This is a genomic window from Catellatospora vulcania (assembly GCF_009720385.1).
Classification (GTDB): domain Bacteria; phylum Actinomycetota; class Actinomycetes; order Mycobacteriales; family Micromonosporaceae; genus Catellatospora; species Catellatospora vulcania.
This window is the reverse complement of record NZ_WARX01000020.1, coordinates 113,750-171,420: the sequence shown is the minus strand read 5'-3', so window position 1 is coordinate 171,420 and position 57,671 is coordinate 113,750. Positions and strand designations below refer to the sequence as shown.

The following is a 57,671-nucleotide window of genomic DNA, read 5'->3' as shown; positions in this document are numbered from 1 at the left end:
TCTTCGGCGACGAGCAGGCCCGCCGCGACCTGGAGGCGATCATCCACCCACGGGTACGCGCTCGCACCGTGGAGCTGGCCGCGGCAGCCCCGCCGGACGCGGTGGTCGTCAACGACGTGCCGCTGCTGATCGAGGCAGGCCTGGCGGAGCAGTACGAGCTGGTGGTCGTCGTGTTCGCGGACGAGGCGACCCGGCTGGCCCGGCTGGTGCGCGACCGTGGCATGACCGAGGCCGAGGCGCGTGCCCGGATCGGCGCGCAGGCCACCGACTCCCAGCGCCGGGCCGCGGCCGACGTGGCGATCGTGAACGAGGGCTCCCTGGCGGACCTGCGCGCCGCCGTGGACGAGATCTGGCAGACCCGGTTGCGCCCCTGACCCGGGGCCGGGCCCGGTCCTCGCGGCCCGCACCGGAAGAGGCCCGCGCCGCGGGCAGCGGCACGGGCCTCGAACGAGCCGGAGACCGGCTACTTGACCTTCATCGGCAGGGTCGGCGGCTTCTCGTCCAGATCCAGGTCGAGCTGGGCGAAACCACCCGTGGCGGTACGCAGTTCGAGCCGCTTGAGCACCCCGGCGTTGTCGACCCAGTAGCGCATCCGGGCCTGCCCCGCGGGCACGTTGGCCTCGACCGCGCTGGGCAGCTCGAACACACCCACCGGCACCTTGTCCAGCAGGTCGACGCGCAGCCGCCGGCCGTGCTTGGCGATGTGGTCGGCGTCGTCCGGGACGTTGGCGGCCAGCGACAGCGCCTCGTAGATCAGGTAGTCCAGGTCCGTGATCTCGCCGGAGCTGCCCAGCGCGACCCACTCGGCCCGCTCCCACTTGCCGGTCGGCGCGGGCAGCGGCGGCTGCTCGGGGACACGCTTGCCCGGCTTGCGGATGGCGATGCCGGTGCGGTCGGCGTGCAGCAGCACGTCGTAGCTCTCGTCGTCGACGTCGCGCACGGCCAGGTACGCCAGGCGCCGCTGCCAGTCCAGCCAGCCCTTGCCGGTGCGCAGCGCGCTCGGGTTGACCGGCATGGTCACGGTGACCGCGCCGCCGCGCGCCTTCAGGTTGCGCTGGCGCAGCTGGGACAGCACCTTCGCCTCAGCCTTGGTGATCTCGGTCGGCTTGTTGTCCTGCCCGCCGAGCGCGACCGTGCGCACGAACTCCTGCTGCTGGCCACGCTGCAGATCGAGCACGGACGGCAGGCCGTCGCCGAGCACCGTCTCCATGCGTACCAGCGCGCCCTTGGCGTCCAGCCAGTAGCCGACCGCGCCGCCGTGGGCCTCCAGCGACTTCGGGTCGGGGGCGGGCGAAGGGCTGGCGCTCGCCTTGGCGGGCTCGTCGGTGCCGCCGACCGCGGGGGAGCCCGCGCCGGGGGACGGCACGGTGGTCGCCTCCGTCCGCGGGGCGGTCGCCGCGGAGGCGGACACACCGGCCGAGGCGGCCGCGGAACCGGACGGCGCCGCGGAGGTGGACGGCGCCGTGCCGGCCGACGGCGGGGCGCTGGGTGCGGCCTGCGGGAGCAGCGCCGGGCCGAGCAGTACGTCCACGGGCGCACCCTCGAACGTGTCGCGGCGGACCCACTCGTTGCGCAGTTCGCCGAGCGGCCCGGCCGGGTCGGCCTCCTGCTTGGCGAGCAGGAACAGGAACGCGACCAGGTTGTCGACCGGCCGTTCCTCGTCGGAGCTGAGCTGCAGCGGGCGCACCCGCCAGCCGTCCTGCGGCGGGGTCAGCGGCGGCTTTCCGGCCGGTGCCGCGTCCGCGGCGGGCGAAGCAGCCGGAGAGGCGGACTCGCGGGCCGACTCGGGAGCAGGGCCCGACGCCGCGGGCGCGGGCAGCGCGCCGGGGCGGATCGCCACCACCCCCGGCGTGGCCTGGATCAGCACCGTGTTGGCGCCGCCGGCTCCGGACACGGACAGGTAGACCAGCTGGCGTTTCCAGTCGACCCAGCCGTCGACCTTGGTCTGGCGTGCGGCCGGCCCGATGGTTCCGCGCAGGCCGACCCGGCCGTCGGCGAAGTTGCGCGCCCGCATGCCCGCCAGGCGTTCGAGCTCGCCCTGGTTCAGCGCCCGGCTGCCCTCCGCGGCGGGCTTGTCCGCCGAGCAGGAGGCCAGGCCACCGGTCAGGGTCGCGGTGAGGCCCAGCAGGAGCCCGCCCGCGGCCAGTAGATGGAGGATCCGGCGTCGTCCGTTGGTCGAGGTTCCCACGGGAGATGCAACGGGCTGAGGCGGGTGAGGTGACGTGCCAAACCGGTCAGGTTCGCCGTCGGGGAGCGGGCGGGTCCGGATACGTCAAGACCGCCCGCGGCGGCCGGTCGGCGCACACAGTGTGCGCGACCGCAGCGGTGCGCTCATCGATCCTGCGGTGGGGCGGATCGAGGCTGCTACCGGTGCGCCAGAGGTGATGACCGGCCGGTGTGGAGGTCCGGTCGCTCTGGGACGGCCGCCGCGAACGGCCTACCACATGACGGTATCGCGGTGATTGATGACACACAATCGCAATATTGGAGCCGGTCACTCACCTACCGTCACACCAGCCTCGCCCACCTGCACAGCGGCCCGCGGGAGTGTCACACGCCCGGCGTAGGTTGGGTCACATGAGTGAGACCGTTGTCGCCGACATCCCCCGCCTGGACGGGACGTTTCAGGTCATCAGCGATTATGTGCCGGCCGGTGACCAGCCCGCGGCCATCGAGGAGCTGGCCAAGCGGGTCCGCCGCGGCGACAAGCACTCGGTGCTGCTGGGCGCGACGGGCACGGGCAAGTCGGCGACCACGGCCTGGCTCATCGAGAAGCTGCAGCGCCCGGCGCTGGTGATGGCCCCGAACAAGACCCTGGCCGCACAGCTGGCCAAGGAGTTCCGGGAGCTGATGCCCAACAACGCGGTGGAGTACTTCGTCAGCTACTACGACTACTACCAGCCCGAGGCGTACATCCCGCAGACCGACACCTACATCGAGAAGGACTCCTCGATCAACGAGGAGGTGGAGCGGCTGCGCCACTCGGCCACGATGTCGCTGCTCACGCGCCGGGACGTGATCGTGGTCGCGACGGTGTCGGCGATCTACGGCCTGGGCACCCCGCAGGAGTACCTGGAGCGCGCGGTCAAGGTCAAGATCGGCGCGGAGATCGACCGGGACAAGCTGCTGCGCCGCCTGGTCGAGATCCAGTACGCGCGCAACGACATGGCGTTCAACCGGGGCACCTTCCGGGTCCGCGGCGACACCCTGGAGATCATCCCGGCGTACGAGGAACTGGCGCTGCGCATCGAGTTCTTCGGCGACGAGATCGAGCGGCTGTCCTACCTGCACCCGCTGACCGGCGACGTCATCAAGGACGTCGACCAGATGATGATCTTCCCGGCGACGCACTACGCGGCCGGGCCCGAGCGCATGGAGCGGGCGATCGCCGGCATCGAGGCCGAGCTGGAGGAGCGCCTGACCGAGCTCGACCAGCAGGGCAAGCTGCTGGAGGCGCAACGGCTGCGCATGCGCACCACGTACGACCTGGAGATGATGCGCCAGGTCGGTTTCTGCAACGGCATCGAGAACTACTCGCGCCACATCGACGGCCGCGAGCAGGGCAGCCCGCCGCACGCCCTGCTGGACTACTTCCCGGACGACTTCGTCACCGTCATCGACGAGTCGCACGTGACCATCCCGCAGATCGGCGGCATGTACGAGGGCGACGCCTCCCGCAAGCGGGTGCTGGTCGAGCACGGCTTCCGGCTGCCCAGCGCGCAGGACAACCGGCCGCTGCGCTTCGACGAGTTCCTGGAGCGGGTCGGGCAGATGGTGTTCCTGTCCGCGACCCCGGGGCCGTGGGAGCTCAAGCAGGCCCAGGGCGAGTTCGTCGAGCAGGTGATCCGCCCGACCGGCCTGGTCGACCCGCAGGTGGTGGTGAAGCCGACCAAGGGCCAGATCGACGACCTGATGCACGAGATCCGGGTGCGCACCGAACGCGACGAGCGGGTCCTGGTCACCACGCTGACCAAGAAGATGTCCGAGGACCTCACCGACTACCTGCTGGAGAACGGCATCCGGGTGCGCTACCTGCACTCCGAGGTGGACACGCTGCGCCGGGTGGAGCTGCTCAAGGAACTGCGCATGGGCGAGTTCGACGTGCTGGTCGGCATCAACCTGCTGCGCGAGGGCCTGGACCTGCCCGAGGTGTCGCTGGTGGCGATCCTCGACGCGGACAAGGAGGGCTTCCTGCGCAGCGGCACCTCGCTGATCCAGACCATCGGCCGCGCCGCCCGTAACGTGTCCGGCGAGGTCCACATGTACGCCGACAAGATCACCCCGTCGATGGCGTCGGCGATCGACGAGACCAACCGGCGCCGGGCCAAGCAGGTGGCGTACAACGAGGCCCACGGCGTGGACCCGCAGCCGCTGCGCAAGCGGATCCACGACATCCTGGACGACATCTACCGCGAGGCCGAGGACACCGAGAACGCGCTGGCCGGGCACGGGCCGGGCGGGCACATCATCGGCGGTTCGGGCCGGCAGATGTCGCGCGGCAAGGCCCCGACGCCCGGCACCCGCTCCCGGGCGCGCACCACGTCGGAGAAGCGCGGGGCGGTGGTCGCCGCGACCGAGGGCATGGCCCGCGTCGAGCTGGCCAAGCTGATGACGGAGCTGACCGACCAGATGCTCGCCGCCGCGGCCGAACTCCAGTTCGAGCTGGCCGCCCGCATCCGCGACGAGATCAGCGAACTCAAGAAGGAACTCCGCCAGATGGACGCCGCCGCCTGACCCGGCCCGTCACCACCCGCCGCAACTTTTAAAGACCTGCGCTCTCCGGTCAGTCCGGAAGGCGCAGGTCTTTAAAAGTTGCGGCAGAAGGTGGCGCGGGGGTCACTTGGGGTCGAGGTCGCTGGGGTAGGTGGGGCGGCCGGTGACGGCGTCGCGGAGTTTGTCGGCGACGCCGAGCATCGGGTCGACGACCTTGTTCCAGGGCGGGGTGCTCGGCGACTTGGGGTGCGGGCGGGTGCCCGCGGACTCCTCGGCGATCGCGGCCCGGTTGCCCAGGCGGATCAGCTCGTCGTCGTTGGCGAGTTCCTTGAGCCGGCCGTGGATGCGGCGGTCCGCGGTGTGCTTGTGTCGGCGCAGGTGGGCGTCGACCTCCAGGGCGAGGTTCTGGAAGCCCTCGTCCTCGGTCGGCATGACCGACAGCGTCTGCAGCACCTGGCGGATCGCGCCGTCCTCGGCGAGCTCCCGGTTGACCAGGTCGTCGCCGTCGGGGAACAGGTTCTTCACGGTCGGCAGCAGGTACTGCTCCTCGGCCGCGAGATGCCGGCTGACGACTGCGGTCACCACCTCGGCGACCTGGCGCCGCCGGGCCGGGGAGGCGGTCGCGGCCTCGGTGGCCAGCTCGGCCGACAGGCGGGTGATCTGCCGGTGCTCGTCGGCCAGCATGTCGACGATGCTCTGCCCGGCGGGGGTGTACTGGGCCTCGGCTTCGGGGGACAGGGGCGGTAGTGGTGGCAGCTCAGCGCTCATGTCGCGGCTCTACCCCCACGGCCGGGCGGGCAAACCTCTCGATTGACGGGGGTCGGTGCAACTCATAGCATCGGCGTCGATCGCCTCCGGGCTTCGGCGGTCGTCTTCTCGGCGTGGTCGGTCCGACCGCCAAGGGCAGTGGCGTGCGTCCGCGCGCATGAATCCTCCCGGAACAGGATCCCCACAGTGCCCACACTCTCCTCCAGAGCCGGGCGAGCCACGCTCGGCCTGCTCATGCTGACCCTGTCCGCGCTCGCGGTCGTGGTCGCCGCCACCTCAACCCCCGTCCGCGCCGCCGATCCCGTGACCGTCCTGACCAGCAGCTTCGAGGACGGCACCGGTCAGGGCTGGGCCCGGCGCGGCACCGTCGAGCTCGTCGAGAACAGCACCGCCGTCGCGCACGCGGGCACCCGCAGCCTGCTCACCTCGGGCCGTACCGCATCCTGGAACGGCCCCAGCCGCGACCTGCTGACCACGGTCACCCGCGGCACCCGCTACACGTACTCGGTCTGGGCGCGCGCCGCCGCGGGCGCGGGCAGCGTGCAGCTGCGGATGAGCGTCGAACGCCGCTGGCAGGGCACCGCCAGCTACGAGCAGGTCGTCAACAGCACCACGGTGACCGACGGCGGCTGGACCCAGCTGACCGGCGGCTACACCCTCGCCAACGACGCCGACTTCTTCGCGGTGTACGTCGAGACGGTCAGCGGCACCGCGTCGTTCCACATCGACGACTTCAGCCTGTCGTACCTGCCGCCGAGCCCGATCCAGACCGACATCCCGTCGCTGAAGACGGTGTTCGCGAACGACTTCCCGATCGGGGCTGCGGTCGGCCGCCCGCAACTGCTCGCCGAGCGGGGCCAGCTGCTGGCCAAGCACTTCAACTCGGTGACCGCGGGCAACGCGATGAAGTGGGACGCCACCGAGCCCACCGAGGGCGTGTTCAACTACACCGACGCGGACGCGATCGTGGCGTTCGCGCGGGCCAACGGCATGAAGGTGCGCGGGCACACGTTCGTCTGGCACAACCAGACCCCGGCCTGGGTGTTCAACGACGCCAACGGGCAGCCGATGACCGCTACGCCGGCCAACAAGACGCTGCTGCTGGCCCGGCTGGAGGCGCACATCCGCGCGGTCGGCGGTCGGTACGCCGCCGATGTGTCGGCCTGGGACGTGGTCAACGAGGTCATCGACGAGAACCAGTCCGACGGCCTGCGGCGCAGCACCTGGTACACGATCACCGGGCTGGACTACATCCGCACCGCGTTCCGGGTGGCCCGGCAGGTCGCGCCGAACGCGAAGCTGTTCATCAACGACTACAACACCAACGTGCAGGCCAAACGCGACAAGCTCTACAACCTGGTCGCGTCGCTCAAGGCCGAGGGGGTGCCGATCGACGGGGTCGGGCACCAGCAGCACGGCAACATCTCCTGGCCGACCGGGGCGGAGACCGACTCGATGATCGCGACGTTCATCCCGCTGGGCGTCGAGCAGCAGATCACCGAGATGGACACCAGCATCTACACCAGCAGCTCGGAGAGCTTCACCACGCCGCCCGCGGACCGGCTGGCCAGCCAGGCCGCGCGGTACAAGGCCTGGTTCGACGTGTACCGCAAGTACAAGGCGAACATCACCTCGGTGACGTTGTGGGGCCTGGCCGACGACGAGACCTGGCTGGACAGCTACCCGGTGAGCCGCAAGGACTTCCCGCTGCTGTTCGACGTGCAGCTGCAGGCCAAGCCGGCGTACTGGGCCGTGATCGGCGCGGCCTCGCCGACGGCCACCGGACCGGCCTCGCCGAGCCCGAGCCCTTCACGCAGCCCGTCGCCGTCGCCGAGCGTTTCGCCGAGCGCGTCGGCGTCGCCGAGTCCGAGCGCGTCGCGCAGCCCCAGCGCCTCGCCGAGTCCGAGCGTCTCGCCGTCACCCAGCGGCTCGGGCAGCCCGGTGTCGTGCCGGGTGAAGTACACCGTCACCAACCAGTGGAACTCCGGCTTCCAGGGTGACGTGGTGGTCACCAACACCGGCCCGGCGGCGGTCAACGGCTGGGCCCTGCGCTGGACCTTCGCCAACGGCCAGGTGGTCAACCAGTCCTGGAGCAGCGTGTACGCGCAGAGCGGCGCGAACGTGACCATCACCAATGCGGCCTGGAACGGCACGATCGGCGCGAACGGCGGCACCGCCTCGTTCGGCTTCCTGAGCAGCTGGAGCGGGACGAACACGGCACCGGCCGCGTTCACCCTCAACGGCAACGCCTGCGCGCTGGGCTGACAGTCCCCCCGGGTCCACATCATCTGGGATGTGGATACATCCCAGATGATGTGGACCCGTGGAGTCATGTCCTCGGCGGCGGCCGGAGTGCGGCGACCGTCGCGCCGAAGGCCGCGCCGAGCACGGCCAGCGCCATGTCCTTATGGGCGTCCCACGGGTCGCCCTGCTGGCCGTTGTAGGCCTCGGCCGCGTCCGGGGCCAGGCCCAGCGCGATGCCCCACTCGAACAACTCATACAGCGCGCCGGTGGACACGATCACCTGCACCGCCTGCAGCCAGGCCCGCCCGCGACCCGCGCCCCGCTCGCGCCACGCCCGCGCCAGCACCGGGGCCAGCAGCAGCCCGTATCCGAAGTGGACCAGCCGGTCGAAGTGGTTGCGCCCGCCCGACGGGGCGGCTCCGGTGAGCGCGTGCCACCACTGCTCGTAGGGGACGTACGAGTAGATCCAGCGGGCGGCCACCGTGTGCAGCGTCAGGAAGGCCAGCACCAGCACGAAGGAGCTCAGCGGCAACCGCAGCCGCCACTGCGCCCACAGCAGCCCGGCCACCGCCAGCACGGTCAGGCTGTGGTGCAGTGCCTGCTCGGCGGGCCAGAGGGGACGCCACCACGACACGGCGACGATCGCGCCGAAGACCAGCAGCGCAACGAGGTGGCCGCGGGGCAGCCGGCGAGCCGGGGCCGCGCGGGTCGCCGCCGGCACGGCCGTGGGGTCCGGGGACGGAACGCGCTCCAGCGAGGGGGTGCTCACGCCTGCCATGCTGCCAGCGCGGATCCAGTGTCAGGCGTGCGGAACTGTGCCGGCATGGATTTAGGGCCTGGCGTGCCGAACTGTGCCGGCGCGGATCCAGTGCCGGGCGTGCGGAGCCGGGCCAGTGCGGATCCAGTAGCGGTGCGCGGAACTCGGCCGCGGCAAATCCGGTGCCGGTGCGCCGGAACTCGTCTAGGCTCGCGTCCCGTGACCGAAGCTGACGCTCTCTTCGCCCCGCTGGCCGCCGACGCCGTGCCGGCCGTGTCCCGCCTGGCCGCCCGGTGCCTGGCCGTCGACGGCGGGCTGCCGCTGGCCGCGGGCGAGGGCTTCACCGGGCGGCGTTACGCCGCCGAGGGCGGGCTCGCCATCGGCGCGTACGACCCCGACGGCACGCTCGTCGCCGCCGCCGCGATCCGGCCCGCCGGCAGCACCGTCACCGGCACCGCGCTGGTGGACCCGGCCGCCCGCGGGCGCGGCCTGGGCGCCGCCGCGCTGGACTGGTGCCTGGCCGGTGCCGAGATCATCGAGACCGAGTCGCTGACCGAGGCCGCCGAGGCCCTGTTCGCGAGCCGCGGGCTGGCGCAGACCTTCGCCGAGGACGTGATGCGCCACGACCTCAAGGAGATCCCCGACATCGCGCCGCCCGCCGGTGTCCGCCTCGTCGGCTGGGCGCCGGACACGATCGCCCGCTTCCACAAGGCATACCGGGCGGCGTTCGCCGAGCGTCCGGGCTTTCCGGACTGGGATCTGGACCAGTGGACCGGCTGGCTGGTCGACGACGACTTCCGCCCGCCGTGGTCGCTGCTCGCGGTCGGCCCGGCCGGCGCCGACCTCGGCTTCGTGGTCTGCGGCGACGGCTGGCTGGTGCAGGTCGGCACCACGCCCGCGGCGCGCGGCCAGGGCGTCGGGGCGGCCCTCACCGTCGCCGCGCTGCGCGCGGCCGCCGCCGACGGCGCGTCCGAGATGCTGCTCGACGTCAACGTCAACAACCCGGGCGCGGCCGCTCTCTACCACCGGCTCGGCTTCACCACCCTGGGCCGCCGTGCCCGCTTCACCCGCGCTTCCTGAAACGGAGACACGGGAAAGGTTTCGGCACCGGTGGTGCGGACATAGGACAGGCATGGGGCGGGCTCGTTCCGTGACAGGCGATCGACGTGGATCGCTGCTTCCCCCGCGGGACGGGCACGACGCCCACATGCAGTGGGGCGGTTCGCGAACCGCGTACTCCGGGTTGCTTCGCTGCCGGTGTCAGCGCCCTCGGCAGACACCGAGGAGGTTTCGATGACCGAAGCCAGGAACAGGCGTGTGCAGTCGCCGGAAGAGGCGGCCGCCGCGCAGGCGTCGAAGCGGCGCATCGCCGCCGAGACGAGCTGGAACACGTCCAGCACGGCCATACAGGCCGTCCGCAACCATCTGGTCACCGTCATGGCGGCGACCAGATGACCGGTCCGCGGCGGGTGGTTTCGCCCGCACGCAGCCGTGTCGCCGGTGCGGGAGCCGATCCGTCGGCTCCCGCACCGACGTGTCAGATCCGGACGCGGGCCGCATCGATCCAGGCGAGCACGCCGTGGGCGCGGCTGCGGGCGGCCGCCTCGCGGGCCTGCGTCAGCAGCGCCGCCGCGTCCTCGTCGCGGTCCTCCTCGTAGGCCAGTTGGGCCAGCGCCAGCTGCGCCGCCGCGAGCCCGGGCAGGAAGCCCAGCTCCTGGCGGATCCGGGCGGACTCCTCCAGCTTCTGCCGGCCACCGGCCCGGTCGCCGGCCTCCAGGTCGGCGAAACCCAGATGCCGCACCGCGTACGACGTGGTCAGCTCGTCGCCGTGCTGCGTGGCAAGGTCGTACGAACGCTGCAGCAGCGGCCGGGCGGCGCCCGCGTCGTCGCGCACCACCTGGTGGAAGCAGCCGAGCCAGAACAGCGCCGCACTCTCCCCGCGCGCGTCGCCGAGCCGCGTGTACAGCTCCAGGGCGCGCTCGAACGCGGGCAGCTCGCCGGGATCCTCCTCGCGCCGGTGCAGGAAGTCGGCGTGCAGCAGCCGGCCCCGGGCCAGGGCGAGGTCGGCTTCGAGGCTGTCGAGGTCGCGGTGGGCGGTCTCGGTCGCGGTGGTGTCGCCGCCGAAGACGGCGCTCTCGTACAGGTCGTGGGCTCGTGTCAGTCGTTCGTCCCCGTTCATGCCCACCAACCTAGTTGGACGGACGGCGGGGGCACAGCCCCGTAATTCAGCTCCCGGCGTGCGCGGCGGCCCAGGCGCCGATGCGTTCCAGCAGCTCATCGGGGGCGGCGTTCTCGGCGTGGCCGAAGCCTGGCTCCAGCCACAGCTCCTTGGGCTCGGCGGCGTTGCCGTAGAGCTGCTCGGCGTGCTCGACGGGGAAGTACGCGTCGGCGTCGCCGTGCACCACCAGCAGCGGGATCGGCGCGATCAGCGCGGCGACGGCGTACGGCGGGTCGGGCACCGGGTCCCAGCCGCCGGCCGCGATCCGGGTGCGCAGCGCGACCCGGCCGACGAGCCGTCCCAGCCGCCGTTCCAGCACCCAGTGCACGCGCCGCATGGGCGGGGTGCCCCGGTAGTACCAGCGGGCCGGCCCGCTGACGGCCACCACGGCGTCCACGCCGCGCTGCAGCCCGGCATGGCGCACCACGACGGAGGCGCCCATCGAGAAGCCGACCGTGACGACGTGGCGGTAGCCCAGCTCGCGGGCCCAGGCGACGGCCGCCTCGACGTCGTGGATCTCCAGATCGCCGACGGTGGACAGGCCGCCGGAACGGCCGTGCCCGCGGAAGTCGAAGCTGATCACGCCGCCGGACCGGCCGAAGATCCCGGCGGCCCGGCGTACGGCCTCGCGCCGCCAGGAGCCGGTGAAGCCGTGCGCGACGACGATCGCCAGCCCGGGGTCACCCGGGTCGTGGTGGGCGTCGACGGGCACGCCGTCGGACGTGGTGAGGGTGCGGTCGGTCATGTCGCAGGTCGCGTGCAGGCTCAGCCCACGTCGGGCAGGTCGGCGTAGTGCTCGACGAACGGCGGCTTCGCGAAGAACGGGCTCAGGATCGTGCGCCACTGCGTGAAGCGCTCGGTGGCCCGGAAGTTCTCCTCGTGCGCCTGCACCGACTCCCACTCGACCAGCAGCACGAAGTGCGACGGCGACTCGATGCCGCGGGTCATCCGGGTGGTGAGGCAGCCGTCCGTGTCCGCGAGCCAGGGCCGGGCCTGCGCGTACGCGGCGGCGAAAGCGTCCTCCTGGCCGGGCAGGACGTCGATCTGTGCGATCTCGAGCACCATGGCGATGATCCTTGCACGGCCTTGGGGCTGTGGTGCGCGTGCCCTAGGGTGTCGCCCATGCTCGACTGGCTGCTCAGCACCGCCCTCACCGTCAACGGCACCCCGATGACCTGGGCGGAGGTGCTCGGCTTCGGCACCGGTGTGCTCAACGTGTGGCTGCTGGTGCGCCAGAACATCGCCAACTGGGCCGTCGGCATCGTCAACGTGCTCCTGCTGCTCGTGGTGTTCGTCACGTACGGCCTGTACGCCGACGCGGGCCTGCAGGTGGTCTACGTGGCGCTGGGCCTGCTCGGCTGGTGGCAGTGGCTACGCGGCGGGGAGCGCGGGGGGCGGCTGGAGGTGTCGCGGACCACGCGTGCCGAGTGGGCCGTGCTGGCGGTGGCGGGCGTGGCGGCGACCGCCGGGCTGTGGCTGCTGCTGGACCGGGTCACCGACTCCACGGTGCCGCTGGCCGACGCGCTGACCACGGTGCTGTCGCTCGCCGCGACGTACCTGCAGACCCGCAAGAAGCTGGAAAGCTGGTGGATCTGGATCGTCGCGGACCTGATCTACATCCCGCTCTACCTGTACAAGGACCTGTGGCTGACCGGCGCGCTCTACGTCGTGTTCCTGGGCCTGTGTGTGGCGGGCCTGCTGGCCTGGCAGAACGCGCTGCGGGCACGGGTGGCGGAACCGGTCGCGGCATGAGCCGGGCGTACGTCCACGGCATGGTGGTGGGCAAGTTCTACCCGCCGCACGCCGGCCACCACCTGCTGATCCGGGCGGCGGCCGCGGCCTGCGCCGAGGTCACCGTGGTGGTCGCGCCGTCGCGGCAGGAGTCGATCCCGCTGGAGACGCGGCTGGACTGGCTGCGCGAGGAGCACGCGGACACCCCGTGGGTGCGGTTCGCGGGCCGCTACGACGACCTGCGGGTCGACTACGACGATCCGGCGGTGTGGGACGCCCACTGCGCCGTGTTCCGCGAGGCGGTCGGCGACCGGGCGGTGGACGCCGTGTTCAGCTCGGAGAAGTACGGCGACGAGCTGGCCCGCCGGTTCGGGGCGGTGCACGTGGAGGTCGACACGCTCCGGCTGGCGTGCCCGGTGTCCGGCACCGCGGTGCGCGCCGACCCGGTGGCGCACTGGGGGATGCTGTCCGCGCCGGTGCGGGCCTGGTTCACCCGCCGGGTGGTGGTGCTGGGGGCGGAGTCGACGGGCACCACCACGATGGCCGCTGCGCTGTCCGCGCACTACGCGGCCCGGGGCGGCGTCTGGGCGGCCACCCGCTGGGTGCCCGAGTACGGCCGGGAGCTGACCGAACGCAAACTGGCCGCGCTGCGGGCGGCCGACCCGGCGGCCACGGTGTTCGACGTGGCATGGGACCGGGCCGACTTCACGGCGGTGGCGCGCGCCCAGTCCGCGGCCGAGGACGCCGCGGCCCGGCAGGGCTCGCCGCTGCTGGTCTGCGACACCGACGCGCTGGCGACCCAGGTTTGGGAGGAGCGTTACCTGGGCAGTTCGTCACCGGAGGTGCGCGCACTGGCCCGGCGTCCCGATCTGTACCTGTTGACCTCGCCTGTCGGGGTCGACTTCGACGACGACGGGCTGCGGGACGGGGAGCATCTGCGCGGCTGGATGACCGGCCGGTTCCGCGAGGTCCTCGCGGGCTCGGCGGTCCCGGTCGTGGAGTTGTCCGGATCACACGAGGTGCGGCTTAGGGCGGCGGTGGCGGCGTGCGAGCAGGTGCTGAACGCAGGCTGGCCGCTCGCGGCACCACTTGGCTGACCTGGCCGGACGTCCCGGATGACCCGGATGTCCCGTTGGATCGTCCGTGCGGGCGACCCCGTCTGGGTTTACAGGTTCGCGTGGTAAACAATAGAGAGACGCGGGAGGGGAGTATCCCTCACGACGGTGTCGTCAGCACGGCTCCCCCCGGCCACCATAGGCCTGGTGTGAACCCGGCATCGTCGGTCACCGGCAGTACGCCGGTGGCAGGAGAGACCTCCGGGGCAAAAAGTATGCCGACCGGAGGTCTGTTCATATGAACGTGTCCACTTGGGAATGGGCCGCAACCCTCATCGGGCTGCTGGCGCTGCTGACCTTCGACTTGATGATCATCGGCCGGCGGCCGCATGAGCCTTCGATGAAGGAGGCGACCGGTTGGGTCGTCTTCTACGTCGCACTGGCCGTCGCCTTCGGCGGCTGGATCTTCTACAACCACGGCACCCAGTACGGCCAGGAGTTCTTCGCCGGCTGGGTCACCGAGTACAGCCTGTCCGTGGACAACCTGTTCGTCTTCGTGATCATCATGAGCAGGTTCGCCGTGCCGCGGATCTATCAGCAGAAGGTGCTGCTCATCGGCATCGTGCTGGCGCTGATCATGCGTGGCGCGTTCATCGCGGCCGGCGCGGCGCTGGTGTCGCGGTTCGTGTGGGTGTTCTACATCTTCGGCGTCTTCCTGATCTACACCGCGTACACGCTCACCAAGCACGGGGAGAGCGACGAGTCGGACTTCAAGGAGAACGCGCTGATCCGGTGGAGCCGCCGGGTGCTGCCGATCAGCAAGGAGTACAACGAAGCGAAGATGACCGTGGTGCAGAACGGCAAGCGGTTCTTCACCCCGATGCTGATCGTGATGATCGCGATCGGCACCACGGACCTGATCTTCGCGCTCGACTCCATCCCCGCGATCTTCGGCCTGACCAAGGAGCCGTTCCTGGTCTTCACCGCGAACGTGTTCGCCCTGATGGGCCTGCGCCAGCTGTACTTCCTGCTCGGCGGCCTGCTGGACCGGCTGGTCTACCTGTCGCTGGGCCTGGCCGCGGTGCTCGGCTTCATCGGCGTGAAGCTGATCATGGAAGCCCTGGCCGGCAACAACGTCCCGTTCATCAACAACGGCCAGCCCATCACCGCGGTCCCGCACATCAGCATCGGCGTCTCGCTCGGCGTGATCATCGGCATCCTGGCCATAGCCACGGTCGCCAGCCTCATCAAGTCCTCCCGCGAGGAGAAGAACAACCACGAGGAGAAGTCCCCCACCCCGGTGGGCTGACCCGACCCCGCGTCTGAAGCCCCGCCCCGGTCTCCGGGTGCGGGGCTTTCTCCGGTCAGGGGGTGACGCGGGTCGCGGCGCAGAGGGTGGCGGTGCGGGTGGGGCGGAGTCCCTCTTCGACGACAAGGTAGGCGTCGCCGCAGGCGTGGAGCATGTGACGGTGGCCGTCGGGAGTCGGTGCGGTGGTCACGAAGCCCACGTGGTGGACCTTGCCGTTGGAACGGGCGAAGAAGTACAGGTCGCCGGGGCGCTCGGTGCCCAGGGGCACGTCGGCGGTGGCGGCGCGCTGGTCGTCGGCGTCGCGGGGGAGGGTCACGCCGACCTGCCGGAACGCCAGGTGCACCAGGCCCGAGCAGTCGATGCCGTAGGGGGTAAGGCCGCCCCACACGTAGGGCACCCCACGCCAGGTGCGCGCCACCTCGAGCGCGGCGAGGGCGAGGGAGCCGGTGTCCGGCTGCTCGCTGTCGGGGGACTCGCGGATGCTGAGCTGGTCCAGAGGCAGCCAGCCGGGGTATCCGCGGGGGTCGAGCTTGGCCGCGGGCTGCTCGGTGGCGACCACACGTGCCCAGCCGTCGCGGACCTCCTCGATCAGCACCTGCTCGCCGTGCAGCAGTTGGGTGAGCACACCCGCGTACATCCGCCCGGTGTCGTCGAGGCCGGCGACCCAGGACCGGGGGTCGCAGCGCGGGCCCAGCGCCGCGGCGTCGACCTCCGGGCGGGGTGCGTCCGGGCGGGACCAGAGCGTCGCCACCGGGGCGGTCACCGTGGCGATCTTCATGCCGGCACCTCGCCTCACTCGGCCGAGCCCGGTTGCGGCAGCGATACGCCCAGGCCCGGGGCGTCGGGCAGGATCACCGTGCCGCCGTCGTAGCGGATGCCGCCGGTGACCGGCGACTCCGTCAGCCACCAGGCCGCGTCGAGGTCGCTGACCACCGTGGTCGGGTGGGCCGCGACCAGGCTCGCGGCCGCGCCGATGCCGACCGGCCCCTCCATCATGGACCCCACGCAGGTGCCCAGGCCGTGCGCGGCGGCCAGTTCCAGCAGCGTACGGGCGACGGTGAGCCCGCCGCTCTTGGCGAGCTTCACGTTGACCAGGTCGGCCGCCCGGCGGCGGATCACCTCGACGAGGTCGCGTACGCCGAAGACCGACTCGTCGGCCATGATCGGCAGGTCGGCGCGGGCGCTGACCCAGGCCAGGCCGTCCAGGTCATGCCGGGCGACGGGCTGCTCGACCAGCTCGACCGGCAGTTCCAGCGCGGCGATGCGGTTGATGATGGTGAGCGCGTCCCGCGGGGTCCAGCCCTGGTTGGCGTCCAGGCGCAGCCGCAGGCCCGGTTCCAGGGCGTCGCACACGGCGCGGATGCGGGCCAGGTCGCCGGCGGCATCGGTGCCGACCTTCAGCTTCAGCACGGTGAAGCCCTCGGCGAGGCGCTGCTTGGCGGTGACGGCCAGCGCGCCCGGCTCGCCCGCGGACAGGGTCACGTCGGTGGGCACCGTCAGGTTCGTGCCGCCGAGCATGCGTACCAGCGGAATGTCCAGGCGGCGCGCGGCCAGGTCGTGCAGCGCGATCTCGACGGCCATCTTGGCCGCCTCGTTGCCGACCACGGCGCGGGCGACCTCGCGGCAGCGTGCGGCCAGGTCGTCGGGATCGCGGCCCACCAGCAGCGGCGCCATCATCTCCTCGACGGCCGCCTGCGAGCCGGCCAGGCTCGCCCCGGTCACCGCCCAGACCTGAGGCGCCTCGCCGAAGCCGGACCGCCCGTCGGCGTCGACCACCTCCACCAGCAACGTCTCCACGGCGGTGGCCCGGCGCAGCGCGGTCACGAACGGGGTGTGCAGCGGCGCGGAGATCCGGCGCGTGCGAACTGCGGTGATCGACACGCTTTCGACCTTACGTCTGAAGCGGATGCTGCAGAAGCACCGATCGGTAACGACTGACCAGCGCGATGGTCAGTTCATGCCGAGTTGTGACCAGCTCGCCGCCGCGATCCGGCCGAGCAGCCGGCAGGCGTCGGCGTCGGACATGTCGCCGGTGGTGCAGGCCGCCAGCAGGTACGGCGCGGCGTCCGGCGGGAAGATCAGCGCGCTGCTGTGCCGCTCGCGGGTGACCCAGCCGTTCTTCAACGCGACCCGGGTGCCCTCGGGCAGGCCCAGGTGCAGGTCGTCGCGGCACTCCTGGGCGGTCAACACGTCGATCATCGCGGCGCACCCGGCGGGCGACGCCAGCCGGTCGCCGGCCAGCGCGCCGAACAGGGCGGCCAGGTCGGCGGCGGTGACCTCGTTGCTGATCCCGCTCTCCCGGGCCGGGTAGTCCTCGATGCCGCGGTCGGTGTGCGCCCGGGTCGCGCCGGCGAGCTTCCACACCTCGTTGACCTGCTCGAACGCCTGCTCGTTCGGGCCCAGCGCGCCCAGCACCAGGTTGGTGGCGAGATTGGACGAGCGCACGATCATGCGGTGGATCAGCCAGCGCAGCGGCGCGCTGCCGCCGAGCCGGTCCCAGACCTGCCGGTCGCTGTCGTACTCCGGGTCGTTGGTGTAGGCCGGGCTGCCGGGCGCGGCCGAGACGTGCTGGTTGTGCACGGGGATCTCGGCGTCCAGGTCGAGCCGGCCGGCCTCGGCGGCCCGCCACGCGGCCACCATCACGCCGACCTTCATGGTGCTGGCCGCGTAATGCAGCTCGTGCTCGGCGCGGGCGAACACCGCGGACCCGTCGAGCGGGCCGCACCAGACCGAGGCGGTGCCGGGGAACGCGTCGAGTTCGGGCGTGAGGCTCTGCAGCGTGATCACGGTTTGGCAGCGTACCGACCGACGGGGCGGTGGCATGCTCCGGGCTGCACTAGAGTCCCGCGCCGTGACCGAACTGATCCCCTCGCACCTGTCCTCCCCGGTCCCGCATCCGGACCGCACCTACCGCTGCCAGAACTGCGGCTGCAGCCCCGCAGCGGAGATGACCTTCCGCGGACACCGCGGCCTGATCCTGGCGATGCAGTTCCTGAAGGAGAAGGGCACCTACTGCCGCAGCTGCGGCCTGGCGATCTTCCGCACGATGACCAGCCGCACCCTGGTGCAGGGCTGGTGGGGCTGGGCGTCGTTCCTCATCACGCCGTTCATCCTGCTCTACAACCTGTTCGCGCGCCGCAAGCTGAACAACCTCACCGAGCCGGCGCCCGCCCTGGACGGCTCGTCGGGCACGCCGTGGTCCCCGGGTAAGCCGTTGCACCAGCGGGTCACCATCGTCGGACTGCTCATCCCGCTGGCCGTGGTGGGCGCGATCGGGTACGCCATCGCCACCGGCGGCGCGGAGAACAAGGTCGGGCAGTGCGTCGTCGCGTCCGCCGACGGGACCGACGTGGACTTCGTGGACTGCAGCGAGCCGAACCAGGGTGTGGTCACCAAGGTCGTCGACAGCGAGAGCCAGTGCCCGGCCGACACGATCGGCGTCGTCGAGGAGACGTACACCTCGCGGCGCGGCCGCCTCACCAACACCGACATCTACTGCCTCGGTCCCGACCCGTCCTGACGGCCGCCGTCCCGGCCGGTTCTCGGATCGGTCGGGACCGCGCCCCGGCTCCGGTCCGACGCGGGCGACCGCGTCCGGCCGGGCCGGAACGCGCGGGTCAGGCCGTGCGGCGCTCGGCCCAGCCGGTGGCCAGCAGGAACTGCGCGGCGATGTAGGTGACCATCACCCAGACCGGCGGGCCGGGGATGGTGAAGGCGTCGGCGACGCGGACCGCGATCAGCAGGTCGGAGATCAGGAACAGGCCGCCGCCGAGCGCGGTGCGCCAGCCGAAGGCCGACGCCAGCGCTGCGGTCGACGACAGCAGCGTGCCGTAGACGGCCATCGGCACCGCCAGCCCCGCCTCGGACAGCGCGGGCCACAGCCAGGTCAGCGCGCCGACCAGGAAGATCGCGTAGCCGATCGGCACCAGCAGCATCGGCAGCCGGCGTACCCGGGCCAGCGCGCCGTTGCGGACGAAGGTCGTCACGTAGCAGACGTGCGCGGTGCCGAACAGCGCCATGCCGGCGATGAACGCGGTGGTCCCCTCGAACTGCAGCGCCACGTCACCGGCCCAGGAGAACAGCAGCGCGGCCAGGATGCCCGTGGTCGGCTGCACGCCCTTGGCCCGCTGGTTCAGGAAGTACCACAGCGCCAGCAGCGGCAGCAGCAGCGGCTTGCTCGCCCAGTCCAGCGGCCGGCTGCCGATGGCGGCGGCGAGGATGTTGACGGCTGAGGCCACACCGAAAAGGCCCAGCACAAGCCGATCTGCGCGCATAGTGGATCTCCCAGGGGGTGAGGGGTCCGCGCAGCATACCCACCAGTAGCCCCACGGCAACACCCCCGCCGCCCCTCCGGGTTGATCATGAACTTATGGCACGGTTCAGCGGCGTTTCCTGTCCACAACTTCATGATCGATCGGTCGCGCCGGTGGGCTGGGTTGTTGATCATGAAGTTGTGGCGGGGACACGCCGTCGACCCGTGCCATAAGTTCATGATCAACGAGGAAGGCCCCCGGCCGCGGGTGCGGGCGGGGGCCTTGGGGCCGGTCGGGACGCCGGTCAGGCGTGCTTGCGGCGGGCGGCGAGGCGGCCGCGCTGGGTCTGGTCGAGGATGACCTTGCGGATGCGTACCGCGGCCGGGGTGACCTCGACGCACTCGTCCTCGCGGCAGAACTCCAGCGCCTGCTCCAGCGACAGCTTGCGCGGCGGGATCAGCTTCTCGGTCTCGTCGGAGGTCGAGGCCCGCATGTTGGTGAGCTTCTTCTCCTTGGTGATGTTGACGTCCATGTCGTCGGAGCGCGAGTTCTCGCCGACGATCATGCCCTCGTACACCTCGGTGGTCGGCTCGACGAACAGCGTGCCGCGCTCCTGCAGGTTCGTCATCGCGAACGCGGTCACCACACCGGTGCGGTCGGCGACCAGCGAGCCGTTGTTGCGGGTGCGCAGCTCGCCGAACCACGGCTCGTACTTCTCGAAGACGTGGTGCAGGATGCCGGTGCCGCGGGTGTCGGTGAGGAACTCGGTCCGGAAGCCGATCAGGCCGCGGGCCGGGACCAGCCACTCCATCCGGATCCAGCCCGTGCCGTGGTTGACCATCTGCTCCATGCGGCCCTTGCGGGTGGCCAGCAGCTGGGTGATCACGCCGAGGTGCTCCTCGGGGGAGTCGATGGTCAGGCGCTCGACCGGCTCGTGCAGCTTGCCGTCGACGGTCTTGGTGACCACCTGCGGCTTGCCGACGGTCAGCTCGTACGACTCGCGGCGCATCTGCTCGACCAGGATGGCCAGCGCCAGCTCGCCGCGGCCCTGCACCTCCCAGGCGTCGGGACGCTCGGTCGGCAGGATGCGCAGCGACACGTTGCCGATGAGCTCCTTGTCGAGCCGGTCCTTGACCATGCGCGCGGTGACCTTGGCGCCCTTGACCCGGCCGACCAGCGGCGAGGTGTTGGTGCCGATGGTCATCGAGATGGCGGGCTCGTCGACGGTGATCAGCGGCAGCGGGATCGGGTTCTCCGCATCGGCCAGCGTCTCACCGATCATGATGTCGGCGATGCCGGCGACGGCGATGATGTCGCCCGGGCCCGCCTCCTCGGCCGGCTTGCGCTCCAGCGCCTCGGTCATCAGCAGCTCGGAGATGCGCACGTTCTGCTGGGTGCCGTCGGTCTTGCACCACACGACGGTCTGGCCCTTGCGGATGCGGCCCTCACGGACCCGGCACAGCGCGAGGCGGCCCAGGAACGGCGAGGCGTCGAGGTTGGTGACGTGCGCCTGCAGCGGCGCGCCCTCGGTGTAGGTCGGCGCCGGGATGGTGTCGAGCAGGGTCTGGAACAGCGGCTGCAGCGAGTCGCTGTCGGCGGGGACCTTGCCGTCCTCCGGCTGGGTCAGCGAGGCGATGCCGTCGCGGGCGCAGGCGTACACGATCGGGAAGTCGATCTGGGCCTCGTCGGCGTCGAGGTCGAGGAAGAGCTCGTAGGTGTCGTCCACGACCTCCTTGATCCGCGCGTCGGGCCGGTCGACCTTGTTGATGACCAGGATGATCGGCATGCGGGCCTTGAGCGCCTTGCGCAGCACGAAGCGGGTCTGCGGCAGCGGGCCCTCGGATGCGTCCACCAGCAGGATGACGCCGTCGACCATGGTCAGGCCGCGCTCGACCTCACCGCCGAAGTCGGCGTGGCCGGGCGTGTCGATGATGTTGATCGTCACCTGCTCGCCGCTCTCACCGACGTACTTGACGGCGGTGTTCTTGGCGAGGATCGTGATGCCCTTCTCCCGCTCCAGATCGCCGGAGTCCATGACCCGGTCAGCGGCCGCGGCGCGCGCGTGGAAGGCGCCGGCCTGCGTGAGCATGGCATCGACGAGCGTGGTCTTGCCGTGGTCGACGTGGGCGACGATCGCGACGTTACGGAGATCGGGGCGGGTAAGCATGGTTCCATTCTCCGGCAGGCGTGATCGAAAACAGCGGTCGGGGTCGTTCGCGTGGCGGGTATCACCCGGATGTATGGGTGTCTTTCGCGCCTGATTCCCGTTATTGGTGGTATGTCGGCCACGCCGCGTACCGTGCTGCGCACCGCTTTGATCATGCCGTTCCTGCTGCTCGCCGCGTTTCCGGCGCAGTTGGCCGCGGCCGCGCCACCGCGCGCCGTGCCCGCCGAAGCGGTCGCCGGCGGGCTCCCGGCCGCGGTCGCCGACCCGACAACGCCGACCGCGCGGATCAACACCGACGGCGGCGTGGTGAGCGTGCGGTCCGGTCCGGCCACGGACAAACGCGCGATGGCCTCGCTGGGCGACGACACCCAGGTCGCGGTGCATTGCATGGTGTGGGGCGAGCAGGTCACCGGCACCGAGCGGCGCTCGGCGCACTGGATGCGCATCGGCGCGGACCGGTACCTGCCCGACGCGTACCTGGCCTGGCCGGCCGCCCGGCCCGAGGTGCCGTGGTGCGGCTCGGGCAGCACGGGGGCCGTCGCCGCGCGGGTCGCCACCGAGGGTTCGGTGCTCAACGTGCGCCGCGAGCCCGGCACCCAGGCGGCGCGCCTGGGCACCGTCGACGACGGGCAGGTCCTGGCCGTGCTGTGCCAGGCCACCGGGCAGCAGGCCGCTGGGTCGGCCGGCTGGCTGCGGCTGCCCGGCGGCCGGTACGTCGCCGAGGCGTTCGTGCGCTGGTCGCCGCAGCGCCCCTGGCTGCCCTGGTGCGGGCAGGAACCGGTGCGCACGCCGCCCGCGTCGTCGGGCGACTTCGTCGAGCAGGCGTCCATTCCGGCACGGGCCGCGGCACACGCGACCGGCGTGCCCGCGTCGGTGCTGGTCGCCCAGGCGGTGCACGCCTCGGACTGGGGGCGATCCGCGCAGGCCCGCCGCGACCACAACTACTTCGACACGGCCTGCAGGCAGCCCTCCGCAAGCCCGCAGGCTGCTCCGAACCCGAGCGCGACGACGGCCGCGAACTCGAGCCCGCCGACGGCCGCGTACCCGAGCCCGCCGACGGCCGCGGGCTCGCAGCCGCCCGTGAAACCGCAGGTGGCGGCTAGTCCGCAGGTCGCCGAGAACCCGCGGGCCGACGCGGAGGCGGCGCCGGTCGCGCTGGGCTGCCGCAGCTATGACGGCGCCTCGTTGCGGGCGTACCGCGACCCGGCGGGCTCGTTCGCCGACCAGGCGGCGCTGCTCGCCGGTGCGCCGCAGCACGCCGGGGCGCTGGGGCACGCGGGCGACCCGGAGCGTTTCGTGCGGGAGCTGCAGGCGGCCGGATACCCGGGCGGGGCCCGCTACGCCGACCGGATCATCGACCTGATGCGCCGCTACGACCTCCACCGGCTCGACGCCGTGCGTTAGCCATTCCTCCGTACGGGTGACCCGCTGCCGGCCGATCGGCCACAAACGGCAGGCGGGGTCAACCGGCGGCCGGGCCTTGATCGCTTATGGCATGGCGGTCACCACGGGTTCGGGCAGAGGTATGCGATGTTTCGGCTGGTACTGAGCGCTGTGCGAGAGCGGCTGGGCGAGACGGCGCTGCTCGGTGTGCTGGCCGCGCTGGTGGTGGCGGTGGGTGTGGCCGGTCCGCTGTACGCCGACGCCGCCGCCCGCAACGTCCTGGCCGCCTCCGCCGCCTCGGCCACCCCCGCCGAGCAGAGCCTCACCGTCACCGTCGAGATGACCTCCCGCAACGGGTTCGCCGCCGCGCTCGCCGAGCTGCGCGGCTCGATCGCGGTGGTGCCCGCGGGCCCGGGGGTACGCGAGATCCGGGGCGGCTACCGCCGCGGCGCAGTCACCCCCCAGGGGTCCGGTACGCCGATCGAGGTCCTGCTCGCCGCCCGCGACGACGTCTGCGCGCACCTGGCCCTGACCGGCGCCTGCCCGGCGCAGCCCGGTGAGGTGGCGCTGGCCGCGACCACCGCCCGCCGGCTCGGGCTCGCCGCGGGAGACACGTTCGCGTTCCAGGTCCAGCCCACGGCCCCGGCGGCGATGCTGCGGATAACCGGGGTGTACGACGTGGACGGTGCGGGCGGCGGCCTCACCGACCCGTACTGGGCGGGCCGGCGGGAGCTGACCCCGGTGCCGCTGCGCGCCGAGAACCCGGTCTTCACCGTGCCGGACACGCTGCAGACGCTCGGGGCCGACACCTTCCAGGCGACCCTCGACCACGTCGCCGACCTCACCGTGATGAGCCCCGACGACGTCGACGCGCTGGCCTGGACGCTGCGTGTGGCCGACGAGCCGGGTCGCGGCATCGCCGTCACGGGCGGGCTGCGACGGCTGCTCCCGCAGATCATCGCGGACCGGGACACGGTCGCGGTGCCCGTGGTGACCGGAGCCGTGCTGCTGCTCGGGGTCGCCTGGTGGGTGCTGCTGCTCGGGGCGGGCCACGCGGCGGCCGAACGGCGTACCCAGGCGGTGCTGGGGGCGTTGCGGGGCGCGCCGGCCCGGCACCGGGCCGCGCTGACGGCCGGGCCGGGGGTGCTGACCGTGCTGGTCGCCCTGCCGGTCGGGCTGCTGCTCGGCCGGTGGCTGGCGCAACTGCTGGCGTGGGCCACGATGGACGCGGCCGGGCCCGTGCCGCTGTCGGTCACCGCGCTGGCGGTGGCGGGTGGCCTGACCCTCGCCGTGCTGGTCAGTGTGGTGATCGCGCAGGTGCGGGTGCACCGCGGCGGCGTGCTCGACGCGCTGCGGCAGGTCCCCGCCCGGCGCGGGGCTGCGGGCGGCATCGCGGTCGTCGTCGTGGTGGTCCTCGCCGTCGCCGCGACGTGGCAGTTGCGCAACGGCGACGCCGAGGTGCTGGGCCTCGCCGGGACGGTGCTGCCCGCGGCCGCGCCGGTGCTGATCCTGGTCGCGGCCGGACTGGTCGCCGCGCGGGCGGTGCGCCCGCTGGCGGGGCTGCTCGGCCGGGCCGGGCTGCGCTCGGGACGGGTGGGCACGGCGCTCGGCGCCCTGTACGCCTCGCGCCGGCCCGGCATGGACCGGCTGGTCGCCCTCGTGATCATCGTGATGGCGCTGCTCGGCCAGGCCGCGTACGGCTGGCAGGCACTGCAGGCCGCGGAGCAGGAGCAGGCCCGGCTGGCGCTGGGCGCGGCCGAGGTGGTCCGGGTCCGCGCGCCGTCGCGCGCCGCGCTGCAGCACCTGGTGCGCCAGGCCGACCCGGCCGGTGACTGGGCCATGGCGGTGGCCCGGCAGGAGTCGTCGACCGGCACGACCGTCGCCGTCGACACCACCCGCCTGGCCCGCGTCGCGTACTGGCCCGCTGAGGCCGGTGTCGCGGCCGATCGGGTGGCGTCCCAGCTGCGCCCGGCCGCCAACCCGTCGGTGCGGATCACCGGGGCTGCGCTGCTGCTCGACCTCACCGTGCCGGACACGGTGCTGGTCGACCAGCCCTTGACCGCGGTGCTCGACGGGCCCGGCGGCGAAGCCGTGACCGCCACCGGGGCGCTGGTCCCAGGCTGGGGACGGCACACGCTGCGGCTGGACGTGCCCTCGTGCGCGGGCGGCACCGGCTGCCGGCTGGCCTGGCTGAGCTTCCGCTTCGATCCCGCCGGGGTGGTGCTGCACAGCGTTGGCCAGGCGGCCCCGGACGCGGTGGTCGCCGACACGGCCGCGATGACCGACCCGGCCCGCTGGCGGACCACGGTCGGCGCGGCGGGGGTCACGCTGTCGCCGCTGCCCGGCGGGCTGTCCGTCGACTACGAGCCGGTCGATCCGCGCTTCCCCGACCCGGAGGTGCGGGTGCAGGTCGCCGACGTGCCGCTGCCGGTGCCCGCCGCGCTGGCGGGGGAGGCGCGGCTGGCGCACGACCGCACCGTGGTCCGCGGCGAGATGCTCAGCCCGCTGCGCCGCCCGGTGGACGTGGTCGCGGCGGTGCCCGCCCTGCCCGGGGCCGGCACGCAGGGACTGCTGGTCGACCTGGAATACGCCGACCGGGCTGGCGACAGCACCGACAACGTCGCCGACCTGCAGGTATGGCTCGCGGCGGACGCACCCGCCGACGCGCTGGACCGGCTGCGCGCCACCGGACTGGTGCCCGTGTCGACGGAGACCGCCGTGCAGCGCACCGAGCACCTCCTCGCCGTCGGGCAGGGACCCGGTGCGCGGTTCCGCTTCGGGGCCGCGCTGCTCGCGGTGCTCCTGGTGCTGGTGGCGGTGGCCCTGGTGGTGGCCGTCGACGGGCCCCGGCGCGGGGCCGAGCTGGCCGCGCTGCGTACGCAAGGTGTGCCGCAGCGGGCGGTACGCCGGGCCACCCGCAGCGGTTACCTGCTGATCGTCGCCGCGGCGGCCGCCGGTGGCGGGCTGCTGGGCGCGGCGGTCGCGGACGATTCGCCCGCCTCACCGGTGCTGCCGGTGACGGTCCTGGCGGTGGCAGGGCTCCTGCTGACGGCCACGGCGTACGCGGTGGGCACCCGGCTGTCCCGGGTCAGCGGACTGGACCTGGAGGACGGCCGATGACCACGCTGCTGTGGGAGATGATCCGCGAGCGGCGCGCCGCCGCCCTGATCACGTTCCTGCTCACCCTCGCCGCGGCCGCGGCCGCCGCCGGTGGCCCGGTGTACCACGCGGCCGCGGCGCAGTCGCTGCGGCTCGACCAGGTCGCGCAGGCCCCGGTGACCGAGCGGGTCCTGACGGCGTCGCAGCTGACCAGCTCCGACGAGACGGCCGAGACCCGCCCCACCGCGCTGCCGTACGTCGCGCACATGCGCACCGTGTACGGGCTCCAGCTGCAGGGCGCGACCGGCACCGGGCCGGGCGCCGACGCCGTGCTGGCGGCGCGCACCGGCGTGTGCCGGGTGCTGGTCGTCACCGCCGGGCGGTGCGCGGTCGCCGACCGGGAGGCGGTGCTGCCCGACGGCACGCTGGAGCTGCTCGGCGTCCGGCTCGGCGGGGTGGTCTCGTTCGGCACGCCCAACGGGGCCGACCCGGTGCGGTTCACCGTCGTCGGCACCTACCGCCTCCCGGACCCCGCCGACCCGTACTGGGCCGACCGGGTCTCGCTGCTTGGCGTCGAGCAGCCCGTGCTGTTCGCCACGGACCGCTCGCTGGAAGCCTTCGGCGGCCAGGCCACCAGGACCGTCGACCTGGTGGCCGAGCCCGCGGCGTTCGCCGACACGGCCGGGCTGCCGGGGCGGATCGAGCAGGCGCAGAAGCAGCTCACCGCCGGCGGGTACGCCAGCAGCACGCTGATGACCGACCTCGGCAAGCGCATCGACCAGGGCGACCGGATGCTCGCCGACACCGTCACCGTGGCCGCCGTGCCGCTCATCCTGATCTGCTGGTTCGTGCTGTTCCTGGCCGTCGCCGCGGGCGTCGACCAGCGGCGCGAGGAGCTGGGCCTGGCCGCGCTGCGCGGCACGCCCGCCCGGCTGCGCTGGGCGCTGCCGTTCGCCGAGGTCGCCGTGCCGGTGCTGGCCGCCGCGGTGCCGGGCCTGCTCGCCGGGTACGCGGCCACGGCGGCCCTGGTCCGCGTGGTGCTCCCGGGCAGCACCGTGTCGTGGGACGGAGCCTCGCTGCGCTACACCGCGTTCGCGGTGCTCGGCGCCCTGCTCGCGGGTGCGTTCGCCCAGGTCGGCGCGCTGCGTACGCCGGTGCTCGGGCTGCTGCGGCGCAGCGGCTCCCCGCACCGGGGCCGGTTCGCGACCGCGCTGGAGGTCGGCGTGGGCAGCCTCGCCGCGGTCGCCGGCTACCAGGCCGCCGCGGCGGGCGACGCGGGCGGCCTCGGCCTGCTCGCGCCGGTCTGCCTCGGGCTGGCCTGCGGTCTGCTCGGGGCGCGGCTGCTGCCCGTGGTGGCCGCGCGGGTGGCGCGGTCCGCGCTGCGGCGGGGCCGCTGGCGCACCGGGCTGGCCGGGTTCGCGCTGGCCCGGGTCCCGGGCACGGGACGGCTGGTGGTGCTGGTGACGGTCGTGTTCGGGCTGCTCGGCTTCGCGGTCACCGCGTACGACACGGCCGGGCGGGCCTGGGACGAGCGGGCCCAGGTGCAGACCGGCGCGGCGAAGGTGGCCGTGGTGCAGGGGGCCTCTGCGGTGCAACTGAGGTCGGCCGTCGCCGCGGTCGACCCGGACGGGCAGTTCGCGATGGCGGTCTCCCGGTACAAGAGCAACCAGCAGCAGAACATCCTCGCGGTGGACACGACCAGGCTGGCGCGGGTGGCGAACTGGCCCGACACCGCCGGGCCGGACGCCGCGGCGGTGGCCGGCCTGCTGCGGCCGGCCGAGCCGACGGCGATCATGGTGCGCGCGAGGAAGCTGATCGTCGAGCTGACCGTGGACAGCCCCGACTCCGCGCTCAGCCTGCAACTGCGGCTGCTGGTGATCTCGGATCGGGGGCTGCGGCACGACCTGCGCATGCCCGGCCTGCGGCCCGGCTTCCAGCGGGTGGAGGCCGACGCGACGCTCTGCGAACTGGAGCCGTGCCGCCTGGACGAGATCCAGTTCCAGAACCTGCGGACCGAGCAGCACCGCTTCGACGCCACCGTCCACGCGATCCGCGACGAGACCGGCCGGGTGGTGCTGGACGCCGCCGCGCTGGGCGACGTGCGGCGCTGGGCGCAGCCGCCCGCCAGCGCGGCCCGCCCGATCCCGGCGATGCGCGGCACACCCGAGGGGCTGCAGATCTCGGTCGACTCCACGGTCGTGGCGGACATGCGGCTGTCCGCGGCCGCGCTGCCCGGCCCGCTGCCGATCGCCGTCACCGGCCCGCTGCGCTCGCCGCTGCTCACCGCCACCGGCGGCATGGAACTGCCGGTGGCCGCGGTCGCCACGCTCGGCGCGGTGCCCCGCTTCGGGCCGAGCGGCGCGCTGGTCGACTTCGACGTCGCCGAGTACGTGCTGGGCCGCGGGACCGCCCTGACGCAGCCGGAGGTGTGGCTGTCCGCCGACGCGCCCGCCGACGCCGTGGACCGGCTGCGCCGGGCCGGGCTGACCGTGTCCGAGGAGTACACCGTCGCGCAGCGGCGGGCCCAGATCAGCGCCGCGCCCCGGCTCGGGTTGTGGTTCGCGCTGGCGGTCGCCGCGTTCGCGGTGCTGCTGGCCGCGGTCGGGCTGCCCGCGCTGGCGATGTTCGAACGCCCCGGCGGGGACAGCGGTCTGTCGGTGCTCGGCGAGCAGGGCATCCGGACCCGTACCCTGCTGCTGGTCTCCGCCGGGAGCCGGTGCGCGCTGGCGCTGGCGGCGGCCGTGGCGGGTCTCGGCTCGGCGGCGCTGGCCTGGGCGCTGGCGCGTACCGTGCTGCCGGTCTTCTCCGACGGCGACACCACGTTCACCCCGCCCGTGCTCCCGGAGCCCGGCGCGGTCGCGGTACCGGTGGCCGCCGCCTGCGCGGTGCTGCTGGCGGGCTGCTGGACGGCGGCGCACGTGGTGCGCCGGCGCAGGGAGGAGGAGCGATGACGGGACTGGCCGTACGGTGCCGCCGGGTGCTGCACATCTACCGGGCCGACGGCGGTGACGTGGTCGCGCTGTCCGGCGTGGACCTCGACATCGCGGCGGGGGAGAAGCTCGCCCTCGTCGGGCCGTCGGGCTCGGGCAAGTCGACGCTGATCGCGCTGCTGTCGGGCCTGATGCGGCCCAGCGCCGGGCAGGTGCGCATCGGGCCGGTCGACATCGGCCGGGTCAGCGACGCCGAACTCGCCCGGATGCGGGGCACCGACCTCGGCGTGGTGCTGCAGGGGGCGCGGCGCAACCTGCTGCCGTACGCCTCCGTGCTGTCCAACATCTGGCTGGCCCAGCGCCGGGCCGTGCAGGTGCGCCCGGCCGACGTGGAGCGCCCGGAGCGCATCCTGTCCCTGCTCGGGCTGGTCGGCATGGGCCACCGCCGGGTACGCGACCTGCCGCCGGGGGCCGCGCAGCGGGTCGCCATCGCGGTCGGCGTCGCCGCCTCGCCCGGCCTGCTGCTCATCGACGAGCCCACCAGCCGCCTCGACCGCGAGGCCCGTGACGAGGTGCTCGACGCGCTGGACACCATCAACCGGGAGCGGGGGACCACCATCGTGGCGGTCACCCACGACCCGGACGTGGGCGCGCGCCTGGGCCGGGCGGTGACCATCCGCGACGGCCGGGTCGGCGCGGAGGGCCGGGAGGGCCGCGAGTTCGCCGTGGTCGCCTCGGACGGCACCGTGCAGCTGCCCCCGGAGGTCCTGGAGGACGTGCCCCCCGGCACGCTCCTGGTCGTCGAACAGGGCGACGGCCGCCTCAGCCTGCTCATCGAATGACCGCCCACCGCGGCGCGTCATGATCGTCCGACTTGCCGGGCAGACGTGCGTGTCTTGAGCCCGCATACGCACAGGTGCCTGGCAAGTCGGATGACCTTGGGCGGCGGGCGCGGTTCCCGGGTGGGCGCGCGCGGGGAGCGGTAGCGTCGCAGCTGGGAGGTCGAGATGTCGGGTGCAACGGTGATTCCCACGCTGCGCTACCGCGACGCGGTGGCCGCGATCCGGTTCCTGCGGGACGCCTTCGGGTTCCGCGAGCTGCTGGTGGTGCCGGGCGCGGACGGCACGGTCGCGCACGCCGAGCTGACGCACGGCAACGGCATGGTCATGGTCGGCTCCACCACCGACGGCGAGGACGGCCGGAACGCGTTCAAGATCGGCCCCGCCTGGCTGTACGTGATCGTCGACAACGTCCAGGCCCACCACGACAAGGCCGTGGCCAACGGCGCGGAGATCGTCTCGCCGCTGAAGAAGGAGGAGTACGGCGGCAGCAGCTACACCGCCGCCGACTCCGAGGGCAACCAGTGGACGTTCGGCTCCTACCGGCCCGAGGGCTGGTGAGGCGGACCGGTCAGCGGTCGAACTCACCCGCCTTGGCGCCGTCCAGGAAGGTTCCCCAGTCGGCGGTGCTGAACAGCAGCACCGGGCCGGTCGGATCCTTGGAGTCGCGCACCGCGACGGCCCCGGTCAAGGCGGTCGTCTCGACGCAGTCCCCGTTACCGCCGCTGCGCGTGCTCTTGCGCCACACTGCGTCCGACAGTTCGACTTGGTGCAATGACAACTGACTACTCCTCGTTGACTCGGCTCACCCCGTGAGACCCTGCGCGATCTCCAGCATTCTGAGGCTGGACAGCTGCGGGCTGAGCGCCGCCGCGCTGAGATGGTCGAAAACGAGGCTGCAACGGGTCAGTTCGGAGGCGTCGTCCAGGTACATGTCACCCGCGAAGCCTTCGAGGTAGACGGTGTCCGGGTCTCTGCGATCGGGGAAGCGCAGGATCCGGAACGCCCCCGCCATCGCCTCGTGGCCCCCGTGGGCGAAGGGAACGATCTGGATGGTGATGTGCGGCAGCTCGTTGGCCGCGGCCATGGCCCGCAGTTGCTCGGCCATCACCTGCCGGTTGCCGACGGTGCGGTGCAGCACGGCCTCGTCGAGCACCGTCCAGAACTCCGGCGGCCGCTCCTGTTTGAGCAGCTCCTGCCGGGTCAGCCGGATCTGCACCCGGCGTTCGACCTCCTCCGGGCCGTCCTGGGGCCGGGTGGCCCGGATGACGGCACGGGCGTAGTCCTCCGTCTGCAGCAGCCCCGGCACGAACATGAGCTCCGCGCCGCGGATGGAGTCCGCCTCCGACTCGAGCTGGATCAGCTTCAGGTACGGGCTGGACACCTCGCCGTACTTGAGCCACCAGCCGCCGCGGCGCTTGGACTCGCGGGCCAGCTCGATCAGCTCCTCGCGCTGGCCGGCGTCGTCGAGGCCGTACAGGTCGAGCAGCACCAGCAGGTCGCTGCGGCGTACGCCGACCTCGCCGTTCTCGATCCGGCTCAGTTTCGACGGGGAGCAGTCGAGGGCCGGGCCGACCTGCTGGTGCGTCATGCCGGCGCGTTCACGCAGCTCGCGCAGCGCCACGCCGAGGCGGCGGCGGCGCAGCGAGGTGCCCGAGGTGGCCATCGCCCTCCTTCGCCCGACCCTCCTTTGCCGACAGTGCGTTGACAGTCTGCTGCTGCTCCATCGGCTGGGCAAGGGGGAGCCCCGGCGGGTCGCGTCGGGAAACAACCTCGCGTGCCGAGTTGCAAGTTGCATCTCGCGCGTGCACTCTGAAGGTCAGAGCCTGGTGACGGTCGTGCCGGGAGGCGACGTGCACACTGGACGCATCACTGACGCGCAGGCGGTGGGATACCGGCGGATGCTGGCCGACCACCTGCCGGACTCCGCGGCGCCCGGCGCCGCCTGCCGGCTGTGCCACCGCCCCGGCTGCGCCGACTACCACTACGCGTACCACTCCCTGCTCGTGGCCGGGCGGTCCACGGCCGTGGACGCCCCGCCCGGGGAGTGACCCCGGCCGGGTGACGCCCGAAATCACGTGGCCCGGCCCCGGCGGCCCGCGTACCGTGATGGCGAAGGTGAGGGCAGCTCGCCACGATGACTTCGAGGGAGGTGGCGACATGTCTGTCGAGGTATCCAGCACGCCACCCTCCCGGATGGCGTGACCCCCGTTTCACTCGCGCATCCATGACAAGGAATCCGATGACAGTCTCCCTGTCGTCCCTGGGCTGGGACGACCACTTCGCTTCCGCGTACCCCCTGTTCGACCGGCCGGACCACGTGCCGGGCCGGGTGGTGCGCGCCGACCGCGGCATCTGCACGGTGCTGACCGGCACCGGGACCGCTCGCGCGAGCCTCGGCGGGCCGGCCATGCTCGCGGCCGCCGGTGATCCCGTCGCGCTGCCGTGCGCCGGCGACTGGGTGGCGTTGCGGCACTGGCCGGACAACCGCACCACCATCGAGGCGGTGCTGCCCAGACGCAGCGCGATCGTGCGCCGCACCGCAGACAAGGACGCCACCGGCCAGGTGCTGGCCGCCAACATCGACACCGCGGCGGTGATCGCCTCCCCGGACCCGCTCCCCGAACCCTCGACCATCGAGCGGCTTCTCGCGCTCGTCTGGGACTCGGGCGCCCAGCCGCTGCTGATCATCACCAAGGCCGACCTGGTCGCCGACCCGCAGGCGCTGGCCGACCAACTCGCCGAGCTGGCTCCGGGCGTGGAGGCGGTCGCGGTCAGCGCCGAGACCGGCGCCGGGATGGACGCGCTGCGCCCGCTGGTCGCCCACGGCCGCACCCTCGGCCTGGTCGGCGCGTCCGGTGCGGGCAAGTCGACGCTGGTCAACGCGCTGATCGGGGCCACTGTCATGCAGACCCAGGCCATCCGCCGGGTCGACGGCAAGGGCCGGCACACCACCACGTACCGCGCGCTGGTGCCCGTGCCCGGCGGCGGGGCGGTGCTGGACACGCCCGGCATCCGCGCGGTCGGCCTGCTCGACGGCGAACAGGGCCTCGACCGCACCTTCGCCGACATCGTCGCGCTGATCGCGGCGTGCCGATTCCCCGACTGCGCCCACGAGACCGAGCCCGGCTGCGCCGTGCGCGAGGAGCTGGCGCACGGCGGGCTGACCGCCCGCCGCTGGGAGAGCTGGTGCAAGCTGCAACGCGAGCTCGCGTTCGAGTCGCGCCGTGCCCGCGCCCGCCGCACCGGCCGCGGCGGCCCCGCCGCCCGCCCGGCCCACTGGAACTACCGCTCCCGCTGACCGCGGGCGTGCAGTTTCGGGGAAACTGCGGCTGACGAGCTGTCAGATGACGCAGTTTCCCCGAAACTGGAGGCCGTGTTCCCCGAAACTGGAGGCCGTGCGGGTCGTCAGGGCACGTTGACGAGCGGTCCGGAGCCCTCGACGGCGTCGAGGCAGTAGTAGCGGTAGAGGTTCTCGACGTAGCCGTCGGCGCCGTCGCAGCCCTCCCAGCTCGTCTCGATTGTGGTGATCACCGCGTCGTGCTTCTCGTCGCAGCGGACGAAGTCGGCGGTGTCGGCAGTGACGAAGGTGTCGAACTTGACGCAGCCGCCCACCACGTTCAGCTTCTCCGCCGAGGGGTCGTTGACCAGCGTCGCGACCGCGATCAGGCCGGCCAGGAACACGGGCGCGAGCCACGTTTTGACCCGGCGGAACACCGGCCGGGTCGGCGGCAGCGGCGCGAGGTTGGACTCGGGCAGGTCCGGGCGGGGGACCGGCTCGTCCAGGGCGAGCACGGCGCGCCGCCCGCGCAGGTTGCGCACGAACGCCAGCGGCGCGAGCACGACCGAGACCGGGCTCCACAGCCCGCTCGTGATCGTCTCAGCGGTGGCGTCGCGCATCCTGGCCAGCCCGCAGTCGCGGCAGAACGGTCCCTGGATCCGGGTGAAGCGCACGTAGACCACCAGACCGACGTGCCGGTAGAAGCTCACCTCCGCGGCCGGGGTGTGGCCGCAGACCACGCAGTCGAGCCGGTCCGGCCCTGTCCGGCCCCGGCCGGCGAGCTGCGAGTCGATCAGTTCCGTCACGGCGCGAATGGTATGCGCTGCTGGCGGCACCTGCACACCTGGTTGCCGACGTCGTGGACCACGATCGCTGTTTCGGGTCGATTTCCGCGGTCAGACCGCAGATCATGACCCGAAACAGCGATCTCCGAGCGGCCGCTGCCGCCGACCCGGAGGTGGCGCGCGGTGCGGCAGCGGCGGGTCAGGCGAGGAAGCCGCCGTCGACGTCGAGCGTCGCGCCGGTGATGTAGGCGGCTTCGGGGCCGGCGAGGTAGGCGACCGCGCCGGCGACCTCGTCGGCGGTGCCGTAGCGGCCGACCGCCAGCGCGGGCAGCAGCGTGCTGGCCATCGGCCCGTCGGCCGGGTTCATGTCCGTGTCGACCGGGCCGGGCTGCACCGTGTTGACGGTGATTCCGCGCGGGCCGACCTCGCGGGCCAGACCGCGGGTGAAGCCGGCGACCCCGGCCTTGGTCAGCGCGTAAAGGCTGCCGCCCGGGAAGGGCATGCGGTCGGCGTTGACGCTGCCGATGGTGATGATGCGGCCGCCCTCGCCGAGGTGGCGCAGTGCCGCCTGGCTGGCGTGGAAGACCGCGTGCAGGTTGACGCCGACGGTCTGGTCGAACACCTCGTCGCTCAGCTCGCCGATCGGGCCGAACCCGGCGACGCCGGCGTTGTTGACCAGGATGTCGAGCCGCCCGGACCGCTGCGCGACCTCGTCCACCACACCGCGGACCGCGTCGCGGTCGGCCGAGTCGGCCCGCACCGCGTACGCCGTGCCGCCCTCGGCCGCGATCTCCTTGACCAGCGTCTCGGCGGCTTCGGCCGAGGACTGGTAGGTCACCGCCACGGTGGCGCCCTCGCGGGCCAGGCGGCGGGCGATCCCCGCGCCGATGCCGCGCGACCCGCCGGTCACCAGGGCCACCTTGCCGTTCAGCTGCTGCGTCATCACTCGCTCCTCGGGTTCGAATTGTTGAGTGCTCGTTCAATATGGCACGGCGAACGGTGGTCTGTCGCGTGATATATTGAACATCCACTCAAGAAATTGTCCGGAGGTCGCGATGGCGGTGGGCAGGCCGCGGGAGTTCGACGTCGACCGGGTGCTCGGCGCCGCGCTCGACGTCTTCTGGGCCAAGGGCTACGAAGGCGCCACGATGGCCGACCTGACCACGGCCACCGGGCTGAAACCGGGCAGCGTGTACGCCGCGTTCGGCTCCAAGGCCGGCCTGTTCTCCCGGGTGCTCGACCGCTACGAGGAGTCGGTCTTCGGGTACGCCCGCGACGCGATCCAGGAGCCGACCGTGCGCGCGGTGATCCGGCATTGGCTGGAGGGGGTGGCGCGTGCCACGACCGGCCCGGACACCCCGCCGGGCTGCCTGCTGGTGCACGGCGCGCTGGCCGTCGGCGACGGCGCGGCGTCCATCCGGGCCGAGCTGGCCCGGCGGCGCGAGAACGGCGAGGGATACCTGGTGGCGCGACTGGAGCGGGCACGCGAGGAGGGCGACCTGCCGGCCTCGGTCGACCCGCGGGCGGCGGCGGGCTACATCTTCGCCCTGTCCTCCGGGCTGGCCGTCGAGGCTGCCGGAGGCGCGGACCACGAGCGACTGCTGCGCACCGTCGAGCTGACCTTGCACCGCCTGCCCTGGGAGTGACGCGGGCGGGCCCACCGGCCGGGGTGCGGCCGCGTCCGGCTTTCAGCCGCGGGCCCGCCACCCGAGGGCGCACGGCGCCGGGGGCCGCATGCCGCGACGGCGGATCCCGCCGCCGTTGTTCGCGCCGCGGGAATCGCCGACGGTCGCCCGCTGTTCACCCTCCCGGGTGATCCGTGCGCCACCCTCGGGCGGGCGGGAACACGGGGCGAAGTGGGCGAAGCCGGGCGACCGACGGTGGCTCGCGTCACGCGAATCGCCGGGTTAGCACGTGTGTTCGTGGCGCGAAACAAGAATGTCGGAGGCCGAGGCTAGAGTTGCCCACGGCACGCGACTGCACTGCGTGCCGAGCGCGTCGTGCTGGCTCGACCCATGCCTCTGAGCTGGGGCTTAGTCGTGGCGGACCGCCCTGAAGACATCGCCGAAAGACCGTGTGGGGAGAGTCTGCCGTGAGCGACCGACTGATCATCCGTGGGGCGCGCGAGCACAACCTGCGCGACGTGAGCCTGGACCTGCCGCGCGAGAAGATGATCGTGTTCACCGGGCTGAGCGGCTCGGGCAAGTCGAGCCTCGCCTTCGACACGATCTTCGCGGAGGGCCAGCGGCGCTACGTCGAGTCGCTGTCGTCGTACGCCCGGCAGTTCCTGGGCCAGATGGACAAGCCCGACGTCGACTTCATCGAGGGCCTCAGCCCCGCGGTCTCCATCGACCAGAAGTCGACCTCGCGCAACCCGCGCTCGACCGTGGGCACCATCACCGAGGTGTACGACTACCTGCGCCTGCTGTTCGCCCGCGTGGGCCAGCCGCACTGCCCCGTCTGCGGTCACCTGATCAGCCGGCAGAGCCCGCAGCAGATCGTGGACCGGGTCCTCGCGATGGCCGAGGGCACCCGCTTCCAGGTGCTCGCGCCGGTGATCCGCGGCCGCAAGGGCGAGTACCTGGACCTCTTCTCCGACCTGCAGAGCAAGGGCTTCGCGCGGGTACGGGTCGACGGCGTGGTGCACCCGCTGGGCGAGGTGCCGAAGCTGGCCAAGCAGAAGAAGCACGACATCGAGGTGGTCGTCGACCGCCTCGCCGTCAAGGAGAGCTCCAAGCAGCGGCTCACCGACTCGGTGGAGACCGCGCTGGGCCTGGCCGGCGGCATCGTGATCATGGACTTCGTGGACCTGCCCGAGGACGACGAGCACCGCGAGCGCAAGTTCTCCGAGAACCTGGCGTGCCCCAACGAGCACCAGCTCGGCATCGAGGACCTGGAGCCGCGGGTCTTCTCCTTCAACTCGCCCTACGGCGCGTGCCCCGAGTGCACCGGCCTGGGCACGAAGAAGGAGGTCGACGCGGAGCTGGTCATCCCCGACCCGGAGAAGAGCCTCGGCGAGGGCGCGATCTCCCCGTGGGCAGGCGGCCAGACCATGGAGTATTTCTCCCGCCTGCTGGAGGCGCTCGGCGAGGAGAACGGCTTCGACATGGACACCCCGTGGCGGGCGATCTCGTCGGGGGCGCAGAAGCTGATCCTGCACGGCGCGGAGAACCAGGTGCACGTGCGCTACCGCAACAAGTACGGCCGCGAGCGCTCGTACTACTCCGGTTTCGAAGGTGTGATCACGTGGCTGGAGCGCCGCCACTCGGACACCGAGAGCGAGTGGTCGCGGGAGAAGTACGAGGGCTACATGCGGGAGGTGCCGTGCTCGGTCTGCCAGGGCACCCGGCTCAAGCCCGAGGTGCTGGCGGTGACCCTGGACGGGCGCAACATCGCCGAGCTGTGCGCGCTGTCGGTGGGCGAGGCCGCGGTGGTGCTGGCCGGGCTGGAGCTGGACGACCGGCAGCGCTTCATCGCCGAGCGGGTGCTCAAGGAGATCAACGCCCGGCTGCGCTTCCTGGTCGACGTCGGCCTGGACTACCTGTCGCTGAACCGGCCGTCGGGGTCGCTGTCCGGCGGTGAGGCCCAGCGCATCCGGCTGGCCACGCAGATCGGCTCCGGCCTGGTCGGCGTGCTGTACGTGCTGGACGAGCCGTCGATCGGCCTGCACCAGCGGGACAACCACCGGCTCATCGAGACCCTGGTGCGGTTGCGCGACCTGGGCAACACCCTGATCGTGGTGGAGCACGACGAGGACACCATCCGCACCGCCGACTGGGTCGTCGACATCGGTCCGGGCGCGGGCGAGCACGGTGGGCGCATCGTGCACAGCGGCACGTACGACAAGCTGCTGGTCAACGAGGAGTCGGTGACCGGTGCGTACCTGTCGGGCCGCAAGGCGATCGCGACCCCGCAGCAGCGCCGCCCGGCGACTCCGGGCCGGGAGCTGACCGTGGTCGGCGCGCGCGAGCACAACCTGCGCAACGTGTCGGTGGCCTTCCCGCTGGGGCAGTTCATCGCGGTCACCGGCGTGTCCGGGTCGGGCAAGTCGACGCTGGTCAACGACATCCTGTACACGGTGCTGGCGAACCAGATCAACGGGGCGCGCATGGTGCCGGGCCGGCACACCCGGGTCACCGGCCTGGAGCACGTGGACAAGGTCGTCGGCGTGGACCAGTCGCCGATCGGGCGCACCCCGCGCTCGAACCCGGCCACCTACACCGGTGTGTTCGACAACATCCGCAAGCTGTTCGCCGAGACGACCGAGGCGAAGGTGCGCGGCTACGGGCCGGGGCGCTTCTCGTTCAACGTCAAGGGCGGGCGCTGCGAGAACTGCGCCGGCGACGGCACCATCAAGATCGAGATGAACTTCCTGCCCGACGTGTACGTGCCGTGCGAGGTGTGCAAGGGCGCCCGGTACAACCGGGAGACCCTCGAAGTGCACTACAAGGGCAAGACCATCGCCGAGGTGCTGGAGATGCCGATCGAGGAGGGGGCCGAGTTCTTCGAGGCCATCCCCGCGATCCACCGCCATCTCAAGACGCTGGTCGACGTCGGCCTGGGCTACGTGCGGCTGGGGCAGAGCGCGCCGACCCTGTCCGGCGGTGAGGCGCAGCGCGTGAAGCTCGCCTCCGAGCTGCAGAAGCGCTCGACCGGGCGCACCGTGTACGTGCTCGACGAGCCGACCACCGGCCTGCACTTCGAGGACATCCGCAAGCTGCTGCTGGTGCTGCAGGGGCTGGTCGACAAGGGCAACACGGTGATCGTCATCGAGCACAACCTCGACGTGATCAAGTCGGCCGACCACCTGATCGACATGGGCCCCGAGGGCGGCCACCGCGGTGGCGGTGTGCTCGCGACCGGCACCCCGGAGCAGCTCGCGGCCGTCGCCGAGAGCTACACCGGCCAGTTCCTCAAGCCCATGCTCGCCAAGACCGCCCCGGCCCCGGCGACCGCGCCGCGCGCCCGCAAGGCCCGCAGCAAGGCCGCGGTGGCCTGAACCGCATTGCCCGGTCGTCCCGGCCCCGCTTCAGCAGCGGCGGCCGGGACGCCTTGTTCCGCGACGGCACGGGCGGCTTCCGCTTCCGCGACGGCACGGGCGGCTTCCGCTTCCGCGACGGCACGGGCGGCTTGCTTCCGCGACGGCACGGGCGGCTTGCTTCCGCGCGGGCACGGCGGCTTCCGCTTCCGCGCTGGTTCCGCGCTGGCGTGGGACGGTTCATGATCGCTGTTTGCGGTCAAAAGATGGGTTCTGACCGCACTTTCTGACCTCAAACGGCGATCTTGAGCGCGGCGGGTGCTGTCGCTGGGTGAGAAAAATAGTTGAACTCGCAGCTAAATTTCAGAACGGGCCGATAGGTTGATCCAGAGAATCCCTCACCTAGGAAGGCCCCTCATGAGTGACGTGACGACGTCCGGCGCGACCTCGCGCCGGGTCCTGCTGGCCTCCGCGGGCGCCGTCGGCGCCGGAGCCCTGCTCGCCGCCTGCGGCTCGGAGGCACCCGCCACCACGCCGACCGACGGGGCGACGAGCCCGGGTGCGGCCGGGGCGACCGGCGCGGCCGCGGGCGCGGGAACGGTGCTCGGCAAGGCGGCCGACATCCCGGTCGGCGGTGGGGTGATCTTCAAGGAGCAGGGTGTCGTCGTCACCCAGCCCACTGCGGGCCAGTTCGTCGGCTTCAGCGCGATCTGCACCCACCAGGCCTGCCCGGTGAGCCAGGTCGAGGCCGGGAAGATCAAGTGTCAGTGCCACTTCAGCGAGTTCTCGATCACCGACGGCTCCGTGCTCCAGCCGCCCGCCCCCCGCGCGCTGGACAAGAAGGAGATCAAGGTCGAGGACGGCGAGATCAAGCTCGCCTGAGCGTTCGGCCGACCGGGTCCCCGGATCCCATGTGGATCCGGGGCCGGACCGGCGGCCGGGGCAGATCGCGGCCCGGAGCACTGTCGGACTGATCGTCTAGGCTTGGCGTCGTGGCTGATCCGTCCCAGTACCGGCCCGCGCCGGGCACAATTCCCGACGCGCCCGGGGTGTACCGGTTCCGCGACGACCAGGGCCGGATCATCTACGTCGGCAAGGCCAAGAGCCTGCGCAGCCGGCTGAACTCCTACTTCGCCGACGTGTGGACGCTGCACCAGCGCACCCAGCAGATGGTCACCACCGCGGCCGGCGTGGACTGGGTCGTGGTCGGCACCGAGGTCGAGGCGCTGCAACTGGAGTATTCCTGGATCAAGGAGTACGACCCCCGCTTCAACGTGAAGTACCGCGACGACAAGTCGTACCCGTACCTCGCCGTCACCCTCGACGAGCAGTACCCGCGACTGCTGGTGATGCGCGGGGCCAAGCGCAAGGGCGTGCGCTACTTCGGGCCGTACTCGCACGCCTGGGCCATCCGGGAGACCCTCGACCTGCTGCTGCGCATCTTCCCGGCGCGCACCTGCTCGGCGGGGGTGTTCAAGCGCGCGGGCCAGATCGGCCGGCCCTGCCTGCTCGGCGACATCGGCAAGTGCTCCGCGCCGTGCGTCGGGCGGGTCAGCGAGGCCGAGCACCGGGGCATCGTCGAGGACTTCTGCGACTTCATGGCCGGGCGCACCGAGCACATGCAGCGCCGCCTGGAGAAGGAGATGCAGGTCGCGTCGGCCGCGATGGAGTACGAACGCGCCGCCCGGCTGCGCGACGACCTGGTCGCGCTGCGCCGGGCCATGGAGAAGCAGTCGATCGTGCTGTCCGACGGCACCGACGCCGACGTGGTCGCCTTCGCCGACGACCCCCTCGAAGCCGCGGTGCAGGTCTTCCACGTGCGCGACGGGCGGGTGCGCGGCCAGCGTGGCTGGATCGTGGACAAGACCGAGGAGCTGACCATCGGCGACCTCGTGCACCACTTCTGCACCCAGATCTACGGCGGGGAGACCGGCGAGTCCGACGTGCCCAAGGAGCTGCTCGTGCCGGAGCTGCCCCCCGACGTCGACGCGCTGACCGAATGGATGGCGCAGCACCGGGGCTCGCGGGTGACCATCCGGGTGCCGCAGCGCGGCGACAAGAAGACCCTGATGGAGACCGTGGCCCGCAACGCGATGCAGGCGCTGGCCCAGCACAAGCTGCGCCGGGCGGGCGACCTCACCGCGCGCAGCAAGGCCCTCGAAGAGATCGAGGACGCGCTCGGCCTGGCCTCGGCCCCGCTGCGGATCGAGTGCTTCGACATCTCGCAGATCCAGGGCACCGACGTGGTGGCCAGCATGGTGGTGTTCGAGGACGGGGTGCCGAAGAAGTCCGACTACCGGCGCTTCATCATCAAGGGCGCCACCGACGACGTGTCCGCGATCAGCGAGGTGATGCGGCGGCGGTTCGCCCGCCACCTGGCCGAAGGGCCGGCGGACCCGACCGAGGAGGCCGCCGCGGGGCGGCCCCGGCGGTTCGCGTACCCCCCGCAGCTGGTCGTGGTCGACGGCGGCGCGCCGCAGGTCAACGCGGCGGCCGGTGTGTTCTCCGAGCTGGGCGTCACCGACGTGGCGGTGTGCGGGCTGGCCAAGCGGCTGGAGGAGGTCTGGCTGCCCGACGACGCCATGCCGGTCATCCTGCCCCGCACCGCCGAGGGCCTGTACCTGCTGCAGCGGGTCCGCGACGAGGCGCACCGGTTCGCGATCCGCTTCCACCGCGAGCGCCGCTCCGCCCGGATGACCGCCTCGGACCTCGACAGCGTGCCGGGCCTGGGGGACATCCGCCGCAAGGCGCTGCTGCGCCACTTCGGCTCGCTGAAGCGGCTCGCGGCGGCCAGCGTCGACGAGATCGCCGAGGTGCCCGGCATCGGCCCGCGCACCGCGGTCGCGGTGCTCACCGCCCTCGGCGCTCCGCCGCAGGTCACGACCGCGCCGCAGGTCGCACCCACCCCGCCTGACGCGGCTGGGCCGACGGCGCCGGGCCAGCCGCAGGCCACGCCCGCGCCGGGCGCGGCGCTGGCCACGGCGGAGGAACCGGGCACGGCTGGCTAGGATGTTCTCTCGTTGCCGGCATCCGGCGGCAACGTGCCCGCCCGCCGCCTGCGGTTCGCTGGAACCGGTGGCCGTCGCGGGCGGCCGCCCCGGCAGGCGGCGACGACAGCAGTGGGGGCGCACGTGAGCGTGGACACACCGGCCCGGCGCAGCACGCCGGGCGAACGCGGTGAGCAGCAGGGCGAGCCCAGGGCGACCGGGGACGAGCCGGGCGAGGGCCCGGCCACGAACCTGGTGGTGGTGACCGGCGTCTCCGGCGGCGGGCGCAGCACCGTGGCCCGCGCCCTGGAGAACGTCGGCTACTACGTGGTCGACAACCTGCCGCAGGCGCTGCTGGTGCAGCTCGCCGAGCTGGCCGCGAAGGCCGGCGGCGCGGCCCGGCACACCGCCATGGTGCTCGACGTGCGCAGCCGCGTGTTCTCCACCGACCTCGCGGGCGCGATCCGCGACCTGCGCGAGAAGGGCTTCTCGCCGCGGGTGGTCTTCGTCGACGCCGACGACGAGGTGCTGATCCGGCGGTTCGAGAGCGTACGCCGCTCGCACCCGCTGCAGGGCGACGGCCGCCTGTCCGACGGCATCGCCGCCGAGCGCTCGCTGCTGGCCGAGGCCCGTGAGCAGGCCGACGTGCTGATCGACACGTCGCATCTGAACGTGAACCAGCTGCGGGCCCGGGTCGAGGAGCTGTTCGCCAGCCCCGAGGCGCTGCGGCTGCGGGTCACCGTGCTGTCGTTCGGCTTCAAGTACGGGCTGCCCCCGGACGCCGACTTCGTGCTCGACGCCCGCTTCCTGCCCAACCCGTACTGGGTGCCCGAGCTGCGCGAGCACACCGGCCGCGACGAGGGCGTGAGCCGGTACGTGCTGGGCCAGCGCGGGGCGAACACTTTCGTGGAGACGTACGCCCGCCTGGTGACCGCCACCGCTCCCGGCTTCGAGCGCGAGGGCAAGCGCTACCTGACCGTGGCCGTCGGCTGCACCGGCGGCAAGCACCGCAGTGTCGCGATCGCCGAGGAGCTGGCCAAACGCCTGCGTGAGCTGCGCGTGGTCGCCCATGCACAGCACCGCGACCTGGGACGCGAATGAGCCGCGCGAGCGGGTCCGGCCGCGGCGCGCACAGCACGGCCGCGGCATGATCGGGTTCGCGCCGCAGGCAGGCGGCGACCGGATCCGGGTGGTGGCGTTCGGCGGCGGGCACGGGCTGAGCGCGAGCCTGCGCGCGCTGCGCGCGACCGGGCTGCCCCTGGAGATCACCGCGGTGGTCACCGTGGCCGACGACGGAGGCTCCAGCGGCCGGATCCGCGCGGGCCGCGACGTACTCCCTCCGGGTGATCTGCGCCAGGCGCTGGCCGCCCTGGCGGGTGACGACGACCTGAGCGACCGCACCGCCCGGCTGATGCAGTACCGCTTCAGCGGCGACGACGAGCTGACCGGGCACCCGGTCGGCAACGTGGTGCTGTGCGGCCTGATGGAGCAGCTGGGCGACCCGGTGGCGGCGCTGGACCAGGTCGGGGCGATGCTGCGTGCGGTGGGCCGGGTGCTGCCCATGTCCAACCGCCCGCTGGGCATCGAGGCCGACCTGGCCGTCGGCGGCAAGACGATCACCGTGCGCGGCCAGCACCAGGTCGCGGTGGCTCAGGGGCGGGTGCTCCAGGTGCGGCTGGAGCCGCCGGAGCCGGACGCGTGCCCGCAGGCGCTGGCGGCGATCGCCGCCGCGGACTGGTTGGTGTTCGGGCCGGGCAGCTGGTACACCAGTGTCATCCCGCACCTGCTGGTGCCGCAGTTGGCAGCCGCGGTCACCGCGAGCGCGGCGCGCCGGCTGGTCACCCTGAACCTGGCCGCGGACTCCGAGACGGTGGGGCTTTCCCTGCCGGATCACCTGGACGCGCTGGGTCGGTATGTCCCGGACCTCAAGGTCGATATTGTTCTGGTCGACAGGAATGCCGTGGGAGACCCCGAACCGGTCGCGAATGCGGCAGAATCACTCGGTGCTCGCATCGCGATCGCGCCGGTGGCCGTCCAGGACGGCACCGCGCGACACGATCCGGTCCGATTGGGCCGCGCACTGGTGCCACTCTTGGCCACCGCTCGTTAAGCACGTACGACAAAGCTCGTTAAGCACGTACGACAAAGCGCACGACACAATTAGGCAATCACAGCCGCGACCGGCCCCGAGGTGACGACACGATGGCGATGACCGCTGCGGTCAAAGACGAGCTCAGCCGGGTCGACGTGCCCAAGCCGTGCTGCCGGCGCGCGGAGATGGCGGCCCTGCTGCGCTTCGCCGGCGGGCTGCACATCGTCTCCGGGCGCGTGGTGGTCGAGGCGGAGCTGGACACCGGTGCGGTGGCCCGGCGGCTGCGCACGACCGTCGCCGACCTGTTCGGATACCCGAGCGAGGTACACATCCTCGCGTCGGGCGGGCTGCGCAAGGGCAGCCACTACATCGTGCGCATCGTCAAGGACGGCGAGGCGCTCGCGCGCCAGACCGGCCTGCTGGATGTGCGCGGACGGCCGGTGCGGGGCCTGCCGCCGAACGTGGTCTCAGCGAGCGTGTGCTGCGCCGTGGCCGCCTGGCGCGGGGCCTTCCTGGCGCACGGCTCGCTGACCGAGCCGGGCCGCTCCTGCGCCCTGGAGATCACCTGCCCGGGTCCGGAGTCGGCCCTGGCGCTGGTCGGCGCGGCCCGCCGGCTGGGCATCACCGCCAAGGCGCGCGAGGTGCGCGGCGTCGACCGCGTCGTGGTCAAGGACGGCGACGCGATCGCCGCCCTGCTCACCCGCATCGGCGCGCACTCCAGCGTGCTGGCCTGGGAGGAGCGCCGGGTACGCCGCGAGGTCCGGGCGACCGCGAACCGCCTGGCCAACTTCGACGACGCGAACCTGCGCCGCTCGGCACGGGCGGCGGTCGCCGCCGCGGCCCGGGTCACCCGCGCCCTGGAGATCCTCGCCGACGACGCCCCCGGCCACCTGACCAGCGCGGGTCGCCTGCGCCTGGAACACCGCCAGGCCTCCCTGGAGGAGCTGGGCGCCCTGGCCGACCCGCCCCTGACCAAGGACGCCATCGCCGGCCGCATAAGGCGTCTGCTGGCCCTGGCCGACAAGCGCGCCCGCGACCTCGGCATCCCCGACACCGAAGCCGCCGTCACCGCCGAGATGCTCACCGTCTGACCCACCGCAACCCCGAGGTCGCCGCGCCCCACCCGGGTCGCGGCGATCTCCCGTTCCCGCCCCGCCCCCACCCCCGAGGCGGCGATCTTGCGTGGACTGTGGGTGCGACACGCCCGAAGCGGGCAAAGGGGCAACCGTTCACGCAAGATCGTTGCGATCTTGGAGCCGGGGTCGTTGTCGTTTCGTGTGACAGGGGACACGGGGGTGAAACAAAGACCCCGGCGGGGATGTCCGTCACAGCTCAGCTAGGGTCGAAACCGTACGGCGACGCTGCCGGCAGCTCGGCCGCGACGCCGTCCGCCAGGTGTGCTGGCGGCGTGACCGGGCGAGTGACCTATCGGCCGCCGCACTGGACGTTAAGCCGCCAGTCGGCGCACATGGCGAGGAGATGGGACCTGTGACCATCCGGGTTGGCATCAACGGCTTCGGCCGTATCGGGCGCAACTTCTACCGGGCGCTGCTCGCGTCCGGCGCGGACATCGAGCTGGTGGCCGTGAACGACCTGACCAGCAACGCGACCCTGGCGCACCTGCTCAAGTACGACACCATCCTGGGCCGCCTGCCCTACGAGGTGAAGGCGACCGACACCGACCTCACGGTCAACGGCAAGTCGTTCAAGGCGTTCGCCGAGCGCGACCCGGGCAAGCTGCCCTGGGGTGACCTGGGTGCCGACATCGTGATCGAGTCGACGGGCCTGTTCACCGACGCCGCCAAGGCGAAGGTGCACGCCGACAACGGCGCGAAGAAGGTCATCATCTCGGCTCCGGCCAAGGGTGAGGACATCACGATCGTGCTGGGCGTGAACGGCGACCAGTACGACCCCGCCAAGCACACGATCATCTCGAACGCCTCCTGCACCACGAACTGCCTCGCCCCCATGGCGAAGGTCCTGAACGACACGATCGGGATCGAAAAGGGTCTGATGACCACGATCCACGCGTACACCCAGGACCAGAACCTGCAGGACGGCCCGCACAACGACCTGCGTCGCGCCCGCGCCGCGGCCCTGAACATCGTGCCGACCTCGACCGGCGCCGCCAAGGCGATCGGCCTGGTGCTGCCGGAGCTCAAGGGCAAGCTGGACGGCTTCGCGCTGCGCGTGCCGATCCCGACCGGCTCGGCCACCGATCTGACCTTCACCGCCGCTCGCGAGACGTCGGTCGAGGAGGTCAACGCCGCGATCAAGGCCGCCGCCGAGGGCCCGCTCAAGGGCATCCTGGTGTACACCGAGGACGAGATCGTGTCCTCGGACATCGTGACCGACCCGGCCTCCTGCATCTTCGACGCCGGCCTGACCAAGGTCATCGGCAACCAGGTGAAGGTCGTCGGCTGGTACGACAACGAGTGGGGCTACTCCAACCGCCTCGTTGACCTCACCAAGCTCGTGGGCGCCTCGCTGTAATGCGCAGCCTCGACGATTTGCTCGCCGAGGGCGTATCGGGTCGGCGCGTGCTCGTGCGCGCCGACCTGAACGTGCCCTTCGTCAAGGACAGCCCCGGGAAGATCGCCGACGACGGCCGGATCCGGGCGGTGCTGCCGACCATCACGGCGCTGCGCGACGCGGGCGCCTCGGTGATCGTCATGTCGCACCTGGGCCGCCCCAAGGGTGAGCCCGACCCGAAGTTCTCGCTCGCACCCGTGGCGGCGCGGTTCGAGGAGCTGCTCGGCTCGCCGGTGGCCTTCGCCGCCGACACCGTCGGCGACTCGGCGCAGGCCGCGGTGGCGGCGCTGACCGGCGGCGGCGTGGTGCTGCTGGAGAACCTGCGCTTCAACGCGGGGGAGACCAGCAAGGACGACGCCGTGCGCGGCGCGTTCGCCGACCAGCTGGCGGCGTTCGGCGACGTGTACGTCGACGACGCCTTCGGCGCGGTGCACCGCAAGCACGCCAGTGTCTACGACATCGCCTCCAGGCTGCCGCACTACGCGGGCGGCCTGGTGCTGCGCGAGGTCGAGGTGCTCAAGCGCCTCACTGAGGACCCCGCCACGCCGTACGTGGTCATCCTCGGCGGCTCGAAGGTCTCCGACAAGCTCGCCGTGATCGAGGCGCTGCTGGGCAAGGCCGACAAGCTGCTCATCGGCGGCGGCATGTGCTTCACCTTCCTCAAGGCCCAGGGCCACGAGGTCGGCGCCTCGCTGCTGCAGGAGGAGATGCTCGACACCTGCCGCGACCTGCTGGCACGGGCCGGCGACCGGATCGTGCTGCCCACCGACGTGGTGGTCGCCGACAAGTTCGCCGGTGACGCGCAGACCGACACCGTGGCCGCGACCGCGATCCCGGCCGGCTGGCTCGGCCTGGACATCGGCCCGCAGTCGGTGGCCCTGTTCACCGAGGCGCTGTCCGGCGCGAAGACGGTCTTCTGGAACGGCCCGATGGGCGTGTTCGAGCTGGCCCCGTTCGCCAACGGCACCCGCGGGGTGGCCGAGGCCATCACCAAGGTCGACGGGTTCACCGTGGTCGGCGGCGGCGACTCGGCCGCGGCCGTGCGTGCCCTCGGCCTGGACGAGGCCGCGTTCGGTCACATCTCCACGGGCGGCGGCGCCTCCCTGGAGTACCTGGAGGGCAAGTCCCTGCCCGGTCTCGAAGCGCTGGAGGCGTGAGCATGGCGGACGTGAAGCGCCGGCCCCTGATGGCCGGCAACTGGAAGATGAACCTCAACCACCTCGAGGCCATCGCGCTCGTGCAGAAGCTGGCCTTCAGCCTGAACGAGAAGCAGCTTGAGGCGGTCGAGGCCGCGGTGCTGCCGCCGTTCACCGACATCCGCAGCGTGCAGACGCTGGTGGACGGCGACCGGCTGCTCATCAAGTACGGCGCGCAGGACGTCTCGGCGCACACCTCCGGCGCGTACACCGGTGAGATCTCGGGTGCGATGCTGGCCAAGCTGGGCTGCTCGTTCGTGACGGTCGGCCACTCCGAGCGCCGGCAGTACCACAACGAGTCCGACGCGCTGGTCAACGCGAAGGTGAAGGCGGCACTGGCCAACGACATCACACCGATCCTGTGCGTGGGCGAGGGCCTGGACATCCGCGAGAAGGGCGAGCACGTCGAGTACACGCTCGCACAGCTCGACGGCGGCCTGGCCGGGCTCACCCCGGCCGAGGTGGAGAAGGTCGTGGTGGCGTACGAGCCGGTCTGGGCGATCGGCACCGGCAAGACCGCCACGCCCGAGGACGCCCAGGAGGTCATCGGGGCGATCCGCGCGCAGCTGGCCAAGACCCAGGGCGACGCCACCGCGCAGGCGGTGCGGGTGCTCTACGGCGGCTCGGTGAAGGCGGGCAACGTCGCCGCGATCATGGCGCAGCCCGACATCGACGGTGCGCTGGTCGGCGGGGCGAGCCTCGACGCCGACGAGTTCACCAGGCTGGTCCGTCTCGGCCTCTGAATCGTCGGGCGTCCGGCCGGCAGGAACACTGCTCCGCCCCCGTGGCTCCGGCTCCGGGGGCGGAGTCCGTCGGCGGCAGCACCGCGTGTGCACGCTAAGTGATCTTTCGGATGCCCGCAGTCCTGCTTTGTTGCGATCTGACTCCCGGCTGCCGCGGCGGCCGAGGTAGTGCCTAGAGTGTGCGCGTGGCCGGGCGACTGTGATGTCGCTCGGCTCCAGGATCACCCCCTGACCACCCCTGAGATCCTTGGCGGGCCACCCCCACGCCCGCTGGGAGGACGACGATGCCATACCTCAAGCACCGCATGCGCCGGATCACCGCCGTCGCCGTCGCGGTCATGGCGCTCGGCGCCGCCTCCGCCTGCGACTCGGCGGCCGACGCCAACGACACGGTCTCGGCGGGCGGCACCCTGCGCGTCGTGTTGCCGCAGCTACCGGAGCACCTCGATCCGCAGCGCATCGCGGCCGCGATGGACAACAACATCAGCCGGCTGATGTCGCGGACCCTGACCACCTACAAGGCCGAACCGGGCGCGGCCAGCAGCGAGCTGGTGCCCGACCTGGCCACCGACCTGGGCCGGCCGAGCGAGAAGAACACGGTCTGGGAGTTCAAGCTGCGCGAGGGGGTGAAGTGGGAGGACGGCACGCCCGTCAACTGCTCGCAGGTCAAGTACGGCGTGGAGCGCAACTTCGCGGCGCTGTTCGACTCGGGCCTGCCCTACGCCGAGCTGATGCTGGCCGACAACGCCACCCCGTACGAGGGCCCGTACAGCGGCAAGGGACTGGACTCGGTGGTCTGCGAGGACACCCGGACCATCAAGTTCCGCCTCAAGCAGCCCGCCGGCGACTTCAACTACACGGTGGCGCTGCCGATCTTCTCGCCCGCCAAGCAGGGCGCGGACGGTGACAAGGACGCCTACGACAAGCGCCCGCTGTCCAACGGCCCGTACCGGATGGAGGCGCGGTCCGGCGAGACCACCTTCACGCTGGTCCGCAACGAGCACTGGTCGGCGAGCCTCGACTCGGTCCGCAAGGGCCACCCCGACAAGATCGTCTTCGTGGTCGACTCCAACGACCCGGCCGTGACCAACGCGCTGATCCAGGACCAGGGCGCGGATCGCAACACGATCATGCTGCAGAGCAACGTGGCGCCGAACTTCCTGCAGCAGGTCATCAACGACCCCAGGCTGTCGCAGCGGGTGGCCACCGGCCCCAGCGGCTCGGTGCGCTACTTCGCCATCAACACCGTCAAGGTGCCGAACCTGGACTGCCGCAAGGCGCTGGCGTACGCGTTCAACAAGCGCAAGTACCGCCAGGCCATGGGCGGGTCCGTGATCGGTGAGCTGGCCACGTCGATGATCCCGCCGAACCTGGCGGCGCACGCCAAGTTCGACCACTACGGGACCCTCACCGACAGCGACGGCGACGAGGACAAGGCGCTCGCGCTCATCGACAAGGCGAAGCAGGACGGCAAGCCCTGCCCCGAGAAGATCTCGGTCTCGCTGCCGGACAACGACACCATCGCCCGCTACGTCAAGACGATGGTCGACGCCTACGTGCGCATCGGCATCAAGGTCGACCTCAAGCGGCTGCCCGCGGCCGAGTACTGGGGCCGCATCGCCGACGTCGGCCACGGCAACCACCTGGTCTACGCCGGCTGGATCCCGGACTGGGCGAACGGCTCGGCGGTCATCCCGCCGCTGTTCGACGGCAAGCTGGTCAAGCCGACCGGTGAGCAGAGCGGCTCGAACTACTCGTTCCTCGACGACGCCGACATCAACAAGGCGATCGCCGACGCGCTGGCCGAGCAGGACCTGAACCGGCAGTACAAGCTGTGGGGCGAGATCGACAGCAAGCTGCAGGAGATGGCCGTGACCATCCCCGTGCTGTACCCGACGTCGATCCGCATGTACGGTTCGAACGTCGCGGGGGCCTTCATCCACGCCCAGTTCGGCGCGCCCGACCTGGCGTCGCTGGGCCTGAAGGACCCCTCGATCCCGGTGGATGTGACCTCCTCGGCCTCCTAGCCGGTAAGCTGTACCGCTATTGTTGAGCGACGCCCCGCGGCCGCGAGAGCGGCGACCGAGCCTAAGGACACCTGTTCATGCCGATCCAGTTCGCCTACACGTTGATCGTGTTGCTGATCATCACCAGCGCCCTGCTGACGATGCTGGTCCTGCTGCACCGGGGCAAGGGCGGCGGCCTGTCCAGCATGTTCGGCGGCGGTGTGTCGTCGAGCCTGGCCGGGTCGTCGGTGGCGGAGAAGAACCTCGACCGATACACCGTTCTGGTGGGCATCGTCTGGTTCGCCTGCATCGTCGGGCTCGGCCTCTGGCTGAAGCTCGAGATGGCCGCCGGCACCGTCGGCTGACCGTGAGCACGCGAAAGGGCGGCCGACCTTCGGGTCGGCCGCCCTTTCGGCGTGTTCGGAAGGATTCAGCCCAGGCGCGACGACTGGGGCACGCGGTCCGCTGAGGCCTCGTCGAGCAGCCAGACGGTCCGCGAGACGCCGTGCACCCGGCCCGCGGGCAGCGGCACGTCCCCGGCCCCGGACAGCGCTGCCCCGACCGCGTCGGCCTTGTCCGGCCCGGCCGCGATCAGCCACACCTCGGCCGCCGTGTTGATCGTGGGCAGGGTGAGCGTGGTGCGGGCGGGCGGCGGCTTCGGGCTGTTCCGGACCCCGGCGACCGCCCCCTTCTCCTCGGCGCTGGGGTGGCCGGGGAACACCGAGGCGACGTGCCCGTCCTCGCCGACGCCGAGCAGCAGCACGTCGAAGCGCGGCAGCCCGCCCGGACCCGCGGCGTGCGCCGACAGCTCCGCCGCGTAGCGCGCGGCCGCCAGATCGGGATCAGAGCCGTCCGGACCGTCCGAGGGTGGCATCGGATGCACCCGGGCCGGGTCGAGCGGCAGCGCGTCCAGCAGGGCCTCGCGCGCCTGGGTCTCGTTGCGCTCCGGGTCACCGGCCGGCAGGAAACGCTCGTCGCCCCACCACACGTCCACGCGTGACCAGTCGATCGCGTCGCGCCCCGGGTCGGCCAGCATCGCCCGGTACACGGCGGCCGCGACCCGGCCGCCGGTCAGCACGACGCCTGCCGAGCCCCGCGCGGCCTGAGCGTCCCGCAGCAGCCCGAGCAGCCGCCCGGCTACCGCTTCGGCGAGCGCCGCCGCGTCCGCGTGCACGAGCACGCTGCGCTGGCTCATGCCTTCTCCTCGCTGCGCTCGTCGGCGGCACGAGAGGACGGGTTCACGCTTCGCTCGCTCATGCGGCCACCGGTTCCCACGCCGGGTCCTGCCAGATGTGGTTCCGGGTCGACGCCCGGTCGCCGAGGTTCGCGATGCCCGTGGCCTGCGCGAGCGCCGCCGCGTACGGCTGGTCGGCGTCGAGGCGCTGCAGCTCCTCGGCCAGCACCTCGCCCAGCCGGCGTTCCACCAGCGGCAGCACCTGGTCCAGCGAGCCGGACTTGCGCAGCAGGGCCATCCCGTCGCCCGTGGCGTGCAGGCTCAGCGAGCCGCCGTCGGCGAGCGCGAAGTCGACCCCGTGCAGCGGCCCGGTGACCTCGGCCAGCTGCACCGGGACGTTCATCCGCGCCATGAGCCAGCCGCGCAGCAGCGCGCCCAGCGGGTCGCCGGCCGCGGCGTGCACCGTCGCGGACAGCGCGCCCGCCGACGCCGTGTCGAAGGCGCCCGCGATGAGCGAGCGCCAGCCGGTCAGCCGGGTCCAGGAAAGGTCGGTGTCGCCGGGGGCGTAGTCCACCGCCCGCTGCCGCAGCGCCGCGGCGGGGTCGGCGCACTGGGCGATGTCGGTGACCCGGCGCTCCGCGACGACGCCCAGCGGGTCGTACGCGATGTGCTCGGGCGGGCAGCCGTGCCACCAGGTGACCACCGGCACGTCCGGGGCCAGTAGCGGCATGACCACCGACTCGCTGTGCAGGGCGAGCCGGCCGTGCATCCGCATGATCACGGCCTCGCACGGCCCGAGCCGCCCGCCGACGACGATCTCGGCGTCGAGCCGGTTCTTGGCGTTCGCGGTCACCGCGTCGACGCCCGCGACCGGGCCGCGGCTGACCACGAGCAGGCGGCAGGGGTGCGACGCGGCGGCGATGGTGGCCGCGTCCTCGACCTGGCGCACCCGGCCCTCGTCCACGATGACGACCAGGTTGAGGGCGAGGCCGCTGGCGACGCCGCCCGCGTTGCGCCGCTCCGAGGCGAGCTTGCGCACCACCTCGTTACCGGTGGTGTCCCACAGGGCTAGCATTCCGTCCCACTTCCCAGCGTGATCAACAGCTCGCTCATGCTCGCCGCCAGGTGCGGCCCTCGCGGGCCAGCATCTCGTCGGCCTCGCGCGGACCCCACTCGCCCGCCCGGTACGTCGCGGGCTTGGTGCCAACCCAGGCGTCCTCCAGCGGGTCGATGATGCGCCAGCCCTCCTCGACCTCGGCCGCGTCCGGGAACAGCGTCCGGTCGCCCAGCAGCACGTCGAGGATGAGCCGCTCGTACGCCTCGGGGCTGGACTCGGTGAACGCCTCGCCGTAGGCGAAGTCCATGGTGATGTCGCGCAGCTCCATCTGGGTGCCGGGCACCTTGGAGCCGAACTTCAGCATCACGCCCTCGTCCGGCTGGACCCGGATGACCAGCTGGTTGTTGCCCAGCAGCTCCACGTCCTCGGGGTAGAACGGCAGGTGCGGGGCCTTCTTGAAGAGCACGGCGACCTCGGTGACCCGCCGCGGCAAGCGCTTGCCGGCCCGGATGTAGAACGGCACACCCGCCCAGCGGCGGTTCTGGATGGTCAGCCGCACCGCCGCGTACGTCTCGGTGTTCGAGTCCGGCGGGACGTCCGACTCCTCCAGGTAGCCCGGCACCCGGGCACCGGCGACCCAGCCGGTCAGGTACTGCCCGCGCACCGTCTCGGTGGCGACGTCCTTCGGCGGCACGGTGGCCCGCAGCACCTTGAGCTTCTCGGCGCGGATCTCGGAGGCGTCGAACGTGGTCGGCTCCTCCATGGCGACCAGCGCCAGCAGCTGCATCAGGTGGTTCTGCATGACGTCGCGGGCCGCGCCGGTGGCGTCGTAGAAGCCGGCCCGGGTGCCGATGCCGACGTCCTCGGCCATGGTGATCTGCACCGAGTCGACGTACTTGGAGTTCCACAGGGGCTCGAACAACGAGTTCGCGAAGCGCAGCGCCAGGATGTTCTGGACCGTCTCCTTGCCCAGGTAGTGGTCGATGCGGAAGACGTCCTCCGCGCTGACCACGTCGTCGACCAGGTCGTTGAGAGCCTTGGCCGACTCCAGGTCCTCGCCGAACGGCTTCTCGACCACGACCCGCCGCCAGCCGCCGGACTTGGCGTTGTCGGCCATGCCGGTGCGCTCCAGCTGCTTGAGCACGGTCGGGAAGGCGGCCGGGGGGATGGAGAAGTAGAACGCGGCGTTGCCCTGGATGCCGTGCGTGTCGCGCAGCTCGTTCAGGCAGTCGTGCAGCCGGTCGAAGGCGGCGTCGTCGTCGAACGCCCCGCCCACGAAGCGGAAGTTGCCCGCCAGCCGGGCCCAGACCTCCTCGCGCCACGGGGTGCGCGCGTGCTCCATGGCCGCGGTGCGGGCCACGTTCTCGAAGTCGCCGTCGCCCCAGTCACGCCGGGCGAACCCGGCGATCACGAAGCCGGGCGGCAGCAGGCCCCGGTTGGCCAGGTCGTACACGGCGGGGATGAGTTTCTTGCGGGCGAGGTCGCCGGTGACCCCGAAGATGACGAGCGCGCATGGCTCCGGGATCCGCGGCAGTCGGCGGTCCTGGGGGTCCCGCAGCGGATTGACCCGCTCCGGGTCGGACGACACGGTCACGTGACGTCACCTCTCCTTGTGCGGCTGGAGTCGGGCCGCCGCGTCCAGCAGCTGGGCGATGCCCTTGGCCCGGTCGGTCAGGTGCAGGTGCAGCAGCGGGCGGTCACGCCCGGCCAGCGCCTGCCGGTCGCCCGCGGCCTGTGCCGCCTGCAGCTGACCGAAGGTGTACGGCTTGCCCGGCACGGCCAGGTCGTCGGCGACCTCGCCGGTGATCTGCAGGAACGCCCCGCTCTGCGGCCCGCCCTTGTGGTACTGGCCGGTCGAGTGCAGGAAGCGCGGGCCCCAGCCGAACGTCACCGGGCGGCCGGACGCCGCGGCCAGCAGCTCGCGCAGCTTGGCGGTGTCGGCGTCGGCGAACCGGTCCAGGTACGCCATCACGGCGATGTAGCCGTGCTCGCCGGCTGCCCCGAGCAGGGCGCGCAGCGCGTCCTCCAGGGAGCTCGCGTCGCCGTACCCGGTGACGGCGCCTTCGGTGAACGACGGCGTCGCCGCCGGCAGGCCCTCGTCGAGGATCTTGTTGGTGTTCTGCTTGGACTCGGTGACGTTGGGCTGGTCGAACGGGTCGATGCCGAGCACCCGCCCGGCCACCGCGGTCGCCGCCTCCCAGCACAGGAACTGCGCGCCGAGCGCCCCGTTGACCGAGACGTGCGGCACCACGCCGCTGCCCGGCACCGCGCCGACGCCCAGCGCGCCGCCGATGGTGGCGGTGAGCACGTCGGAGCCGGTGGCGCCGGCGCTGATCGGGGTCTCCACCACGACCGGCAGGATGCCCAGGCCCTGCTTGCCGGTGGACTCGGCGATCAGCTGCTCGGCCCAGTCGCCCAGGCCGGTGATGCCGCTGCCGTCGTCGACCAGCGCGAGCTTGTCACGGCCGTTGCGGGCCGCCGCGCCCATGACCGCGCCGAGCAGGAACGCCGGGTTGTCGACGTCGCCGGTCAGCGTGCCGGCGAACTCCTCCGCCTGGTCCAGCAGCTCGGCCACGTCCACCCCGGCCAGCGCCGTCGGCACCATGCCGAACGCGGTCAGCGCCGAGTAGCGGCCGCCCACGTCCGAGTCGGCCAGCAGCACGAACGCCCCCATCTCGCGGGCGGTCGCCTCCAGCGGCGAGCCGGGGTCGGTGACGATGACGAAGTGCCGCCCCGCCTCGGCCGGGCTGAGCCCGGAGTCGAGGAACGCCTGCAGGTACGCCCGCCGGTGGCTGTCGGTCTCCACCGTGCCGCCGGACTTGCTCGACACCACCACCACGGTGCGGTCCAGCCGGTCGCGCAGCGCGGCCGCGACCTGGCCCGGGTCGGTGGTGTCCAGCACGGTGAGCCGCTTGCCCAGGGTGAGGGAGATCACCTCGGGGGCCAGCGACGAGCCGCCCATGCCGGCCAGCACCACGTGGTCCAGGTCGCCCAGCTCCGCACCCAGCTCGGCGAGCTGCGGCAGCAGCGCCCGGCTGCGCTGGAAGGTGTCCACCCAGCCCAGCCGCACGGCCGCCTCGGCCTCGGCGGCCGGGCCCCACAGCGTGTTGTCCTTGGCCGCCAGCTTCGCGGGCACGCCGTCCTGCACCAGCTGGGCGAGCACCGGCTCGGCCGCGGCGGCGACCTCGCGGGACACCCGCACGGTCAGCCCGCCGCCGAACACGACTTCCTGAAAATCCTCGCTCACGCCTGCTCCAGCTTCGCCTGCACGCCTTCGAGCAGCTCGGTCCAGCTGGCGTCGAACTTCGCCACGCCGTCGCGCTCCAGGAACTCCACCACGTCGTCGTAGTCGATGCCGGCCGCGCGCAGCGCGTCCATCGTCATCTCGGCCGACTGCAGGTTGCCGGTGATCGTGTCGCCGGGCACCTTGCCGTGGTCGGCGAAGGCCTTCATGGTCTTCTCCGGCATGGTGTTGACCGTGTTCGGCGCGATCAGCTGCTCGACGTAGAGCGTGTCCGGGTAGGCCTCGTTCTTGGTGCCGGTGGAGGCCCACAACGGACGCTGCGGCTTGGCGCCGGCGGCCTTGAGGGCGGCCCAGCGCGGGCTGTTCACGACGTCCAGGTGCGCGCCGTACGCCAGCCGCGCGTTGGCGACCGCGGCCTGCCCGCGCAGGGCGAGTGCGTCCGGGGTGCCGATCTTCTCCAGCCGCTTGTCGATCTCGGTGTCGAAGCGCGACACGAAGAACGACGCCACGGACTCGATCTTCGAGAGGTCGTGCCCGTTGGCCTTTGCCTGCTCCAGGCCGGTCAGCCAGGCGTCCATCACCGCGCGGTAGCGCTCCAGCGAGAAGATCAGCGTCACGTTGACGCTGATGCCCTCGGCCAGCGCGGCGGTGATCGCGGGCAGGCCGGCCAGGGTCGCCGGGATCTTGATGAACAGGTTGGGCCGGTCGACCAGCCACCACAGCTGCTTGGCCTCGGCGATGGTCGGCTCGGTCTTGTCGGCCAGCCGCGGGTCGACCTCGATCGACACCCGCCCGTCGACGCCGTCGGAGGCGTCGAACGCCGGGCGCATCACGTCGCAGGCCCACCGGATGTCGTACGTGGTGAGCATGCGCACGGCCTCGTCGACCGTGACGCCGCGCACCTTCAGGTCGTGCAGCTGCGTGTCGTAGAGGTCGCTGCCGCCCATCGCACCAGCGAAGATGGTCGGGTTGCTGGTCACGCCGACGACGTGGGACTCGTCGACCAGCTTCTGCAGCGCCGTGTGCGAGCCGCCTTCAGTGAGCCGCTCACGGGAGATGTCGTCGAGCCACACCGCCACGCCCGCGGCGGAGAGTTCGCCCAGTGGATCAGTCATAGTCACTCGCCTACCTTGGAGAGGGAGCGGCGGGCCGCTTCCGCGACCGCCTCCGGGGTGAAACCGAACTTCTCGAACAGGGTGGCCGCCGGAGCCGACGCGCCGTAGTGCTCCAGGCTCACCGACTCACCGGCGTCGCCGACCAGGTCCCGCCAGGACATGGCGATACCGGCCTCGACACTGACCCGGGCCTTGACGTTCGCGGGGAGCACGGACTCCCGGTACCCCGCATCCTGCGCGCGGAACCATTCCTGGCACGGCATGGACACGACGCGCGTGGGCACGTCCTCGTCCTCCAGCAGTTCCTGGGCCTTCAGGCAGAGCGCGACCTCGGAGCCGGTGCCGATGAGGATCACCTGCGGGGTGCCGGTGGAGGCCTCCTCCAGGATGTAGCCGCCGCGTTCGAAGCCGGTGATCTTCGCCGGGTCGAGCGTGGGCACGTTCTGCCGGGTCAGCGCGAGCGCCGTGGGCCGGTCGGTGTGCTTGAGCGCCATCCGCCAGGCGTGTGCGGTCTCGTTGGCGTCGGCCGGGCGCACCACGTCCAGGCCGGGGATGGCCCGCAGCGCGGTGACCTGCTCCACCGGCTGGTGGGTCGGGCCGTCCTCGCCCAGGCCGATCGAGTCGTGCGTCCAGACGTACGTCACCGGCAGCTTCATCAGCGCGGCAAGCCGCACGGGCGGGCGCATGTAGTCGGAGAAGACCAGGAACGTGCCGCCGTACACGCGGGTGCCGCCGTGCAGCGCGATGCCGTTCATGATCGAGCCCATGCCGTGCTCGCGGATGCCGAAGTGCAGCGTGCGGCCATACTCGTCGCCGGGGAACTCCTTGGTGGCGAACTCGGCCGGGACGAACGAGGGCTCGCCCTTCATCGTGGTGTTGTTGCTCTCGGCCAGGTCGGCCGAACCGCCCCACAGCTCCGGCAGCACCGGCGCGAGCGCGTTGAGCACCTGGCCGGACGCGGCGCGGGTGGCCAGGCCCTTCGGGTCGGCCGGGAAGCTCGGCAGCGCCTTCTCCCA

48 protein-coding genes and 1 pseudogene (2 of these 49 running past the window's edge) are annotated in these 57,671 nt (G+C 72.3%); 28 read left to right on the top strand and 21 right to left on the bottom strand.

Annotated elements, in window-relative coordinates; genetic code table 11:
- Nucleotides 1–371: pseudogene (gene coaE, locus F6W97_RS34010) on the top strand (dephospho-CoA kinase); its annotated part reaches 217 nt to the left of the window's first position; the annotation flags it as partial.
- 92 nt (nt 372–463) lie between these two features.
- Here the strand turns inward: coaE and F6W97_RS34005 are convergent.
- Nucleotides 464–2,188 carry a hypothetical protein gene (locus tag F6W97_RS34005; protein ID WP_155374649.1) on the bottom strand — a complete coding sequence of 575 codons (1,725 nt, stop codon included), beginning with the start codon at nt 2,186–2,188 and terminating at the stop codon, nt 464–466.
- Nucleotides 2,189–2,577: 389 nt separating this feature from the next.
- On the opposite strand from F6W97_RS34005, the gene uvrB reads away from it, so the two are divergent.
- Entirely contained in the window at nt 2,578–4,734 is a 2,157-nt protein-coding gene (gene uvrB / locus F6W97_RS34000; protein ID WP_155374648.1) for an excinuclease ABC subunit UvrB, read from the top strand.
- Between the two features lie 102 nt (nt 4,735–4,836).
- Here uvrB and F6W97_RS33995 read toward each other — a convergent pair whose 3' ends face one another.
- Nucleotides 4,837–5,481, bottom strand: a complete 645-nt coding sequence (locus F6W97_RS33995; protein WP_155374647.1) for a hemerythrin domain-containing protein — start codon at nt 5,479–5,481, stop codon at nt 4,837–4,839.
- 186 nt (nt 5,482–5,667) lie between these two features.
- Here F6W97_RS33995 and F6W97_RS33990 point away from each other — a divergent pair, with 186 nt between their 5' ends.
- Complete coding sequence (locus F6W97_RS33990) at nt 5,668–7,746, top strand: endo-1,4-beta-xylanase (protein ID WP_230687209.1); 2,079 nt, start codon at nt 5,668–5,670, stop codon at nt 7,744–7,746.
- Nucleotides 7,747–7,810: 64 nt separating this feature from the next.
- Here F6W97_RS33990 and F6W97_RS33985 read toward each other — a convergent pair whose 3' ends face one another.
- Nucleotides 7,811–8,494, bottom strand: coding sequence for a DUF2238 domain-containing protein (locus F6W97_RS33985; protein WP_230687208.1), 684 nt, complete (start codon nt 8,492–8,494; stop codon nt 7,811–7,813).
- A gap of 207 nt (nt 8,495–8,701) precedes the next feature.
- Here F6W97_RS33985 and F6W97_RS33980 point away from each other — a divergent pair, with 207 nt between their 5' ends.
- Both F6W97_RS33980 and F6W97_RS33975 read left to right on the top strand, forming a co-directional pair.
- A complete protein-coding gene (locus F6W97_RS33980; protein WP_155374646.1) occupies nt 8,702–9,562 on the top strand; it encodes a GNAT family N-acetyltransferase in 861 nt (286 codons plus the stop codon).
- 213 nt (nt 9,563–9,775) lie between these two features.
- Nucleotides 9,776–9,937: a hypothetical protein gene (locus F6W97_RS33975; RefSeq protein WP_155374645.1), complete on the top strand. Its 162-nt coding sequence runs from the start codon at nt 9,776–9,778 to the stop codon at nt 9,935–9,937.
- 82 nt (nt 9,938–10,019) lie between these two features.
- Here the strand turns inward: F6W97_RS33975 and F6W97_RS33970 are convergent, their stop codons facing one another.
- The 3 genes from F6W97_RS33970 to F6W97_RS33960 are packed head-to-tail and all read right to left on the bottom strand — an operon-like array spanning nt 10,020 to nt 11,765.
- Nucleotides 10,020–10,661, bottom strand: a complete 642-nt coding sequence (locus tag F6W97_RS33970) for a tetratricopeptide repeat protein (protein ID WP_155374644.1) — start codon at nt 10,659–10,661, stop codon at nt 10,020–10,022.
- Between the two features lie 46 nt (nt 10,662–10,707).
- Nucleotides 10,708–11,445, bottom strand: a complete 738-nt coding sequence (locus F6W97_RS33965) for an alpha/beta hydrolase (RefSeq protein WP_155374643.1) — start codon at nt 11,443–11,445, stop codon at nt 10,708–10,710.
- 20 nt (nt 11,446–11,465) lie between these two features.
- The gene (locus F6W97_RS33960) at nt 11,466–11,765 is read right to left on the bottom strand and encodes an antibiotic biosynthesis monooxygenase family protein (protein WP_155374642.1); all 300 of its coding nucleotides are present in this window, start codon (nt 11,763–11,765) and stop codon (nt 11,466–11,468) included.
- A gap of 57 nt (nt 11,766–11,822) precedes the next feature.
- On the opposite strand from F6W97_RS33960, the gene pnuC reads away from it, so the two are divergent.
- From pnuC to F6W97_RS33945, 3 genes are all read left to right on the top strand, one after another.
- Nucleotides 11,823–12,452 (top strand): nicotinamide riboside transporter PnuC, encoded by a 630-nt coding sequence (pnuC, locus tag F6W97_RS33955; protein ID WP_155374641.1) that lies wholly within the window; start codon nt 11,823–11,825, stop codon nt 12,450–12,452.
- A complete protein-coding gene (locus F6W97_RS33950) occupies nt 12,449–13,528 on the top strand; it encodes an AAA family ATPase (protein ID WP_196279441.1) in 1,080 nt (359 codons plus the stop codon). The genes pnuC and F6W97_RS33950 overlap by 4 nt, the downstream gene beginning before the upstream one ends.
- Nucleotides 13,529–13,784: 256 nt before the next feature.
- Complete coding sequence (locus F6W97_RS33945; RefSeq protein ID WP_155374640.1) at nt 13,785–14,795, top strand: TerC family protein; 1,011 nt, start codon at nt 13,785–13,787, stop codon at nt 14,793–14,795.
- A gap of 55 nt (nt 14,796–14,850) precedes the next feature.
- Here the strand turns inward: F6W97_RS33945 and F6W97_RS33940 are convergent, their stop codons facing one another.
- The 3 genes from F6W97_RS33940 to F6W97_RS33930 form a co-directional block, all read right to left on the bottom strand.
- Entirely contained in the window at nt 14,851–15,573 is a 723-nt protein-coding gene (locus F6W97_RS33940; protein ID WP_155374639.1) for a C40 family peptidase, read from the bottom strand.
- A gap of 14 nt (nt 15,574–15,587) precedes the next feature.
- Nucleotides 15,588–16,676: a mandelate racemase/muconate lactonizing enzyme family protein gene (locus tag F6W97_RS33935; protein WP_155374638.1), complete on the bottom strand. Its 1,089-nt coding sequence runs from the start codon at nt 16,674–16,676 to the stop codon at nt 15,588–15,590.
- Nucleotides 16,677–16,745: 69 nt separating this feature from the next.
- Complete coding sequence (locus F6W97_RS33930; RefSeq protein ID WP_407924637.1) at nt 16,746–17,579, bottom strand: serine hydrolase; 834 nt, start codon at nt 17,577–17,579, stop codon at nt 16,746–16,748.
- A gap of 67 nt (nt 17,580–17,646) precedes the next feature.
- On the opposite strand from F6W97_RS33930, the gene F6W97_RS33925 reads away from it, so the two are divergent.
- Nucleotides 17,647–18,315 carry a hypothetical protein gene (locus F6W97_RS33925; protein WP_155374636.1) on the top strand — a complete coding sequence of 223 codons (669 nt, stop codon included), beginning with the start codon at nt 17,647–17,649 and terminating at the stop codon, nt 18,313–18,315.
- A gap of 97 nt (nt 18,316–18,412) precedes the next feature.
- On the opposite strand, the gene F6W97_RS33920 is transcribed toward F6W97_RS33925, so the two are convergent.
- Together F6W97_RS33920 and typA are read right to left on the bottom strand one after the other, a co-directional pair.
- A complete protein-coding gene (locus F6W97_RS33920) occupies nt 18,413–19,069 on the bottom strand; it encodes a lysoplasmalogenase (protein WP_155374635.1) in 657 nt (218 codons plus the stop codon).
- 283 nt (nt 19,070–19,352) lie between these two features.
- A complete protein-coding gene (gene typA / locus F6W97_RS33915; RefSeq protein WP_155374634.1) occupies nt 19,353–21,215 on the bottom strand; it encodes a translational GTPase TypA in 1,863 nt (620 codons plus the stop codon).
- Nucleotides 21,216–21,326: 111 nt separating this feature from the next.
- Here typA and F6W97_RS33910 point away from each other — a divergent pair, with 111 nt between their 5' ends.
- The 5 genes from F6W97_RS33910 (at nt 21,327) to F6W97_RS33890 (ending at nt 30,027) form a co-directional block, all read left to right on the top strand.
- Complete coding sequence (locus tag F6W97_RS33910) at nt 21,327–22,619, top strand: glucosaminidase domain-containing protein (protein WP_196279440.1); 1,293 nt, start codon at nt 21,327–21,329, stop codon at nt 22,617–22,619.
- 150 nt (nt 22,620–22,769) lie between these two features.
- Nucleotides 22,770–25,718: an ABC transporter permease gene (locus tag F6W97_RS33905; protein ID WP_155374632.1), complete on the top strand. Its 2,949-nt coding sequence runs from the start codon at nt 22,770–22,772 to the stop codon at nt 25,716–25,718.
- Nucleotides 25,715–28,648: an FtsX-like permease family protein gene (locus F6W97_RS33900; protein WP_155374631.1), complete on the top strand. Its 2,934-nt coding sequence runs from the start codon at nt 25,715–25,717 to the stop codon at nt 28,646–28,648. Before F6W97_RS33905 ends, F6W97_RS33900 begins: the two co-directional genes overlap by 4 nt.
- Nucleotides 28,645–29,469, top strand: a complete 825-nt coding sequence (locus F6W97_RS33895) for an ABC transporter ATP-binding protein (RefSeq protein ID WP_155374630.1) — start codon at nt 28,645–28,647, stop codon at nt 29,467–29,469. The genes F6W97_RS33900 and F6W97_RS33895 overlap by 4 nt, the downstream gene beginning before the upstream one ends.
- A gap of 165 nt (nt 29,470–29,634) precedes the next feature.
- Nucleotides 29,635–30,027 (top strand): VOC family protein, encoded by a 393-nt coding sequence (locus F6W97_RS33890; protein WP_155374629.1) that lies wholly within the window; start codon nt 29,635–29,637, stop codon nt 30,025–30,027.
- A 10-nt stretch (nt 30,028–30,037) separates the two neighbouring features.
- On the opposite strand, the gene F6W97_RS33885 is transcribed toward F6W97_RS33890, so the two are convergent.
- The gene (locus F6W97_RS33885) at nt 30,038–30,247 is read right to left on the bottom strand and encodes a DUF397 domain-containing protein (RefSeq protein WP_407924634.1); all 210 of its coding nucleotides are present in this window, start codon (nt 30,245–30,247) and stop codon (nt 30,038–30,040) included.
- 24 nt (nt 30,248–30,271) lie between these two features.
- Entirely contained in the window at nt 30,272–31,132 is an 861-nt protein-coding gene (locus F6W97_RS33880; protein WP_155374628.1) for a helix-turn-helix domain-containing protein, read from the bottom strand.
- Between the two features lie 139 nt (nt 31,133–31,271).
- Between F6W97_RS33880 and F6W97_RS33875 the strand changes: the two genes are divergently transcribed.
- Together F6W97_RS33875 and rsgA are read left to right on the top strand one after the other, a co-directional pair.
- Complete coding sequence (locus tag F6W97_RS33875; protein ID WP_196279439.1) at nt 31,272–31,517, top strand: hypothetical protein; 246 nt, start codon at nt 31,272–31,274, stop codon at nt 31,515–31,517.
- Between the two features lie 191 nt (nt 31,518–31,708).
- Entirely contained in the window at nt 31,709–32,767 is a 1,059-nt protein-coding gene (gene rsgA / locus F6W97_RS33870; protein WP_155374626.1) for a ribosome small subunit-dependent GTPase A, read from the top strand.
- A gap of 107 nt (nt 32,768–32,874) precedes the next feature.
- On the opposite strand, the gene F6W97_RS33865 is transcribed toward rsgA, so the two are convergent.
- Together F6W97_RS33865 and F6W97_RS33860 are read right to left on the bottom strand one after the other, a co-directional pair.
- A complete protein-coding gene (locus F6W97_RS33865; protein ID WP_155374625.1) occupies nt 32,875–33,552 on the bottom strand; it encodes a hypothetical protein in 678 nt (225 codons plus the stop codon).
- A gap of 178 nt (nt 33,553–33,730) precedes the next feature.
- Nucleotides 33,731–34,474, bottom strand: coding sequence for a 3-oxoacyl-ACP reductase family protein (locus tag F6W97_RS33860; protein WP_230687206.1), 744 nt, complete (start codon nt 34,472–34,474; stop codon nt 33,731–33,733).
- 112 nt (nt 34,475–34,586) lie between these two features.
- On the opposite strand from F6W97_RS33860, the gene F6W97_RS33855 reads away from it, so the two are divergent.
- The 12 genes from F6W97_RS33855 (at nt 34,587) to secG (ending at nt 50,430) form a co-directional block, all read left to right on the top strand.
- Entirely contained in the window at nt 34,587–35,177 is a 591-nt protein-coding gene (locus F6W97_RS33855) for a TetR/AcrR family transcriptional regulator (protein ID WP_155374623.1), read from the top strand.
- 446 nt (nt 35,178–35,623) lie between these two features.
- Nucleotides 35,624–38,530, top strand: a complete 2,907-nt coding sequence (gene uvrA / locus F6W97_RS33850) for an excinuclease ABC subunit UvrA (RefSeq protein ID WP_155374622.1) — start codon at nt 35,624–35,626, stop codon at nt 38,528–38,530.
- Between the two features lie 396 nt (nt 38,531–38,926).
- Nucleotides 38,927–39,391 (top strand): Rieske (2Fe-2S) protein, encoded by a 465-nt coding sequence (locus F6W97_RS33845; protein WP_155374621.1) that lies wholly within the window; start codon nt 38,927–38,929, stop codon nt 39,389–39,391.
- A gap of 110 nt (nt 39,392–39,501) precedes the next feature.
- Complete coding sequence (uvrC, locus tag F6W97_RS33840; protein WP_155374620.1) at nt 39,502–41,517, top strand: excinuclease ABC subunit UvrC; 2,016 nt, start codon at nt 39,502–39,504, stop codon at nt 41,515–41,517.
- 231 nt (nt 41,518–41,748) lie between these two features.
- A complete protein-coding gene (gene rapZ / locus F6W97_RS33835; protein WP_120321355.1) occupies nt 41,749–42,597 on the top strand; it encodes an RNase adapter RapZ in 849 nt (282 codons plus the stop codon).
- Nucleotides 42,598–42,643: 46 nt separating this feature from the next.
- The gene (locus F6W97_RS33830) at nt 42,644–43,606 is read left to right on the top strand and encodes a gluconeogenesis factor YvcK family protein (protein WP_155374755.1); all 963 of its coding nucleotides are present in this window, start codon (nt 42,644–42,646) and stop codon (nt 43,604–43,606) included.
- 92 nt (nt 43,607–43,698) lie between these two features.
- Nucleotides 43,699–44,679 carry a DNA-binding protein WhiA gene (gene whiA / locus F6W97_RS33825; RefSeq protein ID WP_155374619.1) on the top strand — a complete coding sequence of 327 codons (981 nt, stop codon included), beginning with the start codon at nt 43,699–43,701 and terminating at the stop codon, nt 44,677–44,679.
- Nucleotides 44,680–45,076: 397 nt separating this feature from the next.
- Entirely contained in the window at nt 45,077–46,081 is a 1,005-nt protein-coding gene (gap, locus tag F6W97_RS33820; protein ID WP_155374618.1) for a type I glyceraldehyde-3-phosphate dehydrogenase, read from the top strand.
- Nucleotides 46,081–47,277: a phosphoglycerate kinase gene (locus tag F6W97_RS33815; RefSeq protein ID WP_155374617.1), complete on the top strand. Its 1,197-nt coding sequence runs from the start codon at nt 46,081–46,083 to the stop codon at nt 47,275–47,277. The genes gap and F6W97_RS33815 overlap by 1 nt, the downstream gene beginning before the upstream one ends.
- Before the next feature lie 2 nt (nt 47,278–47,279).
- The gene (gene tpiA, locus F6W97_RS33810; protein WP_155374616.1) at nt 47,280–48,059 is read left to right on the top strand and encodes a triose-phosphate isomerase; all 780 of its coding nucleotides are present in this window, start codon (nt 47,280–47,282) and stop codon (nt 48,057–48,059) included.
- Between the two features lie 284 nt (nt 48,060–48,343).
- Nucleotides 48,344–50,086: an ABC transporter substrate-binding protein gene (locus F6W97_RS33805; RefSeq protein ID WP_155374615.1), complete on the top strand. Its 1,743-nt coding sequence runs from the start codon at nt 48,344–48,346 to the stop codon at nt 50,084–50,086.
- A 77-nt stretch (nt 50,087–50,163) separates the two neighbouring features.
- Complete coding sequence (gene secG, locus F6W97_RS33800; RefSeq protein ID WP_120315984.1) at nt 50,164–50,430, top strand: preprotein translocase subunit SecG; 267 nt, start codon at nt 50,164–50,166, stop codon at nt 50,428–50,430.
- Nucleotides 50,431–50,495: 65 nt separating this feature from the next.
- Here secG and pgl read toward each other — a convergent pair whose 3' ends face one another.
- The 6 genes in view from pgl to tkt are tightly spaced (at most 58 nt apart) and all read right to left on the bottom strand, a layout consistent with a single transcriptional unit that may run on beyond the window.
- Nucleotides 50,496–51,260, bottom strand: a complete 765-nt coding sequence (gene pgl / locus F6W97_RS33795; protein WP_155374614.1) for a 6-phosphogluconolactonase — start codon at nt 51,258–51,260, stop codon at nt 50,496–50,498.
- A gap of 58 nt (nt 51,261–51,318) precedes the next feature.
- Entirely contained in the window at nt 51,319–52,314 is a 996-nt protein-coding gene (locus tag F6W97_RS33790) for a glucose-6-phosphate dehydrogenase assembly protein OpcA (RefSeq protein ID WP_155374613.1), read from the bottom strand.
- Nucleotides 52,315–52,348: 34 nt separating this feature from the next.
- Nucleotides 52,349–53,884, bottom strand: coding sequence for a glucose-6-phosphate dehydrogenase (zwf, locus tag F6W97_RS33785; RefSeq protein WP_155374754.1), 1,536 nt, complete (start codon nt 53,882–53,884; stop codon nt 52,349–52,351).
- A 12-nt stretch (nt 53,885–53,896) separates the two neighbouring features.
- The gene (locus F6W97_RS33780; protein ID WP_155374612.1) at nt 53,897–55,543 is read right to left on the bottom strand and encodes a glucose-6-phosphate isomerase; all 1,647 of its coding nucleotides are present in this window, start codon (nt 55,541–55,543) and stop codon (nt 53,897–53,899) included.
- The gene (tal, locus tag F6W97_RS33775; RefSeq protein ID WP_155374611.1) at nt 55,540–56,655 is read right to left on the bottom strand and encodes a transaldolase; all 1,116 of its coding nucleotides are present in this window, start codon (nt 56,653–56,655) and stop codon (nt 55,540–55,542) included. Before tal ends, F6W97_RS33780 begins: the two co-directional genes overlap by 4 nt.
- Nucleotides 56,656–56,657: 2 nt before the next feature.
- Nucleotides 56,658–57,671, bottom strand: partial view of a transketolase gene (tkt, locus tag F6W97_RS33770; protein ID WP_269059723.1) — the 3' portion only. The gene runs 1,065 nt beyond the window's last position; the window shows 1,014 of its 2,079 coding nt (coding positions 1,066–2,079); its start codon lies off the right edge, out of view; the stop codon is at nt 56,658–56,660.

What these genes read in the sequence shown, in the direction of transcription:
- F6W97_RS33960 (WP_155374642.1), bottom strand. Translation starts at nt 11,765, where the DNA reads ATGGTGCTCGAGATCGCACAGATCGACGTCCTGCCCGGCCAGGAGGAC.
- F6W97_RS33790 (WP_155374613.1), bottom strand. Translation starts at nt 52,314, where the DNA reads ATGCTAGCCCTGTGGGACACCACCGGTAACGAGGTGGTGCGCAAGCTC.
- F6W97_RS33815 (WP_155374617.1), top strand. Translation starts at nt 46,081, where the DNA reads ATGCGCAGCCTCGACGATTTGCTCGCCGAGGGCGTATCGGGTCGGCGC.
- pgl (WP_155374614.1), bottom strand. Translation starts at nt 51,260, where the DNA reads ATGAGCCAGCGCAGCGTGCTCGTGCACGCGGACGCGGCGGCGCTCGCC.
- F6W97_RS33995 (WP_155374647.1), bottom strand. Translation starts at nt 5,481, where the DNA reads ATGAGCGCTGAGCTGCCACCACTACCGCCCCTGTCCCCCGAAGCCGAG.
- pnuC (WP_155374641.1), top strand. Translation starts at nt 11,823, where the DNA reads ATGCTCGACTGGCTGCTCAGCACCGCCCTCACCGTCAACGGCACCCCG.
- whiA (WP_155374619.1), top strand. Translation starts at nt 43,699, where the DNA reads ATGGCGATGACCGCTGCGGTCAAAGACGAGCTCAGCCGGGTCGACGTG.
- F6W97_RS33950 (WP_196279441.1), top strand. Translation starts at nt 12,449, where the DNA reads ATGAGCCGGGCGTACGTCCACGGCATGGTGGTGGGCAAGTTCTACCCG.
- tal (WP_155374611.1), bottom strand. Translation starts at nt 56,655, where the DNA reads ATGACTGATCCACTGGGCGAACTCTCCGCCGCGGGCGTGGCGGTGTGG.
- F6W97_RS33880 (WP_155374628.1), bottom strand. Translation starts at nt 31,132, where the DNA reads ATGGCCACCTCGGGCACCTCGCTGCGCCGCCGCCGCCTCGGCGTGGCG.
- F6W97_RS33970 (WP_155374644.1), bottom strand. Translation starts at nt 10,661, where the DNA reads ATGAACGGGGACGAACGACTGACACGAGCCCACGACCTGTACGAGAGC.
- F6W97_RS33900 (WP_155374631.1), top strand. Translation starts at nt 25,715, where the DNA reads ATGACCACGCTGCTGTGGGAGATGATCCGCGAGCGGCGCGCCGCCGCC.
- F6W97_RS33975 (WP_155374645.1), top strand. Translation starts at nt 9,776, where the DNA reads ATGACCGAAGCCAGGAACAGGCGTGTGCAGTCGCCGGAAGAGGCGGCC.
- rsgA (WP_155374626.1), top strand. Translation starts at nt 31,709, where the DNA reads ATGACAGTCTCCCTGTCGTCCCTGGGCTGGGACGACCACTTCGCTTCC.
- uvrB (WP_155374648.1), top strand. Translation starts at nt 2,578, where the DNA reads ATGAGTGAGACCGTTGTCGCCGACATCCCCCGCCTGGACGGGACGTTT.
- F6W97_RS33890 (WP_155374629.1), top strand. Translation starts at nt 29,635, where the DNA reads ATGTCGGGTGCAACGGTGATTCCCACGCTGCGCTACCGCGACGCGGTG.
- F6W97_RS33830 (WP_155374755.1), top strand. Translation starts at nt 42,644, where the DNA reads ATGATCGGGTTCGCGCCGCAGGCAGGCGGCGACCGGATCCGGGTGGTG.
- F6W97_RS33910 (WP_196279440.1), top strand. Translation starts at nt 21,327, where the DNA reads ATGTCGGCCACGCCGCGTACCGTGCTGCGCACCGCTTTGATCATGCCG.
- F6W97_RS33855 (WP_155374623.1), top strand. Translation starts at nt 34,587, where the DNA reads ATGGCGGTGGGCAGGCCGCGGGAGTTCGACGTCGACCGGGTGCTCGGC.
- F6W97_RS33920 (WP_155374635.1), bottom strand. Translation starts at nt 19,069, where the DNA reads ATGCGCGCAGATCGGCTTGTGCTGGGCCTTTTCGGTGTGGCCTCAGCC.
- F6W97_RS33805 (WP_155374615.1), top strand. Translation starts at nt 48,344, where the DNA reads ATGCCATACCTCAAGCACCGCATGCGCCGGATCACCGCCGTCGCCGTC.
- F6W97_RS33860 (WP_230687206.1), bottom strand. Translation starts at nt 34,474, where the DNA reads ATGACGCAGCAGCTGAACGGCAAGGTGGCCCTGGTGACCGGCGGGTCG.
- F6W97_RS33940 (WP_155374639.1), bottom strand. Translation starts at nt 15,573, where the DNA reads ATGAAGATCGCCACGGTGACCGCCCCGGTGGCGACGCTCTGGTCCCGC.
- F6W97_RS33845 (WP_155374621.1), top strand. Translation starts at nt 38,927, where the DNA reads ATGAGTGACGTGACGACGTCCGGCGCGACCTCGCGCCGGGTCCTGCTG.
- secG (WP_120315984.1), top strand. Translation starts at nt 50,164, where the DNA reads ATGCCGATCCAGTTCGCCTACACGTTGATCGTGTTGCTGATCATCACC.
- typA (WP_155374634.1), bottom strand. Translation starts at nt 21,215, where the DNA reads ATGCTTACCCGCCCCGATCTCCGTAACGTCGCGATCGTCGCCCACGTC.
- F6W97_RS33895 (WP_155374630.1), top strand. Translation starts at nt 28,645, where the DNA reads ATGACGGGACTGGCCGTACGGTGCCGCCGGGTGCTGCACATCTACCGG.
- F6W97_RS33945 (WP_155374640.1), top strand. Translation starts at nt 13,785, where the DNA reads ATGAACGTGTCCACTTGGGAATGGGCCGCAACCCTCATCGGGCTGCTG.
- tpiA (WP_155374616.1), top strand. Translation starts at nt 47,280, where the DNA reads ATGGCGGACGTGAAGCGCCGGCCCCTGATGGCCGGCAACTGGAAGATG.
- F6W97_RS33965 (WP_155374643.1), bottom strand. Translation starts at nt 11,445, where the DNA reads ATGACCGACCGCACCCTCACCACGTCCGACGGCGTGCCCGTCGACGCC.